The organism is Streptomyces sp. A0958 (assembly GCF_004795035.1).
In the GTDB taxonomy this organism is placed as follows: domain Bacteria; phylum Actinomycetota; class Actinomycetes; order Streptomycetales; family Streptomycetaceae; genus Streptomyces.
In genome coordinates this window covers 283,463-337,956 of record NZ_SSBK01000004.1, presented here as the reverse complement: position 1 = coordinate 337,956, position 54,494 = coordinate 283,463, and the positions used below count along the sequence as shown (strand labels likewise).

The window sequence follows — 54,494 nt, the reverse complement described above, 5'->3', positions numbered from 1 at the left end:
TGCCCAGTCCTCCACGGAAATCACCCTCTTCTCCTGACCTTCGATCAAGATCAGGATGGTCGGTAGACCACGAGGTGGGTCAGTTTTGATCCGCCGTCAGAGGGTCACGATTCACCCGTCGCCGACAGATGGCATTGGGCGGTCGGCGAGGGCGGTGGTGGTGGCGTCGTCACCAGCTGGTGCTGCACCTCCCATTCCGTGGGCGAGCCCGCAGCGACGGCCGCCAAGGTGGTCGCGTCACTGCTGGAGTGGCGCGACTGGCTGGAGGAGCTGGCCGAACGGTTCGCGCAGATGGCGCCGCCCGCCGGGGCGGATGCCGATGATCGCAGTTGGCACCTGGATCGGGCGGCTACCCGACTGGTGACGGTAGTAGTGGACCGCACGGGTGCCGAATGCGGCTGGTATGGCCTCTGCCATACGGTTCTCACGTGGTTCCTCTCCTCCACGGGTATGGGGCTGGAGACTGCGAAGCAAGCGGTCGACACTGCGATTGGTGGACGGTTCAAGAGCTGGACCGAACCGTCGCGCACCTTGGTCGACTCCGTAGGAGAGGATCTCGCCGTAGGCCTGACCGGAGAGCAGCCTTACCGTGACCGTTGACGCCTTGGCCGCCTGGTGCCATGTCAGGAACCAGGTCGACTGGGCTTCAGTGGTCGGTGAGACGCTGGCCCCGGTCGAGGCGACCGTGGACGGCCTCGGCACCTGGTGCGATGCGGGAGGCCGTTCCTCGAATCCGGATCGAGGCGACCGACTACTCGCGGCGCTGGCTCAATCGCGCACCGACGCTTTCCGTTAGCGCCCCCTCACCTGCATGCTTCTGGCTAAATGGCAGCGGCTTGTCCTCGGCCAGCCCGAGGTGTCGTTCCGACAAGGCGATGCGTTCGCCAAGGGCGGCCGTGAACGCTATGCACTTACGCCGCACACCCAGCGGGACTTTGAGCACTGTCTGCGCGATAGCGCCGACCCGAGAGTCCCCCTGGCCTCCCGTGCGGCCAGGGCCTACCTGGACGTCGCCTTCTTTCACCCCTTCCCGGATGGCGACACCCGCCTCGCCATGCTCACCCTCGCCTACGTCTTGGAGCTGGAGGGAGTTCGGCTGGATCAGACCGGCCCCTTGCAGACCACGCGTTACGCGGACGACGCCGTCGGCGCGGCAGACATGGCTGCCCTGGTCTCCGTCCTCATCCGCTCGACCCATCACCGTGCGACCAGAACCCGTTGCTGAGAGCGCAACCGCCCATCAGGTCCCCTTGACCTTGACCAGTCTGGCCGGGGGTTGAGCACGTATATCCGTACGCGGCTGCGCACGTTGATTGATGTGTACGTCGAAACCCGACTCAGGTCGAGAACGGCTGGGCGTCAGCCCATGAGTGTCAATCCCCTGGAAGCGTAGAGACCTTGGCTATGCTGCCCGGGCGTCTTGATCGGTCCGGGTGCGTGCTTGCTGGATGGTGCGTTCGAACTCGACGGGTGGCCTTCCTCCGGCTGCGCTGTGCCTTCTGCGGGTCTTGTAGAAGTCCGTGATCCAGGTGACGGTCTTCAGCCTGGCCTCCGCCCTGGTCGCGAGGTCGTGCCGGTGGACGTACTCGACCTTCAGGACCGAGTGGAACGACTCCGCGGCGGCGTTGTCCAGCGCGGACCCGACCGGCTCCACCGGCACCCTCACCACTACTGGCCTCTCGACCGGTACTGCACTTTCTTCGCTCATGCCCCCATCCGGCGTCAACTGCCCATGCACATAACGCTTTCACCGTGCCGTCCAATCCTTCGGGCTGGAAATGCGACGGGAAGGTCCGGGCTTTGTACGATCCGGACGAGCTGCGGGCATAGCCCGTCGAGGCGCGGGATGATGGTGACCGGGTGGAGCGCCATGGTCAGGGAGCCCGTACTTCGGGCGGAGTGCGGGGAGTTGCAGGGCCGTACGTCGCCGGCCTGGCCGCAGGCGGTTAGCGTGTCCGAATGTCGTCCGTGAGCCTGCGTCATTCAGTCCGCGCGGTCGTCCTCGCCGAGGACGACCGCATGCGCCTCGGCCGGTTCGCGATTTCGGAGCCGGCCGGAACGGTGGTGTGGGCAGCTCCCGGCGGAGGAATCGAGCCGGGCGAGACGCCCCTTTCCGCACTGCGCCGTGAACTACAGGAAGAGGTCGGCCTACCGGTCGAGAATGCGGTCAGCGACCTTCTCCGGCTGTTCGTGGTGGGGCGCGCTTTGTCGAACACCGGCTCAGGCGGGTGACGGGGCTGCAGTCCACACGCCGAACCACTGCTCGGCGCCGAAGTCCTCGTACCGTTCCACCTCGGTGAACCCCAGCCTGGCCGCGAGGCGCATCGAGCGCTCGTTGGCGGTCTGGGTGCGGAGCACCACCGCCTCGCCGGGAAGCACTTCGGCGAACCAGTCGAGTGCCGCTGCGCACGCCTCGGCGGCGTACCCGTGGCCCCACGCCCGTGGCAGGAGCATGTAGGCGAGCTCGGTCCTCCCGACGTCCGGACGGATGTGCCCCGGACGCTCCGCGTGCGGATCGAGCATGAGGGTGCCGATCATCGTCCCGCCGAGTTCGATCGCGAAAAAGCCAGGGCGCTGCCCGGGTACCTCGGGCATCGTGCGTTCGAGTTCGGCACGCGGTCGATGGCCGCCGAGGTACGTGTTGACCTCCGGTGAGGCGTTGAGCTCGATGGCCGCCGCGCGGTCCCGGGCTTCGGACTTGCGGAGGATCAGCCGCTCGGTCCTGAGCGGGGCAGGTGGCCAGGCGAGAGCTCCGAGGTCAGTCACGTCGGCCAACCTAGCCAGCAGACTGAGAAGCGATCAAGACGCGCAAGGGATCAGCACACCACTGCGACCAGTTGACGCAGCTTCTGCCCCAAGTCCCCGACTCCCCGACTCCCCGACCGTACTCTGCCGCGGTCGGCCGATCCGATGGCCGGGCGGGTGTGGTGGGGTGTGTGCGTCCCCCGTGGGCCGTCAGTCGGCATCCGGGTCCACTCGAAGAACTTCAGGCTCCACCCCACGTCGGTATTCGGGCCGGGGACGTTGGCCCGGCTGTAGGTGGTGTTGCCGCACCAGCAGAACGTGCCCGTGTACCACTACCGGTTCGCCCAGGAGTACGGCGTTCCCTTCGGGACCGCATGGAACATCAGGCGAAATGTGGGGCCGGCGGGCGGGCTGGTGGCGATGTCTCCGTCGAGCAGGACGAAGGAGTGGTGCCCGGGGCCGTTGACCTCCAGCGTCGGGTTCCAACCCGGCATCATCGTGGCGCGGTTGGAGCCGAACAGGCAGCCGTTTGATCTGTACCAGTCCCACACATACGTCGGGTCTCCCCCTGCCCGCAGTCTCAGATCGGCCAAGCAGTACTGGTCGCTCCAGCTCCCGTTGGCGGAGTAGACGATGTGCAGTTGTCCGTTCGGGTCCTTGATCGCTTCCGGAGTCTCGTTGATGAACGGATTGCCGACCACCCGCTCCCAGCTCTCTCGCGGCTGTGAGATCACGTACCGGGCGCCGGTCCGCGTCGTCGGAGAGCTCATCCGGGCGATATAGAGGTTCTGCTCGACGTTGGTGTCACCTGCCCAGCCGGACCAGATGAACCAGACGAACCAGCGTGTGCCATCGCAGGTGAACATCGTGCCGTTGATGGCCCATTTGTCGTCCGGCAGAGCCGGCTTCGTCTCTGCGGTGTAGCCGCTGTCCGGGCTGGTGGAGCTGATGACGTACATGCGGTGTGCCGACGCGCGGCCCGCCGAGAAGTAGATGTAGTAGCGGCCGCCGTCCCGCACGTATCTCCGAAGCCCAGATCTCGCCGCGGTCCTGGGTGTCCGACCAGACCTGCCGGGCGGGAGCCTGGTCCAGAGCCGCCGTCGACGATGCCTGGCGCACAACGACGCCTCCGCCGGCGGACTCCACCGAGATGTAGGTGGAACCGACTCGCAGCACGCTGGGTCCGCCGCACGGTGCACCAGAACGATTACATCGATGTAAGAACTGATTCACAGCGTGGGAGACTGTACTGGGCATGTCAATGCGATGGAGATGTGGGAGCCTGACCGAGCGCCCTGGGGCCGCGCGGGACCGCCGCCCCCTGCCGCGTCAGCGGATAGCGGCGCCGGGTCACCCTGGCGGACCCGGCTCACCGGCCATCGAAAGCGGCCCCAAGAGGCTGAGCAACGAGCTACGACTGCTCGGGGGCGGCGGGCTCGACTCCCGCGTCGGCCTTCATCGCCTTGGCCTCGCTCTTGAGGATGCGAGCCGATTTGCCGAGGGAGCGTGCCATGTCGGGAAGCTTCTTCGAACCGAACACCATGATGATCACGAGCGCCACGATGAGCAGGTGCCACGGTTCCAGGCCGTTGCGGAGCAACACGCCACCCCATTCCGTTGTCGTTACCGTTGTCGCCGATGGCGCGCGTCCGGGATGCCCGCACGCCGACGTCGATTGCTACATTGCGCAACTGTACAAGCCTTGGGTGAGTTGGGGAGCCCCCGCCCCATGGCCAGTAGTACGGGCGGCTTCTCGAAGGACCTGTCCCGTGCCGCTACCGCTAAGGGCTGGGGGCGTTCCGGTGATCGCTCGGCCGCCCGCGTCGCGTGAGGAGCCCGAGGGCCGCGGCGTATCCGGTCAGTACGGCCGCGAGCAGCAGGTAGTAGGACATCGGCAGCGGCTCCAGGCCGAGACGTGCTCCCAGGGTGGTGAGCGGCAGCGCGATACCCACTGCCGCCAGAGCCGTGGCGGCGATGCGCAGGGGTCTGGGTGCGGGGCGGGGCCCGGTACGCAGCAGGAGCATCACCAGGGCCTGGGTGAGCAGGTTCTCGGTGAACCAGCCCGAATGGAAGGCGCCCTCGTCGTGCGCGGCGGACGCGGTCGCGGTCGCGGCCAGCGTCGCGAAGGTGGCCAGGTCGGCCAACGCGCCGAGCAGGCCGAAGCCGGTGATCGTACGGAGGAACGGTGCGGGACGCAGAGCGGCGGGGCGTGCCAGGAGGCGGGGTGCTGGGCGGTCGTGGGCGAGGGCGAGTTGGGCCGCGTCAAAGCACAGATTTTGCACGAGGACCTGCGCGGGAAGCATGGGCAGGAACGGCAGGAGTACGCCTGCGGTGAGCATCGCGATCACGTTGCCCAGGTTCGACGAGAGGGTGATGCGCAGGTACGAGGCGATGTTGCCGCCGGCGTGACGGCCCGCGGTGATCGCGTAGTCGATGGCCGTGAGGTTCTTGTCCGCGAGAACGACGTCCGCGCTCTCTCGCGCCACGCCCACCCCGCTCAGCGGGCAGATCCCGACGTCGGCGGTGTGCAGCGCGGGCAAGTCGTTGACGCCGTCGCCGAGGAAGCCGACTGTGTGGCCGTGCTTGCGCAGCGCGGCCACCACCCGTGCCTTGTCCTCGGGTCCGCAGCGGGCGAATACCGTGGTGCGGTTGGCGAGATCAGTCAGCTGTCCGTCATCGAGCGCGTCGAGGGTCCTCGCGTCGACCACCTCGCCCGGCTCCAGGCCCAGGTCGCGGCAGGCGCGAGCGGTCGTGGCGGGATGGTCCCCCGTAAGGATCTTGACGTCGACCTCGTGGTCGGCGAAACGAGCGAGCGCCTCGGCGGCACTCGGCGTGAGGGCGTCGTGGAAGGTGACGAAGCCCTGGAACGTCAGGCCGCGCTCGTCGGCCGGGCCATAGGGGCGGAGGCGCGCCTCTCGCTCCCCGGTGGCGACGGCCAGGAGGCGGACTCCGGTGGCCGCCAGCCGCGCGGCATCGCTGAGGAGCCCTTCCCGCTCCGCTTCGCCGAGAGCACATCGTTCGAGTACGGATTCCACCGCGCCCTTGACGACCAGGACGTGGCGTCCGAGGACGTCGGGGGCATGGACGACGGCCGTGGACAGTCTGCGCGCGGAGTCGAAGGGGAGGGCGGCCACCGGCTCGTAGGCCATGGCCTCCTCCAGGTCGCCGGCGTCCAGGAGGGCTGCGTCGAGCGCGTCGGGAGTGGGCAGGTCGGCGAGTTGCAGCGTCCACCACGCGTTGGCCGTCGCCCAGGCCAGCACGTCGGGCGCGGTGCGGCCCTCGGAGTCGACGACGTCAAGGACCTGCGGCCGGTCCTGCGTGAGTGTGCCCGTTTTGTCCAGGCAGAGCACGTCCATGGCGCCGAGGTTGTGCAGCGCGGCCGGTCTGCGGACGATCACCTCGTGGGTGCGTGCCAGCAGGGCGGCGCCCCGGGTCAGGCAGGTGGTGACGACCACGGGAAGCATCTCCGGCGTCAGCCCCACGGCCACCGCCACCGCGAACGGCAGCGTCTCCAGGCCGCGGCCGCGCACCGCCGCGTTCGCCATCAGCACCAGCGGCGGTGTGAGGAGCATGAAGCGGATCAGCGCCCAGGCGATGCCGTGCACCGAGCGGTCGAAGGCGCTCGGCGGGCGGATGCCTGCCGGTCGGTGTGCGGTGGCGAACCGGGTGTGCGCTCCGGTGGCGACGACGACGCCTGCGGCGCTGCCGGCGATGACCGTGCTGCCCTGGAAGCACAGGTCCCTGCGGGCGAAGGACGTGTCGTCGTCCGGCACGTCGCAGGCTTCCTTGGGCACAGGCGCCGACTCTCCGGTCAGCGCCGACTGGTCGACGGCCAGGTGGTGCGCGCGCAGCAGCCGTACGTCGGCGGGGACCAGGTCTCCGGGGCCCAGCCGGACGACGTCTCCCAGCACGACGTCACCAGCCGGCACTTCTCGTACGCGGGGCCCGGATCTCGGTTCTGGTCTGCGCTGCACGCTCACGGTGGTGGCGACCATGTCCTGGAGGTGGGCCATGGCCCGTTCGGCCCGGTGTTCGCCGTGCGCCCGCAGGACGCAGCTGACCGCGACGAGCGTGATGATCACGGTGGCCGTGCCCCACGACGCGACGGTGGCGGAGACCAGGCCGAGGGCGAGCAGTACACCCGTAAACGGGTCGCGGGCGGCGCGCGTCAGGCGTACGGGCCACGACGTGGCGCGGGATGCGGGCAGTGTGTTGGGGCCGTGCAGGCCGAGACGGACCGCTGCGTCGTCCTCGGTCAGTCCCCGCGGTGACGTGTTCAGCGTTTGCAGCAACTGGAGCGGCGTCAGGGCGTGGACCGCCGAGCCGGTCCAGGGCGGGGAGCTCAGCGGTCGAGCAGATCGGGCCACGACGCGATCAGGCACCGGTCCCGTGCAGTCGGCGCACCGGCGCGTCCTCCTGCTCGGTGAGCTGGCCGACCATCAGGCGCACGACGGCCACGGCGTCCGGGTCGTCGACGTAGTACACCTGCCGGCGGCCCTCCCGGCGGGACCCCACCAGGCCCGCTAGCTTGAGCTTCGTCAGGTGCTGGCTGACGGCCGGCAGCGCACCGCCGACGCGTTCGGCCAGGCCGCTGACGTCGCACTCCCCCTGCGCGAGGAGCCACACGATGTGCAGGCGCGCGGGGGCGGCGAGCAGTCCGAAGGCTTCGGCCGCACGGCCGAGCACTTCGCCGGAGGGTTCCTCGTACCGATCCGCCCCTCCGGCCCGTGCCGCCACAGCCCCGCTCCTGTCCCTGTCCCTGTCCCCTGTCAGCCGCCGACAGGCAGCTGAATCCCCGGTGCCGGCTCATTCTAGGCGCGGGGCCGGACCCCGGAATGCGCCGCCGGAGAGCCCGCTACGGGTTTGAGCCCCCTCTCAGCCGGCTCTGTGCCGGTTCATACCGTCTCGTTGAGGTCTTGGGCGTAGTGCTCGATGGCTCGTCGGTATTGGCGGATGTGAGGATCGCTGCTCGTCGTCGTAATGATCTTCAGCAGGATCTGCATGGCGTCGTGATGGTGATCGGTGTTGAACAACGACATGGCGAGGAACGTCTGCATCGCACCGTCTTCGGGGAACTCGGCGAGGCCCCGTCCGAGCGTGCTGACGGCGTCCGCGTAGCGTCCGAGGATTCGGTAGGTGCTTCCCAGTCCGAGGAACGCGCCGCGACGGTCCTCGGCGGCCAGGCCCTCCGCGCCGAGGCTCCGTTCGTAGTGGGGAACAGCTTCCGCTTCCAGCCCCAGCACGTCATGGACCCAGGCGGTCTGGTAGGCCACCTGGGCGTCGTGGGGGTGGTCGGCGGCGAGCGTCAGCAGCTGCTTTCGTGCCTCTTCCGGATGGCCCTTCTCACGTAGCCGGACGGCCGCCGTCAGTAGATCGTTCTTCGTCGCTTCGCTCATGAATCCATGGTCGCGGAGCCCGCCGCGGCGTCGATGCGCGGGTGCCGCGATGAGGGCGACTCGCAGCGTGACCGCGTGCCCGTGGTGCAGTACGACGCCGGCAATCCACTGGCATACCTCGCCGCCCGGTTCGCCACCGTGCTCGCCGGCCCGGAGCACGGCCCCAGTCTTCGCAGGCTCGCCCTCGGGTCGCTTGACCTGGAGTGCGCTTCACCTCCGAGTATGGGCGGCATGGATATCACGGCTCCCCAGGTCGTCCTGGGGACTATGGATTTCGGCACCCGTGTTGCCCCCGACCGGGCCTCCGCGGTCCTCGACTCGTTCGTCGCGGGTGGTGGTGTGTGGCTCGACACCGCCAACTGCTACTCCTTCTGGAACGACCCCGGCGGTGTCGGCGGCGCCAGCGAGCGCGTGATCGGCGCGTGGCTCCGGGCACGCCCCGGCGCGCGCGATACGGTGCGGATCGCCACGAAGGTCCGGCACAACCCGCTCGTCCCGCACGCGCCGGAAAGCTCCGAAGGCCTGTCGGCGCGCGCCGTTCACGCCGGTGTGGAGGAGAGCCTGGGCCGTCTCGGCGTCGATCACGTCGATCTGCTCTGGGCGCATGCGGAGGACCGTGGCGTGCCGCTGGAGGAAACGGTCGGCGCCTTCGGTGAGTTGGCCGCGAAGGGCGTGGCCCTGCGGGTCGGTGCGGCGAACCATGCCGCCTGGCGGGTCGAGCGCGGCCGGTCGCTGGCGCGGGAGCGGGGCGTGGAGCCGTGGACGGCCCTGCAACTGCGTCACTCACTCGTTCTGCCTCGCCCGCTCACCCCTGTCGCGGAGGGCGGCCACCGCCTGCTCACCGCCGAGGACCTGGACCTCGCACGGTCCGAGGGGCTCGCCGTGTGGTCGTACAGCTCGCTGATGTGGGGTTCGTACGTGCGCGACGACAAGCCGCTTCCGTCGACTTACGACCACCCCGGGACCGCGCGGGTGCTCGCGGTCCTGGACGAGGTCGCCGGCGAGTTCTCGGCCACGAGGAACCAAGTGGTCCTCGCGTGGCTGATGCAGCAGGGCATCGATCCCATCGTCGGCGCGAGCCGGGTGGAGCAGGTCGAGGAAGCACTTGCCGCTCACCGTGTGCGGCTCAACGACGAGCACATGGCGCGCTTCGCCGAAGCGCGGTAGCGGCGGCCGTTAAAGGGCGCCCCACGCCCGCCCGCCCTCGGCGGTGAGCACGTTTCCCAGCCCGTTCATGGACAGGGAGAGCGGCTGCGGCAGCGATCCGAGGAGGTCGAGATGGTCCTCGCGGAGTTGGTGGGCCGCCCAGGGGGGCGATCGGGTCGGGGATCGTGCCGCGGCAGCCGGCGCGCACAAGGCTTCGATCCGGCGGCGGTCACCGGCCGGCGCCACGGCCGGCGGTCCCCGGGAATCCGGTGTGACGGCCGGCCGGGACGAGTCCGCTGCAGTTCGGCCGGCCTGGACGAGTCCGCTGCGGTTCGGTCCGTCGGTCGGTCGATGGCCAGGTGCAGGGACAGGTACATCGCCGCGAACACCAGCGCCGGACCCGGCACCGGGCGCCATTGCGATGTGTTCGTCGGCGCAGCGCACGTACTGCGAGTTGCCGCATGCGGACCGTTACCTGCACCATGGGGGTATCGTCCGGGGCCGGCTCGTACGGCCTCACCGCCAGGGACGGGATGGGTGCGGCATATGGCCAGGTACTTCGAGAACGGCACCGGTGAACTCGTTTCCGACGCGCTGGCCGGCTTCGCCCGCGCGCATGCGGACCTCGTTGAGTACGACTCCACCGACGGATATTTCACCGCCCGGCACACCGCACCCGAACGGCGGGTTGGTCTTCTGTCGGGTGGTGGGTCCGGGCACGAGCCCCTGCATGCCGGGTACGTCGGTGCGGGCATGCTGGATGCGGCCTGCCCCGGGAGGATCTTCGCCTCTCCGCACAACCGGCAGATCTTCCGGGCCTCGCTCGCTGCGGCAGGGCCGGAAGGTGTGCTGCACATCGTCAAGAACTACACGGGTGACCGGATCAATTTCGGTATCGCGGCTGAACGGCTCGCCGACGCGGGGATCGCCTGTTCGCGGGTCCTGGTCGATGACGACCTCGCCACCGAATCCGAGGACATCGCCGCCGGGCGCCGTGGTACGGGTGCCACGGTGCTGGTGGAGAAGGTTCTGGGCGCGGCCGCGGACACCGGCATGGCGCACGAGCAGTTGGCGGAGCTCGGCACCGCCCTGGCAGGACGGTGCCGCACGCTTGCCGTCGCCTCGGCCGCCCATCACTCGCCGGCCACCGGGGAGCCCGCGTTCGTGCTGCCGCCCGGTGAGCTGGAGTACGGCGTCGGCATCCATGGCGAGCGCGCCGCCCGCACCCGGAGTCAGGGGCGGGTGGGCGAACTGGTGGAGGAGATGACGGGCTCCCTGCTGGACGCGTTGCGGCCCGGGCCCGAGGAGTCCGTCGTGGCTCTCGTCAACGGGCTCGGTTCGGTCACCGCCCTGGAGTTGTACGGCGTCTTCGGGGAGTTGGGCCGGGTGCTCGATGCCCGAGGGGTGGGGCTCGCCCGGCACCTGGTCGGTGACTATGTGACGGCGCTGGACATGCGGGGTTTCTCCCTCACTCTCATGGTCGCTGATGAGGCCACGTTGAACTATTACGATGCGCCGGTCCGCACCCCCGCACTGCGGTGGTGAGCGGTCGGCGGGCCGGGCTCCCGGCGCCCCGGGAACGCAAGCACGAGGAGGGCCCATGACGAGCAACGCTCTCGACGGCGCGCAGACCCGTGACTGGGCAGGGCGCTTCACCGCTTCGGTGTACGCCACCGAAGCGGAACTGACCGCTCTCGACCAGCAGGCGGGCGACGGCGACTTCGGTGCCAATCTGGCCGCCGGGGTCCGGGCTGCCGGTCTGCTGCTCGACCGGGCGGCGGATTCGGCCGGTCCGGAGGAGTGTCTCGGCGCCATGGCCACTGCCTTTCTCGACGAGGTGGGCGGAACCAGTGGTCCTCTGTTCGGTCTGCTGTTCCAGGCGTTGAGCCGGGCCGCCGGTGCGGAGACCGGGCTGACGACTGACGCGCTCGCCACGGGTGCCGCCCAGGGACTCGAGGCCATCCGCCGGGTGGGTGACGCCTCGCCCGGGGACAAGACACTCGTTGACGCCTTGGCTCCGGCCGCAGCCGCCCTGCGGGCGGCTCAGGACGCACCGCCCACCGCTGCTCTGGCGAAGGCTGCCGAAGGGGCGTGGCGGGGGGTGCGGGAGACCGCGTCACAGGCGGCGCGCATGGGGCGGGCGAGTTACCTGGGCGAGCGTGCGACAGGTGTTCCGGACCCCGGGGCGGTGGGCGTTGCTCTGTTCTTCGCCTCCGCCGCCGGAACGGTGCGGTCTCTGGAGCCCTATCTCGCCGGCGAGTGACCGTACCGTACGTTCAGCCCCTGGGCTTTCGTGTGCGTGCAGCCGGGCCGGCAGGTGGTGGTGGGCCTGACCGGCCCGCCCGGCGGCCGGGGGCCGGCTCGCTCTAGCGACGACAGGGCCTAGGTGCCGAGCCGGCTGCGGGCCCAGGTGAGCAGTTCGCGGTCGGCGAGGCTCGCGACCCAGAGGTCTGCCTGCTCCGCGTCCGGGCCCGGCGGGCGCGCTCCGATGCCGATCACGCGAAGGCCCGCCCTGCGGGCCGACTCCATGCCGGTCAGCGAGTCCTCCACGGCCAGAGCCTCCTCGGGCGGCACGCCGCAGAGGCGGGCTGCCACTCTGTAGACGTCCGGCTCCGGTTTCGGCCGTACGTCGTCGCCCGCGACCACGACGTGCTCGAAGCAGGTCAGGAGTCCGGCGCGGCCGAGGCACGATTCCACCATGGTGCGCGGGCAGTTGCTCGCCACCGCGAGAGGGCGGTGGCGGGCGGCCAGCCGGACCAGTGCGGCGGCGCCCGGCATGGTCACCGGGTCCTGATCGACCAGTGCGGTGAAGGTTTTCAGCAACGTGTCGGCGAGGTCGTCCACGAGGTCCGGCTTCCCGGTCTCCTGGGCCATGAGCGCGCCGCACTCGGTGTAGTGCACGCCCTTCGCACGGTCGGCGAACCCTGCGGGCGGATTGAGCCCGAAGATCCGGAAGGTGATGTTCCGGGCCTCCTGCCAGTGTCGTTCGGTGTCCATCAGGGTTCCGTCGCAGTCGAAGACGATGGCGGACGGGGACCACGAGAGGATTCGATCAGCTGTCATGTAACTGCCGTTCTCGAAGGCTGCGCCGACCGATTCGGGTGTGGGCGCAGACGGGTGCCCAAAAGGCACGCGTGAGGGCGTTGAGTCGGATACAGGCGCCGCCCTGTGGCTACTTCGACCAGCTCGATACCGCTGGTCACGCCGTGACGGACGTAGGCCTACAGGACCGGCCCATCCGAAACATCATGGTCATTACGTTAATTCGGCGCCTTCAATTTACGCAATCACCAATTCGAGTGCATTGAAAAGTCGTGGGCGCGGCCGGCCGAGCTGTGGAGCACCGGGCGAAGGGTCGGGGCACGAGGAGCACTCATCGGTGAAAGAGCCTGGTGGGGCGACCTTTTCAGTCCATCGAGGTTTCGACCGGGGGCGGTATCCCCACGCCTTCCGAAACGTTTCTTCCGACATAACGCCAGATTGCGCCGAGCCGCCCGGGGGCGCCCCACGCAAGGAATAATAGGATCTTCGCGCGATGCGACTACACCCTCAACGGAGGAGTGGAACAGATTTCCGTGTCGCAGCGCTAGCACGTTTGAGCGAAGGTGGAACAAGTGCAGGACCGGGCGCGCGCAACCCGCAAACTGTTGCTGGAATCAGCGGCACACCTATTTGTCGAACGGGGATATGCGGGAACGAGTGTCAATGACATAAGTGACCACTCGGGAAAGACCAGTGGGGCGATTTACTTCCACTACTCCAGCAAGGAGAATCTTGCGCTGGCCGTGGTCCGCGAGCAGTTCGCCACCTGGCCTCAGCTCGTCGCCACCTACGCCGCGCCGGGCGTCCCTCCCCTGGAGAAGCTGGTGGCCCTCAGCTTCGGTGTCGCGCAGTCGCTCAGCGAAGACGTCCTGGCGCGGGCCGGCGCGCGGTTGTGGGCGGAGCGCCGCGCCATCGAGGCCCCCGTGCCCACGCCGTTCGGCGCCTGGGCCCTGGCCGCCACCCGGCTCCTCGCGCAGGCCCGCACGAGAGGCGAACTCGCGGAGGGGGTCGCGCCTTCGGCGGCCGCCGTGGCGCTCGTATGCGGGTTCTACGGGCACTGCACCCTGACCGATGAGATGCCGGGCAGGTGGGGCTGGCGGGAGCGGCTGGAGCAGTGGTGGCAGTTGGTCCTCACCTCCCTTCAGGCGAATCCCGAACCGGCGGCTCTGCTCGCCCGGGCACGGGCCCGGATTCCCGCGCAAGCGGATGCCCGGAGCCGGAGCAGGGCGAGGGACACGCCGTCGGGCACGGCCGCGGCCGTCGCCACCTGAGACGCCTGCCGAGGAGTCGGCCCGCGGCGGAGCGACCGGCGCCACGCCGTCACCGGGTGCCCCGCCGCCGCTGGGTGGGGTGAGGCCGACGCCCCCGATCCGACGCGTCCCCCACCGCACCCCGGCGCCACCCTCGCCCGCCGTCCGAGTGACGTGCATCACGCACTCAGGCAGTGGCCCCCGGCACGATGCGGCCCCATGAGCCTCCACCGGGAGGTTCACGCGGCTGACCGCCGTCCTCGGGGCCGCCGACACGCACCCCCGCAGCCTGCACGCGGTTCGTCGCGTGACAGGCCACGGGTTGACAGGGGCTGCCCGCTACTGCGCAGCGTCGGTCAGGTTGATGGTGAGGGCGTCCTCGTCTCGCGTCGGGTGCTCGATCGTGACCGAACCCGCCGCGCCGACGTAGCTCCGGGTGCCTCCGGTGATCGCGAACTCGTGGGTCCACCGGCGCGAGCCGGTCGGCAGCTCGGTGACGGCGGGGAGGGGGCGCTGGAAGGCGGTGGCGGCGGTGATCATGCCGTCGTCGAGGCTCAGGACCAGTGTCGCCATGACGTACGAGCCGTCCGGCCCCACGGTGACAGGAAGGCAGTGCGCGTTCTCGGTGCCCACGCTGCGGCCCTCCGCGTCCGACAGTTCGTACCGGACGAAGTACGGGACGCCGATCGTGAGCACGTCCGGGATGTTCGCCCCCGTGCGCTTGCCCTTCAGGATGATCTGGCGGTCGGCCCTGCGCGCCGCGTGGGCGGCCCCGCCCGCCCCGACCACCAGTCCCCCGACGATGGTCGCCGCCGAGGTCAGTTGCAGAATGCTCCTGCGATCCATGTCCGTCATCGCTTACCTCACACCCTTGCTTGTCGTGTGCGTGGGTGCGCGCTCGCACCCCAGGGGTAACGGCCCTTGGGTGCGGTACGGAGCGCCTTGCGCCCCCAATTCACTGGAACGCAGGAGCACGGGGCGCCCGTCAGGCCCGGCGGGTCGCGGGCATCGGGAGATCGCCCGCTCGCCCGGGTCAGTCAGGCAGGTCGGGCAGGGCCGGGCGGAGCCAGTGGCGCTTCGTGCTCCAGCCGAGGAGGAGCCGGCCCTCGCCGGTGTCCGGGGCGCCGCCGGACACGGTCTGCCGCAGGCTGGTCAGGGCGGGGACGAGCCGGGCCGTGACGTGGCCGGGGTGCCGGGCCGCCGGTGCGGGCTGGGCGGCCGGGCGGGGTGTGAAGCGCAGGCGGTCGGCGAAGGGGGCCAGGGTCTCGACGAGTTCGAGTGCGCCGGCCGCGTCCTGGGCGCGCGCCAGCCAGGCCACGGTCAGCAGGGCGGCTTCTTCGGGGACGGTGATCTCGTAGCGACCGCTGTCGAGCATCGCGTACAGCCGCGCGAGGCCCGCTTCGGTCAGGCAGCACGCGAACAGGGCCCGGCGTTCGGCGGGCACCCCGGCGTGGACCGCGAGCTCCTGCTCGTACGGCTGGAGCGGGCCTTCGGCGCTCAGTTGGAAGGTGGCGAATCCGCCCCTGATGACGTCGGGTGTCACCCAGGCGGGCAGCCCGGCGACGGGGGTGCGGGAGCCGATCGCCAGGTTGCCGTCCGCCATGCCGGCGAGCACGGCCCGCCAGCGGGCGACGCGGTGTTCGGCGCGTTCGCGCGTGTCGGCGTCGTGGTGGGTGTGTGCGGTCCAAAAGGCGCGGGCCAGCATGGCTTCGGGATAGGCGGCGGAGCCGCCGGCCCCTACGGGGAACTCCCGCTGGGCGGGTGCGTGGTTGGCGTTCATAAGCCGGCGTGGCAGATTCTGCCCCTGCGCCCTCCGGGACCACAGCCCGGCGCTCTGACTGCTGAGCTGCACGCCGATGAAGTTGAGGCTAGGCGTGGGGGGCGAAGACCGACAAGTGCAATTCGTGTCGCTACCCGCCCGGCCGGGCCTCGGCGTCCGGGCCGAAGCGGTGGGGTGCGAGCGCTGACAGCAGGGCGGTGACCACGAGGTCGGTCGAGGCGGCCATGTCCACCGAGTCCGGCGCCAGCAGCCATTGCACCTGAAGACCGTCCATGACCGCGATGACGGCGTTGGCGGCGTTCTCCGCCTTCTCCGTGTCCTCGTCGGGGAGTTCGCACGCCTCGCGCAGGGCGTCGGCGACGAAGCTCCGCAGCCCGTCGTAGCGGTCGCGGAAGTAGTCCTGTGCCGGATGGTCGTCCGTCACGGACTCCGCCGACAGGACGGCGTAGAGGCGGACGATCCCTTCGCGTTCGGCGTTGCGGAGGGCGGTGTCCACCAGGTGGCGCAGGAAGGCGAGGCCGTGCGGGCGGTCGGGGCCCAGTTGCTCGATGCCCGACTGATCGCGGAGTTCGAGGACGCTGGTGAGCAGGAGCGCCTTGGACCGGAAGTAGTGAAGGACACCGGCCTGGGTCAGGCCGGCCCGGTCGGCGATCTCAGCGAGCGAGGCGTTGTTGTAGCCACGGGCGGCGAAGGTGTCCATCGCGATGTGCAGGATGTCCCGCTGCCGCTGCTGGGCTTCCGGGCTTCGGGGGGTGCGGGGTCTGGCCGCCCGGCCGGACCTGCCCGCTGACTGGTTGCTCACCGGCCCAGCTTAGACCGGCCGGAATGCTGGGCGGGCGGTGTGTCCGGGGCGCTGACCAGGGGGCCGTCTCTGTCACGGGAGCGCCGGGCGGCAAAGCCGTACCGACCACTTACTAACCACTTAGTGAGTGTGCTTTCATGTCGCCGTCATCCCAAGGAGACGCGCCCCGCCACGGCGCGAAGGGATGCGCCATGTCCTCCCCCCAGGCATGACCGAAGGAGAGCCGCACATGTCCCACGACAGTCCTCCGCGCCCATGGGCGCGCGCCGCCGGCGCCGCCCTGGCGATGGCCGTCGCGGCCGTAGGCCTGGCCGGCAGCGGTACAGCCGCCCAGGCCGCCGACCCCACGGCCCAGGTATGGGTCACCACTCCCGACGGTACGAAGAAGCTTTCCGCCGAGGGCGCCGTCGCCTTCACGGGCTCACCGCAGAGCGTCGACATCCGGGTCGACGGCAACAGCAGGGGCCAGCGGTTCACCGGGGCGGGTGCCTCCGTCACCGGTGCGTCGGCCCACCTCATCCAGAACCTGCCGCAGGACAAGCGCGACGCGCTGATGACCTCGCTGTTCTCGACCGGCGGCGACGGAATCGGGCTCAACTACCTGCGCCAGCCGCTCGGCAGCAGCGACTTCAACGCCGACAGCAGCCTCTACACGTACGAGGACAGCCCGGGGTCCTTCTCCATCGACCGGGACAAGGCCGAGATCATCCCGGTCCTGAAGCAGGCCACCTCGATCAACCCGGCCATCCGTTTCATGGGCACGCCCTGGACGCCGCCCGCCTGGATGAAGACCAACAACGCCCTCAACGGCGGCAGCCTCAAGCCCGAGAGCTACCAGGCGTACGCCGACTACCTGGTCAAGGCGATCCAGGCGTACGGGCAGCAGGGCGTCACTCTGACGGACCTCACCGTCCAGAACGAGCCCGAGTTCGCGGCGAGTTACCCGTCGATGACCATGACGGCCTCGCAGCAGGCCGACTTCTTCAAGGTGCTCGACCGCACCCTCACCGCGGCGGGCCTGCCCACGAACCTCCTGGCCTTCGACCACAACTGGGACCACCCCGACTACCCGCTCGACGTGTTCAACGGGACACCCGGCACCAACCGGGTGATCGGCGCGGCCTTCCACTGCTACGGGGGCACTCCTTCCGCTCAGCAGAAGGTCGTCGACGCCGGCAGGCGCGTCTTCTTCACCGAGTGCTCCGGCACCGACAGCGCCGACCGGTCCACCACGTTCGCCGACACCCTCAAGTGGCACGCCGAGAACCTCGTCGTGCAGAACATGCGCAACGGCGGCGAGACCGTCGTCGACTGGAACCTCGCCCTCGACCAGAACGGCGGCCCCCACCAGGGTGGTTGCTCGGACCGCTGCAACGGTGTCGTGGAGATCGCGAACGGCAACGTCACGCGCAACGCCGAGTACTACGTGCTCGGTCATGTCACCAAGTTCATCAAGCCCGGCGCCACCCGCGTCGGCTCCACCAGCCAGGGCAGCGGTGGTGTGGAGAACGTCGCCTTCCAGAACCCCGACGGCACCCGTGCCGCGTATGTCGTCAACACGGCGTCCGGTGCCCAGCGGTTCTCGCTGACGGACAACGGAAGGTCGCTCGTCTACACCCTGCCCGCCGGCGCGGTCGCCACCTTCGTGTGGAACGGCACCGACGGCGGGACCACCGTGCCGCCCGGTGACGGCTCCATCGACTCGGCCGCCTGGTACCGGGTCAAGAACGGCAACAGCGGCGCCTGCCTCGACGCCGCCGACTGGGGAACCACCGACGGGACCGCGCTCCAGCAGTGGAGCTGCGGCGACGGGGCCAACCAGAGCTGGCAGTTCCGGCCCGCCGGGGACGGCACCTACCAGGTCGTCAACCGGCACAACACGAAGGTCTGGGACGTCGACGGCGGCCCCGGCGCCACCGCCGCGGGCATCCGGGTGCACCTGTGGTCGTACGTGGGCGGCACCAACCAGCAGTGGCGGGCGGAGCCCTCCGGGGCGGCCGGTACGTACCGGTTCGTCGCCCGCAACAGCGGTAAGTGCCTGTCCGTGGACGGCGCCTCCGCCGCCAACGGGGCCCGGCTGTCGCAGCAGCAGTGCGATGGGTCGCCGGCTCAGACGTTCTCACTGGAGCGCTGATACCGCCTGCCCTCACCTGACGGAGGGCGGTGGTCGGCAAGGTGCCCCCGCGAGCCAACGGTTCGCGGGGGCACCTTGCTCGCGGCGTGGTGGCGGTCAGCCGAGACCTCGGTGGTCGGCCCACATCTCACCGGCGCGGCTTGCGGCGCCGGCGACCAGGGCCGCCAGCCCGGGCCGGTCCGGCACCGGGAACGAGACGTACGCACCCCGGCCGCCCTCCACCGGTCGGCCGTAGGCCTTCGCGGCGAGGTGACCGTCGGGGAGGAGCCGAACGTTGAGGGTGGTCAGCTGGAACGCCGCACCGCGTCGGGTATCCGTCCAGCGGAGTGCCTCCGGGATCGTGATGTTGATCGCCAACGCACTCACTTCCAGGTCGCTGCTCATGGACGGATGATCCCACGCGGGTCGCGGGAGACGGCCTCCCGGAGGGGATCACGTCTTCGATCGGTGGCCCGGTTCGCGCCGGGGCGCGCGGCGCGTTACCCCTGGGGCAAATGCTCCACAGGGGCTTCGCACGCCCTACCGGAGCCCACACGGCAGTGGAAATGATGAGCACACCGCACGTGAATCAGGTGATCCGCACCCCCTGCCCTTCGGTCAGGCGGACATGCGGCGGAAGGAGCCCAAGGTGTTGCTTCTCATCTCTCCGGACAGCGTCGAGGAAGCCCTCGAATGTGCGAAGGCCGCGGAGTATCTCGACATCGTCGACGTGAAGAAGCCCGACGAGGGATCGCTCGGCGCCAACTTTCCCTGGGTCATCAGAGAGATCCGTGACGCCGTCCCGGCCGACAAGCCGGTGTCCGCGACCGTGGGGGACGTCCCGTACAAGCCCGGCACGGTGGCTCAGGCGGCGCTCGGCGCGGTCGTCTCCGGAGCCACGTACATCAAGGTCGGTCTCTACGGGTGCACGACGCCCGATCAGGGCATCGAGGTCATGCGCGCGGTCGTGCGGGCGGTGAAGGATCACCGGCCCGAAGCGCTCGTCGTCGCCTCGGGGTATGCCGACGCCCACCGGATAGGCTGCGTCAACCCGCTCGCCCTTCCCGACATCGCCGCCCGGTCCGGCGCCGACGCGGCCATGCTCGACACCGCCATCAAGGACGGGACGCGGCTGTTCGACCACGTTCCGCCGGACGTCTGTGCCGAGTTCGTGCGGCTGGCCCACTCCTCCGGTCTGCTGGCCGCCCTCGCGGGCAGTGTCAAACAGGCCGACCTCGCTCCGCTGACCCGGATCGGGACGGACATCGTGGGCGTGCGCGGAGCGGTCTGCGAGGGCGGCGACCGCAATGCGGGAAGGATTCAGCCCCATCTGGTGGCCGCTTTCCGGGCGGAAATGGACCGGCAGGCCCGGGAGCACTCGGCCGGCGCTCCCGTCGTGAGCTGACCGCCGGCATGCCGACTTCCGATCCGGATGGTTCCGGCCGCGTTCCCGGACGCGGGTCCGCGCACTTTCCTGTCGTCGACCCGGCCACCGGGGAGACCATCGGCGAGGCCCCCGATCAGCGGCCGGACGAGCTGGACGCCGTGGTCGACCGAGCCCACCGGGCCTGGCACGGGTGGCGTGCCGACGCCGCCGCGCGGACCGGCGCGTTGCTCCGGGCGGCCGAGGCCGTGGAGGCGGCCGGCGACGACCTCGCCCGGCTGCTCACCCGGGAGCAGGGCAAGCCGCTGGCCGAGTCGTACGCGGAGATCGCGCGTACGGCGGCCCGGCTGCGCTACTTCGCGGACCTGGTCCCGAGGACGCGGCGGATCAGCGACGGCCGGCCCGTGCGCAGCGAGGTCCGCTGGCGTCCCCTCGGGCCCGTCGCGGCGATCGTGCCGTGGAACTTCCCCCTCCAGCTCGCGGCGGCGAAGTTCGCTCCCGCGCTCGCGGCGGGCAACACCGTCGTCCTCAAACCGTCCCCGTTCACCCCTCTCGCCACCCGGCTGCTGGGTTCCGTCCTCGCCACCGCGCTGCCCGAGGACGTACTGACCGTCGTCACCGGCCGTGAACCGCTCGGTGCCCGCCTCGCGTCCCACCCGGGCATCCGGCACGTCACCTTCACCGGCTCGGTGGCCACCGGTCGGGCCGTCGCCGCAGGGGCGGCGGCGTCACTCGCCCGGGTCACTCTGGAGCTGGGCGGCAACGACGCCGCCGTTCTCCTGGACGACGTCGATGTGGAACGGATCGCGGACCGGTTGTTCTGGGCCGCGTTCCGCAACTGCGGGCAGGTCTGCATGGCGGTCAAACGCGTGTACGTCCCGGCCCGGCTCCACACCGACGTGGTCGAAGCGCTCGCCCAGCGGGCGAAAGCGGTTGTCGTCGGGAACGGTCTGGACCCGGCCACCCGGCTCGGCCCGGTCAACAACGCTCCTCAGCTGGCCCGGGTCGAGCAGGTCACGCGGCAGGCCGTGGCGGACGGGGCCCGGGCGGCAGCCGGCGGCCACCGGCTGGACGGTCCGGGCCACTTCTTCGCTCCCACCATCCTCACCGACGTCTTACCCGGCAGTGCGGTGGTGACCGAGGAACAGTTCGGGCCCGTCCTGCCCGTGCTGCCGTACCGGAGCCTCGACGAAGCCGTCGCCGCGGCCAACGCCACCGGCTTCGGGCTGGGCGGCTCCGTGTGGGGCACCGATCCCGACCGGGCCGAGGCGGTGGCCGACCGGCTCGAATGCGGCACGGCCTGGATCAACCACCATGCCGAGCTGTCCCTCGCCCAGCCCTTCGCCGGCGTCAAGAACAGCGGTGTCGGCGTCGCGGGCGGGCCCTGGGGGCTGTACGGCAACCTCCGCCCGTTCGTCGTCCACCGCCCGGAGGAAGCATGACGACGCGTTTCCGGGCGGCCGTGCTGCGCTCGTACGAGGACCCGTTCGCGGTCGAGGAGGTGGCTCTGAACACGGAGCCCGCCGTCGGTGAGGTCCTGGTCGAGATCGCGGGCTGCGGGATGTGCCGCACCGACCTGGCGGTCCGGCGGTCGGCCGGTCGCAGCCCGTTGCCGGCGGTGCTCGGTCACGAGGGGGCCGGGGTCGTGGTGCGGACGGGCGGCGGCCCGGATACCTCGATCGGCGTCGGTGACCACGTCGTGCTGAGCTTCGACTCCTGCGGGCACTGCCAGAACTGCCGGGGCGCCGCCCCCGCCTACTGCGACTCCTTCGCCTCGCTCAATCTCTTCGGGGGGCGCGGGGAGGGCGCGCCCCGGCTCACCGATGCGGCCGGGAAGGCGCTGGCCCCGCGGTGGTTCGGCCAGTCCTCGTTCGCCGAGTACGCGCTCGTCCCGGCCCGCAACGCCGTCCGGGTCGACCCCGCGCTGCCCGTCGAACTGCTCGGGCCCCTCGGCTGCGGCTTCCTCACCGGGGCCGGCGCCGTGCTGAACACCTTCCGTGCCGGACCCGGTGACACCCTGGTCGTCTTCGGCGCGGGGGCGGTGGGGCTGGCCGCTGTGATGGCGGCCGGTGCCTGCGGTGTGCCGGCCGTGGCCGTGGACCGGCATCCGCAACGGCTCGCCCTGGCGAAACGGTTCGGCGCGATTCCGCTGCCCGCCGATACGGTCGGGCTGCCCGAGCAGATCCGGCGGCTGACCGACGGTGGCGCGCAGTACGCGCTGGACACGACGGCGTCGCCGCCGCTCATCAACGACGCGCTCCGGGCCCTGCGCCCCACCGGCAGCCTCGGCCTGGTCGCGAGGCTCCACACCGCGCTGCCGCTCGAACCGGGCACGCTGGACCGGGGCCGCAGCATCCGCCACATCTGCGAAGGGGATGCCGTACCAGCGCTGCTGATACCGGTGCTGACCGGGTTGTGGCAGGCCGGGCGTTTCCCCTTCGACCAGCTGATCCGTACGTATCCGCTGGCCGACATCAACGAGGCCGAACGCGACTGCGACGCGGGCCGCGTGGTCAAACCCGTCCTGCTCCCGGAGGGAAGAAACCGATGAACGAGGCAAGCAGCACCACGGACTCACCGCATCCGAACGGCGGACAGCTCGCGGCCCCCGTGCCGGGCCGGGGCACAGACATCGCCGGCGGTACGGCACCGCAGGACCCGGACGTGGGAGGCGTGGACGGGGGCGTGGGGCTGACCGCGCTCCTGGTGGCCGCGGCGCGGGCGATCGAGACCCATCGGCACGACAGCCTGGCCAGGGACGTCTACGCGGAACACTTCGTGCGCGCCGCGCCGGCGTGCGCGGACTGGCCGGTGCGCATCGAGCAGGTCCCGGACGGGGACCGTAACGCGTTGTGGGGGCGGTTCGCCCGCTACTTCGGCCTCCGTACCAGGGTCCTGGACGACTTCCTCCTCGGGGCCGTCGGCACGGGCGCCCGTCAAGTGGTCCTGCTGGGAGCGGGGTTGGACACGCGGGCCTTCCGGCTGGACTGGCCGTCCGACTGCGCGGTCTTCGAGATGGACCGGGCGGGCGTACTGGCCTTCAAGCACCGGGTGCTCACGGGTCTGTCGGCCGCTCCGAAGGTGAAGCGTGTGCCCGTTCCGGTCGATCTGCGCGCCGACTGGGTGACCGCGCTGACCTCGGCCGGCTTCGACCCGGCCGCACCGAGCGTCTGGCTGGCCGAGGGCCTGCTCTTCTACCTGCCGAGCACCGTCGAGACGTACCTCGTCGACGCCGTGGACCGGCTGACCGCGGAAGGCAGCGCACTGGCCTTCGAGGCCAAGGTGGAGGCGGACCTGCTGGCCTACCGCGACAGCGCCATCTACACGGCGACGCGGGAGGAGATCGGCATCGACCTGCTGCATCTCTTCGACAAGGGACCGCGGCCCGACTCCGCGGGCGACCTGGCGGCCAGGGGCTGGTCCACCTCGACGCACACCCCGTTCGACTTCACCCGCGAGCACGGACGCGGCCCGCTTCCCGAGCCGAACGACGCACTGGAGGGGAACCGCTGGGTCTTCGCGCACAAGCGCCGGCGGTGACATCCCTTGTGTTCACGTAGGTGCGGGGCCGGGCTGCGACCGGCCCCGCACCTTCATGTCACGGCAACGCCCGTGTGAGCCAGGCGACTTCACCACTGTCCTCGGTGGAAACGTGGTCCCGTTCGAAGCCGAGCTTCTCCAGGACACGGAGCGAGGGTGTGTTCCAGGTGCCGACGGTCGACCAGAGCCGTTTCCGCCCGGTCGCGGCAGCGGCTTCGAGTACGGCTGCGGCCGCCTCGGTGGCGTAGCCGCGCCCATGCACCCGCTGGAACAGCTCATAGGCGATTTCTGGCTCGTCCAGGGTGGAGCGGCCGATGATCAGGCCGCAGTAGCCGATGAAGTCGCCCTCGTCGCGGCGCTGGATGGGCAGCAGGGCGATTCCGGTGTTCTCCGTCGCGGTGAGCAGTTCCGTGATGGACGTCCGGATGCGCTCGACCGCCGGTGTCCCCTCGCCGCGTTCGGAAAGGAGGGCGCTGAACTCCGCGGCGTCCGCCTCGGCCCACGGCCGCAGTGTCAGCCGCTCGGTTCGGAGATGGAAGGGCATCGTCTCGTACGTGGGCATGCCTCTACTGTGCCCCACGGTTTTTCGGGCGCCGCTGGTGCCCTGTTCACCGACGGAGTCAGCTCGTCGTGGGTTGCTGCGCCGGCGACGGGCCCTCGTGGGTGGCCGCCCAAGAGGCGAGCAGGCGCAGTGATTCCTCGGAGGCCGAGCCGGGCTCGGCGGCGTAGACGGTCAGGGTGAGTCCGGGCTCGGCGGCCATCTCCAGGCCCTCGAAGGCGAGCGTGAGCTCCCCGACGACGTCGTGGTGGAAGCGCTTCGTGCCGGTCCCGTGGTGGCGGACGTTGTGGGCACCCCACCTGATGCGGAACTCCTCGCTGCGGGTGGACAGCTCACCGACGAGGTCGTGCAGGTCCTTGTCGTACGGGTTGCGGCCGGCCTCGGTGCGTAGGAGGGCGACCGCCACGTCGGCGAACATTTCCCAGTCGGGGTAGAAGCGAGCCTACGCCGGGCCCGAAACCGCATGCAGCGGCCGCCACCGTACGTAAGGAAGCCCTCTCAGCGCGGAGCAGTGATTCACGCCCCCGGCGATGTGCGCCTGGAGAACGTGGACGAAGCGAAGATCGTCAAGCCGACCGATGCGGTCATCCGGACAGCCGTGACCTGTGTGTGCGGCTCGGACCTGTGGCCGTATCGCGGAGCGGAGCCGGTCGATGGCCCGCACCCGATGGGGCACGAGTACGTCGGTTTCGTGGAGGAGGTCGGATCGGAGGTGACCTCGGTCAGGCCGGGGCAGTTCGTGGTCGGGTCGTTCGCGACCTCGGACAACACGTGTGCACATTGCCGCAGCGGCTTCCCGTCGCACTGCCGGAACCGCGAGTTCATGAGCACCTGCCAGGCCGAGTACGTGCGCGTCCCCAACGCCCAGGGCACCCTGGTCGCCGCAGGTGAGGTGCCGGGCGAGGAGTTCTGGCCGGGACTGCTGGCCGTTTCCGATGTCATGGGCACCGGGTGGTGGGCCGCGGATGCCGCCGAGGTGGGGCCGGGCTCCACCGCCGTCGTCGTCGGTGACGGCGCGGTCGGCCTGTGCGCGGTGATCGCGGCCAAGGAGATGGGCGCGGAGCGCATCATCGCCATGTCGCGGCACGAGAGCCGGCAGAAGCTGGCGGTGGAGTTCGGTGCCACTGACATCGTCACCGAGCGGGGCGAGGAGGGTGTCGCCCGGATCGAGGAGCTGACCGGTGGCGTCGGCGCGGACAGCGTGCTGGAGTGCGTCGGTACCGCCGAGGCCATGCGGCAGGCACTGCACTCGGCGCGGCCGGGCGGCAACGTCGGTTTCGTCGGCGTCCCGCACGAGGTCGCCGTCGACGGGCAGGAGCTGTTCTTCTCCCACGTCGGGCTGCGCGGCGGCCCCGCCCCCGTGCGCCGGTATCTGCCCGACCTGATCGACCGCGTCCTGACCGGGGCCATCGACCCGGGCAAGGTCTTCGACCTCACCCTGCCGCTGGACCAGGTCGCGGAGGGCTACCGGGCCATGGACGAGCGCCGGGCGATCAAGGTGCTCCTCAGGCCGTGAGGGGTCCGGGACGCGGCACACCGTTGTTCGAATCGAGAGGAAGCGCAAGCGCAATGGAATTCATCACGTCACAACCCACCAGCAAGGCTCCGGCGGACTGGTTCACCGGTGATGTGTGGTGGGACGTCATCATGGCCGGCAGCGAGCCCTCCAGGATGCGGGCGAACCTCGTTCGCTTCTCCCCCGGCGCCCGCACCCACTGGCACTCGCACGCCCTGGGGCAGACCCTGCATGTGCTCTCGGGCGTCGCCCTGATCGGCACGCGCGACGGCACCGTCTTCGAGGCCCGCGCGGGCGAGACCGTGAGCTGTCCGCCCGGTGAAGAGCACTGGCACGGTGCCGCCCCCGACCGCTTCATGGAGCACATCGCGCTGTGGGAGGGCACCGGCGACGACACCCCTGAAACCCGGTGGGCCGAGGCTGTCACCGACGCGCGGTACAACGGCGTCCGCAGCCGGAAACCGTAAACCCCCGGGGCCGCACGGTGAGGTGTGCTCAGGGGAGGATGGAGTCGACGTAGCCGCCGTCGACGCGTAGGGCGCCGCCGGTGGTGGCGGAGGCGTGCGGCGAGGCGAGGTAGACGACCATGTTGGCGATCTCCTCCGGCTCGATCAGGCGTTGCAGCAGGGACTGGGGCCGGTGCCTGACCATGAACTCGTGCTGGGCCTCGTCCCAGGGGAGTTCGGCGCCGACGAGTTCGCGCACGAAGTCCTCCACGCCTCCGGTGTGGGTGGGGCCCGCGATCACGGAGTTCACGGTGACACCGCTACCGGCCGCGTCCTTGGCGAAGCCGCGGGAGACCGCGAGCAGCGATGTCTTCGTCATGCCGTAGTGGATCATCTCGGCGGGGATGGCGACGGCCGAGTCGCTGGCGATGTTGACCACGCGCCCCCAGCCGCGCTTCTTCATACCCGCCAGATAGGCCCGGATGAGCCGGATGGCGGAGAGGACGTTGACCTCGAAGTAGCGGAGCCACTCGGCGTCGTCGATCTCCAGTGGGGAGGCGGCCCCGAAGATGCCGAGGCTGTTGACCAGGATGTCCACCGCGGGGGTGGTCCCCAGGACGGCGGCCGCGCCTTCCTCGGTCGCCAGGTCGCCCGCAGCGCCGGTGACCTCGTCGCTCCTCGACGCGGCGCGCACGGCGTGGACGGCCTGGGCGACTCGCTCCTGGCTGCGGCCGTTGACGACGACATGCGCGCCCGCGCCTGCCAGCCCGACGGCGATGGCCTGGCCGATGCCCTGCGTGGAGCCGGTGACCAGAGCGGTGCGGCCGGAGAGGTCGATCTGCATGGGGGGCTCCTCGTGCCTTGTGGTGCGGTGTCGATGCTGCGGTCATGGGCCGTCCGTGGCACCCGTCCGGCCGGACGGGCGCCACCTGGTACGGGTCAGTTGAGGGTGTCGGGGTCCGGCCGGTGCGCTGGCCCCGGTCGAGGCCGGCGAGAGCGGCCAGATCGGTGTCGGTGAGCTCGAATCCGAAGAAGTCGAGGTTCTGCCGGGTGCGGGCGGGGGGTGACGGACTTGGGGATCACGATGTTGCCCGTCTGCAAGTGCCAGCGCAGCACGACCTGCGCCGGGGTTACGCCGTTGGCCTGAGCGGTGGAGGTGACCGCCTCGTCTCCCAGCACCGCGCCCTGGGCCGGCCGGGGTGATGTCGGTGTGCTCCATGAGCCGCCGCAGGTGGGGATCTGGAAGTTGGAGACGCCGATGGCACGGGCACGGCCGTCGGCGAGGATCTTCTCCAGTGCCTTGTACCTCTTCACGTACAGGTCGCGGGCCGGGGTCGGCCAGTGGATGAGGTTGAGGTCGACGTGGTCCAGGCCGAGGTTGGCCAGGGAGGCGGTCATGGGGGTGGCCCTTTCGTGGTGGTGCTGTGCTCTGCGGGCGGCGGCCCCAGGCGGCCGACGGCGGAGGCCTCCCCGGTGGGCTTGGAGGTACGGAGCAGCGTGCATACATAAATGCACGCGCGCCCTACCTGCCTTAGCAATACTTGCATACACCCACTAAAGCGATATGGTGGTATCCCGCGCCCGCACACCGCGCCCCGACACGACGAGCGCGGTCGTTACGATCGGCACGTGACCAGCAAGCGAGAACCGATCAGCCGCCGCGAACGCCCCGCCAAGCCCGCCCTGTCCCGGCAGGGCATCGTCGACACCGCCGTGCGGGTCATGCGGTCGGACGGGCTGGAGAAGGTGACCATGCGACGGCTGGCACAGGAGCTGGACACCGGTCCGGCCTCGCTGTACGTCTACGTCACCAACACCGCCGAGCTGCACGCGGCCGTCCTGGACGCACTCCTCGGCGAGGTGCACCTGCCCGCCTTGGACACCGGAAGCAACTGGCGCGGGCAGCTCGTCGCCGTACTCACCTCGTACACCCACCTGCTGGCCGCACACCCGCAGCTGGCCCGGTCCGCCCTGGTGGCGCGGCCCAGCGGGGAGCACTACCTCGGCCTGGTCGAGCGGGTACTGCTCCTGCTCTCCCGCGGCGGAGCCTCCCAGGGACAGGCCGCCTGGGGGGTCGACTCGCTGCTGCAGTACGCGACGGCCACCGCCGCGGAACACGCCGCGCAGGAGCGGGACCCCAGGAGCGAGGACGACTGGGACGCGCTGACGCGGGCCGTTCACGACGTCGACGAGGCGGCCCACCCGATGATCAAGGCACACCTTCCGGAGCTGCGGGCCGGCACGGAGGATGCCCGACTGGCCTGGGGATTCGACGTCGTGATCAACGGCATCACGCAAACACCGCTTCCGGGCACCGAGGGCTGAGTCAGCAGCCACTGCGCGGCACCACGCCTCCGTGACACCATGAACGAACTTGTTCGTTCCGAACGCGTTCGTTACGGTGGTGAGGTGAACGGCCCGACACTGCCGCGCACAACGTGACGTGTCCCCTCACCTCCAGGAGCACCCGATGAGCACTCACAGCACTCACCACCCCATCGCGATCATCGGCGCGGGCCTCGGTGGTCTCACCGCTGCCCGCGTACTCCATGTCCACGGCATCGAGGCCGCCGTCTTCGAGCTGGAGGCGTCGTCCGCGGCCCGCACTCAGGGCGGCATGCTCGACATCCACGAGGAGAACGGGCAGAAGGCCCTGCAGGCCGCCGGTCTCCACGACGGCTTCCGCGCGATCGTCCACGAGGGCGGACAGGCCATGCGGCTGCTCGGCCCCGACGGCACCGTCCACGTCTCGGAGGAGGACGACGGCGACGGCGGCCGCCCCGAGGTGGACCGCGGCGACCTGCGCGACCTGCTCCTCGACTCACTGCCCGACGGCACGATCCGCTGGGGCAGGAAGGTCACCGCCGCCCGCGCGCTGGGCGACGGCCGCCACGAGGTGACGTTCGCCGACGGTTCCGCCGTCACCACCGACCTGCTGATCGGTGGTGACGGTGCCTGGTCGCGCGTACGGCCGCTGGTCTCGGACGCACGGCCCGCCTACACCGGGATCTCCTTCGTGGAGTGCGATCTGCTGGAGGCGGACACCCGTCACCCGCGCAGCGCGGCCGTCATCGGCGGCGGGTTCTTCCTCTGCCTGGGCGACGAACGCGGCTTCCTCGCGCACCGGGAAACCGACGGCAGTCTGCACGTCTACGCCGCCCTCAGGGCGGACGAGGGCTGGCTCGACACGGTCGACTTCGGCGGCGACCCGGACACGGCCAAGGAAGCCGTGCTGTCCCGCTTCCAGGGCTGGGACGAGGGACTGCGGCGGCTGGTGGCGGACGCCGACACCCTCGCTCCGCGCCGCATCCACGCCCTGCCGGTGGGCCACCGCTGGGACCGCACGCCGGGCGTGACGCTGCTCGGTGACGCCGCCCACCTGATGTCCCCCTTCGCCGGCGAAGGGGCCAACCTGGCCATGTTCGACGGAGCCGAACTCGCGCTGGCGGTCGCCGCCCGTCCCGGCGACATCGAGGCCGCGCTGTCCGCGTACGAGGAAGCGCTCTTCCCGCGCAGCGAAGCCTTTGCGACGGAGTCCGCCGGGAGCCTGGACATGATGTTCGGTCCACAGGGGCTGGACCGGATGGTGGCGTTCTTCACCGAGGGCCCGGCGACCCGGTAGCGTCCGCGGCGATCCGCTGCCTCCTTCAGTACCGTGCACAGCCGGGCGCGGCCTTCCGGCCACGCAGAGGCGGACCGGGGCCGTGCGCCTTCACATGAGGGCCGGCTCGAACCGCATCACCTTTTCTCGGCGGCCATGGTCAGGCAGCGGCGCGGGACGAAGGGCGGCCTCGCCGGAATGCCGGCGCCTACCCGGATCGGGGCCGCGAGTGGCCCCGCCTTCCGCCTGGGCCTGTTTCACCCTCGGGACGGTGCGGACGCGAAGATCCACTGGTTGGCGGCCAGCGTGTCGTTGGTCTGCGGGAGGGGGCCGCGGCCGTACTGCCGGGTGAAGTCGAACGGTGTGCGGGTGGTCGTGGCCCAGCCCCGGGCGGTGAGGCCGGCCGCCGAGTCGGGCCGGGGCTCGGGGTCGAACAGAGCGGACAGGTCGACGCCGATCCGTTCGCGTACGACCGTGTGCAGGGGATAGTCGGCGGCTGCGGCCGGCTTCGCGCCGTGCTTCACCTCGTAGGCCAGGGCGCTCCCCGCCGCGCTGTTCACGACGACGGTGTCGATCAGGGCGCGTTCCGCGGCGGGTGGCAGATACGGGATCAGCCCTTCGGCCACCCAGCTCGTGGGGCGCTTCGGATCGAACCCGGCCGCGATCAGCCGCTCGATCCAGCCGTGGCGCAGATCCGCTGCGAGCGGGTGGCGTTCGGCCGACGGTACGGCTCCCAGCCTGTCCAGGACGGTCCGTTTGAAGGCGAGGACCTCCGCCCGGTCGATCTCGAATACCGTGCAGCCGGGCGGCCACGCCAGCCGGTAGGCGCGGGAGTCGAGACCGGCGCCCAGGATGACGGCCTGCCGGGTTCCCGCCGCCGCCCGGTCCAGCAGGAAGTCGTCGAACACCCGGGTGCGCAGCGCGAAGAAGCGGCCCAGCCTGCCCCACAACGGGTCGGTGTCCCTCCCGGGCACCTGGTCCGGGTGGACGGGCCAGTCGGCGCTGGCGCTGGACGCGCGTACGAAGTGCTCGGCGTAGGTGTCGCGGGCCAGGGCGTCGGGGCGGCCGGCCTCGATGGCGCGCGCCGCGGCCACCATCAGGGCGGTCCGTCCGACGCCTTCGTCCACGTCGACGCCCCGGCCGGCGGCCCGGCTAATGTCTCGTCGTTCCTCATGTGCCACTCGGCATCCCCTCGAAAGGTGCACATGTTCACGAACCACCCCGCGAACCCCTGGACGGAATCTATGATCCCAGCGACAGCGGGCATCAGGCCGCATCCGGCCGGCTCTTTGTGCGCTCAATACATTCGGGAGTTGTGGTGGCGGATCTCGCGGAGTCGGTCGAATCAATGGAGCAACTCGCCGTGGGCTGGCGGGCCATGGTGCTCGACCGGGATGCGAACGCGGACGTGCGGGACCTGCCGGGGATCGCTGTTCGCTGGGCCGACTGCGGCTTCGCGTTCTGGAACTGCGTCACCCTGACCGATGTCGGCGCGGACGCGCGGCTCGTCGGTCAGCGTATGGGGCAGGCGGCGGACATCATGCGGGCGAAGAGGCAGCCGGGTTTCCTGTGGGTCTTCGAAGGGCTCCTCGACGAGGAGGGGCGTACGGCGCTGGACGAGGCGGCCGAGCGGGCCGGCCTCGCGTACGCCTTTCCCGGCACGGGCATGGCCGGAAACCTGTTCCCGCTTCCCGAACCGGTCCATCCCGAGCTGGAGTTCGTCCGTGTGAGCGATGACGAGCAACTGCTCGCCTACGCGGACCTCAACTCACACGCCTACGGGTTTCCTCCGGAGGCTGGCCGTGACGGGATCGCGGGCTCCTCGCTCTGGAAGAGCGGGGTACACGCCTACCTGGGGCTGCGGCAGGGCGTACCCGTGACGTGTGCCGCGACCGTGGAGGCGAAGGGGCGGCTCTTCGTGGTGCTCGTCGCCACCGATCCGCGGTGGGAACGGCGGGGATACGGGGAGGCGGTGACGCGCAAAGCGCTGTACGAGGGCGCCCGGGCCACCGGCCTGACCCGTGCCACGCTGCACGCGACCGCCGCGGGCGCGCCGGTGTATCCGCGGATCGGCTTCACCCCGAATTCGGCCATGCGCTTCTACGGCCTGAAGGAGTGAGGAATGACGTCGGCCCTCGGCCGGGCGCGCCGCCGGTCCGACCGCCTCCCGGGTGTGGTCAGGGGCGCAGTGCCTGGAGGGTCAGTGCGCCGTACCGGCGCCAGAGGGCGGGGTCCCGGTCGGCGATCTTGATCAGCTGGACGGCGAGGCCGCAGAGCACGATGCGCAGATCGAGCACCGAGGCGTCGTCCCGGACCTTTCCGGTGGCCTTGGCCGCCTCCATCAGTTCCGACAGCTGGATCAGCAGGCCGGAGCCGTTTCCGACGCCGGCGTCGGCGAGCACCTCCGCCAGCAGCCGGTCGCCGGCGAGCGCCTCGAAGAGGCGGAGCACATAGTCGGCGAACGCCCTGTACGGGTCGGCCTCTTGCAGCGCGGCGGCGGTCGCCCGCTCCAGCTCCGTCAGCCGGTGGTTCACGGCAGCCGCCACCAGGTCTTCCTTGGTGGGGTAGCTGCGGTAGACGGTCGCCTTGCCCACGGCGGCCCGTTCGGCGATTCCCCACCGCACGCCCACGCCCGCGCACGCGCGTTGCGGCGGTCCACCGCACGACGGAGGCTTCACATGATCAACAGGCGTACCTTCGGCAAGGCCGTCGGTCTCGGCACCGGCGCGGCGGCCGCTTCCATGGCCGCCGGGCTCCAGACAGCAGCGACCGCGTCGGCCGCACCTCGGACGGGAAGCGGGGCACCGGCGCCGGCCGTGCCCGCGACGGCTCCCGGAGCCCACACGTCCTTCGGCGAGCTGAAGCAGATCAGGGCCGGGCTGCTCAACGTCGGCTACGCCGAGGCGGGACCGGCTCACGGTCCCGTGGTCATCTGCCTGCACGGCTGGCCCTACGACATCCACAGCTACGTCGACGCCGCGCCCCTCCTCGCCGCCCAGGGGTACCGGGTGATCGTCCCCTACCTGCGCGGTCACGGCACGACGCGCTTCCTGTCCTCCCGTACCTTCCGCAACGCCCAGCAGTCGGCGGTCGCCCTGGACGTCCTCGCCCTCATGGACGCGCTCAAGATCGAGAAGGCCGTGCTGGCCGGCTTCGACTGGGGTTCGCGCACCGCCGACATCATGGCGGTCCTGTGGCCGGAGCGCGTCAAGGCGCTCGTATCGGTGAGCGGATACCTCATCACCGACGTGGAGGCCCAGAAGACGCCTCTGGCCCCGAAGGCCGAGCACGCGTGGTGGTACCAGTACTACTTCGCCACGGAGCGGGGCCGCAGCGCCATGGAGGATGCCAGGACCCGGCCCGAGCTGTGCCGGCTGGTCTGGGACACCGTGTCCCCCACCTGGGACTTCGACGACGCCACCTTCGCGCGCACGGCCGCGGCCTTCGAGAACCCGGACTACGCCGACATCGTGATCCACAACTACCGCTGGCGGCTCGGACTCGCCGACGGCGAGCGCCGCTACGACCGCTACGAACGGGTGCTGTTCACCATGCCGACCATCGCCGTCCCCACCATCACCCTCGACGCCGAGCTGGACCCGTTCGCGCCGGCGGATGACGGGGCCTCATACCGGCGCCAGTTCACAGGCCCGTACGACCATCGAACGCTGGCGGGCATCGGCCACAACCTGCCGCAGGAGGCACCCGCCGCCTTCGCCCGGGCCGTCGTCGACGTGGACCACTTCTGACTCGGAACGGGCCGGCCGCCGCGGCGACGCGCGGCGGCGGAAGGCGCCTGCGGCCGGTCGCCGGGGCGATGGCCGATCGTACGCGTACAAGACCGTTGCGTGACAGAACCGTCGTAATGGAGACCACAACTCGAAGCCAGGACGCCCTGTCCAACTGTGTGAGGCGGCGGGGCACGACCACTCGCCGTCATCGGGTGCGGCAACCAGCCGCGCCGCACACAATCATTACGGGGGAAACCTTGAACACCACTGCACGCACGCTGCGTTCGTCCGTCGTGGCCGCGGGAGCCGGGCTCCTTCTGGCCGCCACCGGAGCCGTCCTGGCCCCTGCCGCCATGGCCGTGCCGACGGACACCATGCCGCCGGCTCTCTCCGTTTCCACCGCGGCACCGGCGGAGATCGGACTGGGCGGCCTGCCGGTCGACTTCACCACCACGGCGTCCAACACCGGAGCGTACGACACGTCGTCCGCCCGGCTGATCTACCGCATCGACGGCGGCGGCGGTCTGCCGCCGAACGCCCTCAGCCTGCAGTACCGGCTGGACGGGACGGCATGGAAGACGGTGCCGCTGACCTACGGCGACATGCAGTTCTCCGGCGAACTGCCCGAGACGTTTCTGCTGGCCGCCGGTAAGTCGCGGACCGCACAACTTCGCCTCGGCCTTCCCATGGGGAGCCCGCACGACGGCGACAGCAACGGCGGCACCGACCACCTGAAGCTGACGACCATGATCTCCTACGGTGCCTCGGGCGCCGCCGACGACACCGATGTGGACACCGTCCAGGTCCACGGGTTGAGCACCCAGCTGTCCGGTGTACCCGCCACCGCGGTCGCGGGCGGGCCCGGGGTCACCTTCCGGGCCACGGTCACCAACCCGACGGCGTCGGCGTACGAGAACGTCACCGATGTGCTGTTCACCAACCGCTACACCACGGTTCAGGTACTGCGCTCGGGGAAGTGGACGACGCTCAAGCCGATCACTGCCGACGCCGAACCGGACGTCTACGGCTTCGACGTCATCGGCAAGGACGTCTCCCTCGCGGCCCACAGCAGCACGTCCACCAAGGTCCGCGTGACCTACCGCAAGGACGCGCCGGTCGGAAAGACCACCGTGAGCCCCTGCGCGATCGTCAACGAGGGATCGATCCCGTTCAGGGGCATCACCAGTTGCGGCACGTCAGCGTCGATCACGGTGAAGGCGGCGTCCACGTCCGGCACCCCGACCCCGACCCAGTCGGCCGCCTCGGCCGCGTCGGTAACCCCCTCCCCGACGATCGCTGCGGCGGTCGCCACCGCGACGCCCTCCGGCATGACCGCGCAACTGGCCAGCACCGGGAGCGGCGGCGTCTCGGCGACCGCGGTCGCGGCGGCCGGCCTCGTCGCGACGGGAGCGGGCGCGCTGGGCTTCACCGCGGTGCGGCGCCGCCGCAGCCGGGCCTGAGGCCCGGACACCCGACGGCGCCCGCGCCGTCGTAGGACTCCGGGGGCGGACCGGCCTCCCGCTGCCGCGCGCGGCGTCGGCGCGGGTGGACCCGGTCCGCGGGCCGCACGGGCATCGCCATGACGAGCCACGGCATCATCTGGCTGGTGCACGACCGCACCGGCTCCTACACCGTGGCCGGCCTTGTCACCGGTTGCTTCGCCGTCACCGAGGCACTGATCGGGCCCAACTCGCCCGGCCGACCGACCGATTCGGCCGGACCCGTGTGCTGCCTCCCGCACTCCTCGCGCACACCGCCGCTGTGCTGTCACAGCTGGCCCCGACCAAGACCGGCGGTCCGCACGGGCTGCTGCGGGCGGCCGGAGCGCTGGTGGGAGCGACGATTCCGCAACTGGGCGCGCTGTCGGCCGCCCGCCGGCCGGCTCTGCTCCGGGGCCCGCGGGCCGAGGCGCTGCCCACTGCCTTCGCCTTGGAATCGCCGGCCAACGGGCTGTGCTGTATGGCCGGGCCGGCCCTCGTCACCGGGGCCGGTGCGGCACTCGGCCCGGCGTTCGGCATGGCCCTGGCCACGGCGCTGGTGGGGGCGGCGGGCTGGCCTTCGCCGCCCAGCGCCGTACAGCACGCGCGACGGCAGCCCAAGCCGAGCGCCGGCACGCGGGCCGTTCGTTGCTGCGGCCGGCCTTCGCGTCACAGTTCGGGGTGAACCTCGGCCGCGAGCGCCGCGGGGTCGGCCGGTGCGGCGGCGATGGCGGGGCGAGTGATGGACGCGTACGGGGCGCACAGCGGCTGGCGCTGCCCGCGGTGACCCAGTTGGAGGCGTTGCCGGTGTATCCGTGGACGAGGACGACCGCGGTGCTGGTCGACAGGGGCTGGACGGCGGCCGCGGTGTCCGGGGGGCGCCGGCTCGGCGGCACCGACAGCGGACGCCGAGGAAACAGGGTGAACGCGACCGTGACGGCTGCGAGGACGCCGAGAAGCCGGCGCGGTGAACGACGACGCATGAAGCACTCCCGAGGGGCCGGGGATGTGGATGCCTGCCCGCACAAGGTCCGGGGTTCCGGGTGCCGGCGCCATCGGTTGGTTCACCGGCCTTCGCGAGCAATCGGGGTCGGAACCCCCGGGCCGGTCCGGGCCGCGCAGCGGTGGTTTTCGGCCGTTTCGGCCCTGGTCGCAGTGTTTCGCGCCCGGCCGGAACCGCGCTCGCGCAGAGTGCTTGGCATGACGACACCCGCTGAGCTGCTCCGTTCCCTCGCCCGCACCCGGGCCTCCCTCGACGGTGCGGAGGTCACGTACTGGTGGACGGGTGATGTGTACTCATGGGCGCCCGACCAGCCCTATGAGCGCGTCTTCGGCTTCGAGGGGCTCAACGTCGCCCGCCTCGTCCAGGACACCGAGGCCGGTCCGGACGCCTATCAGCTGCTCACCCGCGAAGCCGCCTTCTACCTGGACCCCGGCACCCGCGAGATCCTGGAGACCTGGAACGACCTGCCGGTGGTGCACGTCTGGAACGACCCCGCCAACCAGAAGTGGCGCCCCTTCCCGGTCCCGACGACCGAGCTGGGTGCCCAGGTGTGCTTCAGCCTGGAGATCCCGCTGGCCTACCCCTCGCCGCTGCCCGTGGCCGAGTACCCCGCCCACTCGGCCGGGGACACATACAAGGCCCTGGAGCTCTTCCAGTTCTTCGCCGACCGTGCCGATCTGGCCGGATCGGCGCCCGGCGTTCCCGCCACGATGTCGTGGACGCGGATGTCCCCGTGGCTGCCGTGGATGGCCCGGGGCCAGGCGCCCGGCGGCCTCACCTTCCACTGCCGGGGCCGGAAGCTGGGCTCGTACGCCGAGGCACCCGGACGCACCCGCGCCTACATCGCCGCCCATCACCCGGAATTCGCCCACGCCCCGGAGCGGTGGAGCGAGCCCAACGAGACCAGCTGGACGTACTTCCGCAAGCTCAACCCGTCTGCCTAAGGGCTGCCGTAGCCCCGGCGCCGGCCAGTCCTCGAACCGGCCGTCCCGTGCGTGCCGGACCCGTGCCCGGCGGGTGCCGGGCACGGGTTCGGTGTGGGCTGGTGCGGGTTCGGTGTGGGGTGGTGCGGGTTCGGTGTGGGGTGGTGCGGGTCAGCGGACTTCGAGGACCCGGTTCTCCTTGAGGGAAGCGCAGTTGGAGTTGTCCACCGACACGTACACGTTGGCGATGTGGCCGCTCCAGCTCACGCAGTGGCCCTTGCCGTAGGCGTAGGCCGGGCCCGCGTACGACGTGAACTTCCCGGTGTCGTCCGCCCAGGCGTCGGTGTCGGGGATGTAGATGGACGCGGACATGTCCTGAGCGGCGCCCGGGTTGGACCGGATGGTCACCACACAGTTCTTGCCGTTCGAGGCGTTGTACGTCAGGTAGATCGTGCCGAGGGAGCCCACGGCGGCGGAGTTCACGGTCTTGTAGGCGTTCCCGCAGACACTCTGCGGTGTGACGTTGGGCGCCGCGGAGGCGGTCGTGCCGAACGCGGCGGTCGCTCCCACCATCAGGGTGGTCAGGGCCCCGGCGGCTGCGACATTACGGACGCTTCGCATATTTCCCCCTTGCGTGTTCAGGAGTGGTTTGCTCCCACTTGTTGTGACCTCCGAGGGGCATGGATGGTTGTGCTCCCATCGCCTCGTGTCGGTCGGCGCGCCCCCGGCTAGGACGTGGGCCGCGCTCCGGGGGTCGTCGGCAGGAAGCCCGAGACCTGGAAGTACGTCAGATAGCGGCTCAGGACGTCGTCGGTGAGGGGCTGTTGGCGAACGCCCGCCGCTTCGGCGGCCCGGGCCGTGCGGCGGGAGTCGAAGCGGCGGTGGTCCGCCTCGTCGTTCCCGGCCTGCCCGTCGTCGCCGAGGAACAACTGCGCGGCGTTGTCGGGGTGCTCCGCCACGCGGGCCCTCCACTCCTCGGGGGACACGGTGCGCAACTCGTAGCCGAGGCCGCCCGCCACCTCGAAGACGCGGTCCAGGGCCGGCGCGTCCGGGTTGGTGTAGTGGTAGGTCTCCGCCTCGGCCTCGCCGGACGCGCTGAGCGCGACGACCGCGGCGCTGACGTAGTCCACGGGCACCCAGTCGGTCGTCCCGTGCGGCAGGTCGGGCACCGCGCCCGCCTGGAGGCAGCCCTTGATGAGCTGCCACAGCAGGTCGCGGTCCTGGCAGGCGCCGGTGGCGGTGTCGCCGCTGATACGGCCGGGGCGGTGGACGGTCACCGGCAGCCCCCGGTCCCGGGCCAGGCCGACGAGTTGCTCGGCGACCCATTTGCTCTGGGCGTATCCGTCGGGCAGGTCGGCCGCCGGGCCGGTCGGGGACGCCTCGGTGAGGGGAGCGGGGTCGGTGCCGCGCGTCGGGGCGTACACACCGGTGGTGGAGATGTAGTGCATACCGGGCGAGGCGGAGTCGGCGAGGAGGCGCAGCAGTTCCTCGGTGCCGGCCACGTTGGGGGCGCGCAGATCGCCGTACGGGGCGGCGAAGTTGACCCGCGCCCCGTTGTGCAGGACGGGGCCGAGGCGGCGGGCCAGAGCCGTCCGCTCGTCCGGTGCGAGGCCGAGGCCGGGGGCGGCGAGGTCGCCCGGGACGGGGTGGATCAGGTCCGCGTACCGGGGGCGCCACAGTCCGTAGTGCTCCAGGTTGGCCCGGAGCCGTTGCGCCGCGCTGTCGGGGCTCGCGGCCCGTACGAGGCAGTCGACGGGGCCGTCCGTGGCCTCGATGAGGTCGCGCAGGAGGAACGCGCCGAGGAAGCCGGAGGCGCCGGTGAGCAGGGGCCGGGCGGCGGGGCGTGCGGGCCGGCGCACGGGGTCCGGCTGGGCGAGGCCGCGGCGCGCGCCGGTGATGTCGGGGGCGAGCCCGACCTCGGCGGCGAGGTCCGGGGCGGCCGCGTCCTCGTGCTCCTCCTCCCCCGGCTCACTGCCCAGCAGGCGGTCGACGCCCTCGACGGTGGGCGTCGCGAACAGGGCCCGCAGGGAGGGGCGCCGGCCGCATCGCTCCCCGATCCGGCGTGCCAGGGTCACGGCGAGCAGGGAGTGGCCGCCCAGAGCGAAGAAGTCGTCGGTGACGCCCACTTCGGGCAGGCCGAGCGTCTGGGCGAACACTTCGCACAGGGCGCGCTCACGTGCGGTGCGGGGAGCCCGCCCGCCGGCCGCCACCGGGTTGCCGGGGGCGGGCAGGGCGCGCCGGTCGGTCTTGCCGTTGGGGGTGACGGGGAGGGCGTCGAGGCGGACATGGGCGGCGGGGACCATGTGGTCGGGCAGGACGGCGGCGAGGTGGGTGCGCAGGCCGGCCCAGTCCGGGTCGGGTGTGTCCTGGTCGGAAACGGTGTACGCGACGAGGCGGCGGTCGCCGGGCCGGTCCTCGCGGACGGTGACGCAGGCCGCGGCCACGCCGGGCAGGGCGGTGAGAGCCGCCTCGATCTCGCCGAGTTCGATGCGGAAGCCGCGGAGCTTGACCTGGTCGTCGACGCGGGAGATGTAGAGGAGGCGGCCGTCCGTCGTCCACCGCACCAGGTCGCCGGTGCGGTACATGCGGCCGCCCGCGCGGTCGAAGGGGTCGGCGACGAAGCGGGACGCGGTGAGGGCGGCCCGGCCGAGGTAGCCGCGGGCGACCCCTTCGCCGGAGACGTACAGCTCGCCGACGACGCCGGGCGGTACGGGGGCCAGCCGGTCGTCCAGGACGTGGACGCGGGTGCCGTCGACGGGGGCGCCGATGGGGACGGAGCTGTCGGGGGCGAGCGGCCCCTGCGCGTGCTGGAAGGCGCTCATGGTGGCGCAGACGGTGGTCTCCGTCGGGCCGTAGGCGTTGACGAGGAAGCGGTCCTTGGCCCAGGCGTGGACGAGGGCGGGCGGGCACGCCTCGCCGGCGAGCACCATGGTGATGCCGGTGGGCAGTGAGCCCGGCGGCATCACGGCGAGGGCGGCGGGCGGGATCGTGAGGTGGGTGACTCCCCGTGCGCGTACGAGGCCGGCCAGGGCGGGGCCGGGCAGCAGGGCGTCGCGTGCGTCGATCTCCAGGCAGGCCCCGGAGAGCAGGCCCATGCACAGCTCCCAGAACGCGGCGTCGAAGCTGACCGACGCCATGTGCAGCACCCGGCTGCCGGGCCCGACGCGCAGCCGCTCGCTCTGGGTCCTGGCCATGGCCCGGACGCCGCGGTGGGTGACGACTACGCCCTTGGGCAGGCCGGTGGAACCGGAGGTGTAGATGACGTACGCCGGGTTGGCCGGGTGTGCGGGGGCGGCGACACGTGCGGGGGTGCGGTCGCCGGTGGCGAGTTCGTCGGTGGCGAGTGCGTCGGTGTACAGGTGCGGGACCGGGTTCGCGGGGAGGCGGTGGTGGATCTCGGGGGTGGTGAGGAGCAGGCGCGGGCCGGCGTCGTCGAGCATGTACGACAGGCGCTTGGCCGGGTAGTCGGGGTCCAGCGGCACATAGGCGGCGCCGGACTTGAGGACGGCGAGCAGGGCGACGACCAGGTGACGGGTGCGGGGCAGGGCGACGGCGACCCGGTCCTCGGGGCCGACGCCCCGGTCGGCGAGGTGCCGGGCGAGGGCGTCGGCGCGTGCGTCGAGTTCGCCGTAGGTGAGGGTGGTGTGCGCGTCGCGGACCGCCGGGGCGTCGGGGGTGCGCCGGGCCCACTCCTCGAAGAGTGCGGGGACCGTCGCGGGGGGCAGGTCGCCGGCGGGCCCGGTGCCGAGGACGGTGAGGCGGCGGTGCTCGGCCGGTGTGAGCAGGTCGTACGTGTGCACGGGCCGGTCCGGGTCGGCGGTGACGGCGCCGAGCAGCAGGGCGAGCCGGTCCGCGAGGCCGTGGACCGTCGGCGCGTCGAAGAGTTCCGTCGCGTAGTCGACGGTGGCCCGCAGGCCGTCGAGGGCGCCGCTCTCGTCGTAGGTCTCGGTGAAGGCGAACGACAGGTCGAACTTGCTGACTTCGGCTTCGGCGGGCACGCCGGAGACGGTGAGGCCGGGCAGGTCGACGGCGGCGGACGCCTGGTTCTGGAGGACCAGCATGGTCTGGAAGAGCGGGTGGTGGCTCTGGGCGCGCGCGGGGTTGAGGAGTTCGACCAGGCGCTCGAAGGGAACGTCCTGGTGCGCGTACGCGGCGAGGTCGAATTCCCGCACCCGGCCGAGGAGTTCGCGGAAGGTGGGGTCGCCGCTGAGGTCGGTGCGCAGCACGAGGGTGTTGACGAAGAAGCCGACGAGGCCGGTCGCCGCTTCGTCGGTGCGTCCGGCGACGGCTGTGCCCAGGGGGATGTCGTCACCGGCGCCGTGCCGGGACAGGACGGTCGCCAGGGCGGCCTGGAGCACCATGAAGACGCTGCATCCGCAGGTGCGGGCGAGTTCCGTGACCTGGCGGGCGGTGGCGCGGTCCACGGAGAAGCCGAGGGTGGCACCGGTGTGCCGGGAGGTGGCGGGGCGCGGACGGTCCCAGGGCAGCTCGATGGCTTCCGGCAGCCCGTCCAGCGCGTGTTTCCAGTGGGTGAGCTGACGGCATACGAGGCTGTCGTCGTCCTGTTCGTCACCGAGGAGGTCGCGCTGCCACAGGGTGTGGTCGGCGTAGTCGACGGGCAGCGGCGCCCATGAGGGTTCCTCGCCGCGGATGCGGGCCCGGTAGGCGGCGCCCAGGTCGTGGGCGAGAGGGGCCAGGGAGGTGCCGTCGGCGGCGATGTGGTGGACCACGAGGATCAGGACGTGGGCGTCGGGGGCCAGGCGCAGCAGGGTCGCCCGGAGGGGGAGGCTGTGCTCGATGTCGATCGGTTCGGCGGTGGCGGCCGCGACCCGGTGGCGGAGCTTGGCCTCGTCGACGGCCTCCATCGCGAAGGGGATGAGGACGTCGTCGGGTGCGGTGATGTGCTGGTGCGGTCCGTCGTCGCCCTCGGGGAAGAGGGTGCGCAGGGCGGCGTGCCGGCCGATGATGTCGGCGACGGCCTGGCACAGCGCGTCGGCGTCGAGCGGTCCGTCGATGCGTACGGCGAGGGGGATGTTGTACGTGGCGGAGGGGCCGTCGAGCCGGTGGAGGAACCACAGGCGCTGCTGGGCGTACGACAGCGGGAGCGTGGCGGGGCGCGGCTGCGGAACGAGGGCGGGGCGGGTGGTGCCGTCCGCACCCTCCAGGGCGGTGGCGAGCGCGGCGACGGTGGGGTGTTCGAAGAGGGTGCGGATGTCGGTCTCGGTGTGCAGGGCGGTGCGGATGCGGCCCACGAGGCGGGTGGCGAGCAGGGAGTGGCCGCCGAGGGCGAAGAAGCTGTCGTCGGTGCCGACGCGGGGTACGCCGAGCACGTCGGCGAACAGCCCGGCGAGGATCTCCTCCATGGCGCTGCGCGGGGCACGTCCGGCAGCCGTGCGCGGTCCTGTGGGTGCGGGCAGGGCGGCCCGGTCGATCTTGCCGTTGGGGGTCAGGGGCAGCGCGTCGAGCGGCTGGATGACGGCCGGCACCATGTAGGCGGGCAGCAGGCTGCCGACGTGGGCGGCGAGCAGCCCCGGCTCGGGGGTCTCGCCGGCCGCGGGGACGACGTAGGCGGTGAGGGTGCGGTCTCCGGGCAGGTCCTCGCGTACGAGGACGCAGGCGGCGCGCACGGCCGGGTGGTCGCGCAGGACCGTTTCGATCTCGGCGGGTTCGATGCGGTGGCCGCGCAGTTTGATCTGCTGGTCGGCCCGGGCGACGTACCGCAGGCTGCCGTCGTCGCCGCGCCGCACCAGGTCGCCGGTGCGGTACATCCGGCCGCCCGCGCGGTCGAAGGGGTCGGCGACGAAGCGGGTGGCGGTGAGTCCGGGCCGGCCGAGGTAGCCGCGCGCGACGCCGGGGCCCGCGAGGTACAGCTCGCCCTCGGCTCCGGGCGGCACGGGTCGCAGCGCGGCGTCCAGGACGTAGGCGCGCATGCCGTCGAGCGGGCGTCCGATGGGGGCGGCGCCGCCGGGGGTGTCGTCGGGTCCGACGTGGTGGGCGGTGGCGAAGGTGGTGGTCTCGGTGGGTCCGTAGACGTGCAGGACGGTGGTCCCGGGGTGGTCGGCGGCGAGGCGCTGCATGACTCCGGGGGCGGCGGCCTCGCCTCCCGCGGCGACCAGGCGCAGTTGGCCGAGGGAGCCCGGGTCGGTCTCGGCCAGGACGTTGAACAGGGCCGTCGTCAGGAAGGCCGCGGTGACGCCGTACCGGGTCACGAGGTCCCGGAGCACGGAGGGCTGGAGCGGTCCTTCGGGTGCCACGACGACGCGTCCGCCGTTGAGGAGCGGGGCCCAGAGCTCGAAGGTGGAGGCGTCGAAGACGTACGCGGAGTGCAGCAGGACGGCGTCGGCGGCGCCGTCGCCCCAGCCCCGGTGGGCCGCCAGGGCGCTCACGTCGGCGTGGGTGACGCCGACGCCCTTGGGCAGTCCGGTGGAGCCGGAGGTGAACATCACGTACGCGAGCCGGCGGCCGCCCGTGGCCTTGGGGAGCACGCCCGCGGCGGCCGGGCCCCCGGCGAGGACCCGGCCCGCCGCGTCGACGGTCAGCACGGCGGTCTCGGGACCGAGTTGGCGCACCCACGGGAGGGTGTGGGTGGTCTCGTCGACGATCAGGACGCGCAGGGGGGCGACCTCGGTGACGCGGTTGAGCCGTTCGGTGGGCCAGCGCGGGTCGAGCGGGACGTAGGCGGCGCCCGCGCGCAGTGCGGCGAGGGAGGTGGTGACGGTGGCGGCCGAGCGGGCGACGAGGATGCCGACGCCGTCCTCGGCGCAGGTCCCGAGCCCGGTCAGGGCGCCGGCGAGGTCGTCCGCGAGGTCGCTGAGCCGCCCGTACGTCAGCTGCTCGCCCGCTCCCGAGACGGCGACCGCGTCCGGGTGGCGGCGGGCGCCCTCGGCGACGGCCTCCGGAACGCTCACGGCCGTTGTGCCGCTGGGGAGTCCGGCGCCCGTGCCCTGGGCGATCAGCTGCTCGCGCTCGCTGTCCAGCAGGACGGGGGCGGTGTCGGCGCGGCCGTCGAGGCCCTGTGCCATCGCCGTCAGTAGGTGGCGCATGCGGGAGAGGGTGTGGGCCACCTCCTGCCGGTCGAGCACGGCGGCCCGGTAGCCGAAGGTGATCCTCAGGGTGTCCCCCGGGGCGACGGTGAGGGTGAGGGGGTAGTGGGCGGCGTCCGTGCCGCTGAACCCGGTGACGGTGAGTCCCGGCAGTCCGCGCTGGGCGGTGCGCAGGGCCTCGGCGTCCATCGGGTAGTTCTCGAACACGACCAGTGTGTCGAAGAGTTCGTCCAGGTCGGTGACGCCCCGGATGTCGCTCAGGCCGACGTGCTGGCTGCCCAGCAGCCGGCCCTGTTCCTCCTGGAGCCGGGTCAGGAGCGCGGCCAGGGTCTCGCCGGGTGCGGGGCTGAGCCGTACGGGCACGGTGTTGATGAACAGGCCGACCATGGACTCGATGCCGGGGATCTCCGGCGGGCGCCCGGACACGGTGGCGCCGAACACCACGTCGGGCCGGCCGGTGAGGTGGCCGAGCAGCAGCCCCCAGGCGCCCTGGACCAGGGTGTTGAGGGTCAGGCGGTGGGCGCGGGCCGTTTCGGTCAGGCGGTGCGTCGTGGCCGCGTCCAGGTCGAGGACGAGCGTTTCGGGCAGTTCGGCCGAGCCGGGGCCGTCCGCGCCGCCCGGACCGGCGAGGAGGGTCGGCGTCTCGATTCCGGCCAGGGCGGCGGCCCAGGCGTCGAGGGCGGCGGTGCGGTCCTGCTGGGAGAGCCAGACGAGGTAGGCGCGGTAGGGGGTGACGCGCGGCAGGGCGCTGTCGTCGCCGCCGGCCGCGTACAGCTCGAACAGCTCGCGTACGAGCAGGGGCAGTGACCAGCCGTCGAACAGGATGTGGTGGCTCGTCATGACCAGGCGGTGCCGCGCCGGGGCGGTGCGTACGAGGGTGAACCGCATCAGGGGCGGGGTGGCCAGGTCGAAGCGGCGGGTGCGGTCGGCGGCGAGGAAGGCGGTCAGCCGCTCCGGCGTGGCGTCGGGGTCCGGGGCGTCCGGGCCGGTCAGGTCCAGTTCCTCCAGGGGGACGGGGACCTCGGCGGCGACCGCCTGCACGGGCTCGTCCAGGTCTTCGTGGAGGAAGCCGACGCGCAGGTTTGCGTGGCGGCGCAGCAGGCCGCCGATGGCGGCGCGCAGGGCGGGTACGTCGACGGGGCCCTCGATGTCGAAGACGAACTGCGCGGTGTAGACGTCCACGGCCTGGGAGTCGTAGAGGGCGTGGAAGTACATGCCGGCCTGCAGCGGCGTCAGCGGGAGTACGTCCTCCAGTTGGAACCCGTTCACTTGCGTCCACCCCACTTGTTCTGCAGTCGGTCGATCTGGTTCTGGTTGAGCGACACCAGGGGAAGGTCGGACGGCGTGTAGCCGCCTGCTCCGGGCTGTTCGGCGTGCTCGGCGATCGCGCGCAGGGCGCGCGTGAAGGCCTCGGCCAGGGCGCCCACGTCCTCCTCCTTGAGGAGGTCGCTGGGCCAGGTCCAGCGGGCCACCAGGCGGGGGCCGTCCGGCAGGTCCTCGGTGTGCGCGTTGATGTCGAGGACGTGGTGGACGGGCATGTCCGGGTCCTGGCTGCGCGGTCCGCCCGCGTCGAGCAGGACGTCCCAGTCGCCGCCCGCCGCCTCCCCGGGTGCGGCGTACCGTCCCAGGTAGTTGAAGCCGATCTGGGGCGCGGCGGCGGCCAGCCGGGGGCCGGTCGCGGGGTTGAGGTGGCGCAGCATCCCGTAGCCGACCCCGTGGTCGGGGATGCCGCGCAGTTGCTCCTTGACGCGCTTCACTGCACGTTCAACGAGCGCGGCACCGAAGCGTGCCGGGTCACGTCCGTCGAGCGGCCCGGGGTCGAGCCGGACCGGGTGGAGGCTGGTGAACCAGCCGACCGTGCGGGACAGGTCGACGTGGTCGGTGATCTGTTCGCGGCCGTGGCTCTCCAGGTCGAGCAGGACGGCGGTGTCCGGCCGGGGGCCGGAGGGGCGCTGGGCGCGCCAGGCGTTGACGGCGAGGGCGAGTCCGGTGAGCAGGATGTCGTCGACTCCGGCGTGGAAGGCGCCGGGGACGGTGGTGAGCAGGGGCTTCGTCCAGGTGGCGGGCAGGTGGGCGACGAGGGTGCGCGTCCCGTCGGCGGTGTCCAGGTACGGGTCGAGCGGCCGGTACCCGAGCTGGGGGTCCGGTGTCCTCAGCACCTCCTCCCACAGCGGGAGTTCGGCCTGCCGTGCCGGGCCGTTGGCCTGGGCGGTGAGGAGTTGCGCCCAGCGCCGGTACGAGGTGGTCGCGGCGGGCAGCGCGGTGTCCGCGACGGCGTCCGTACCGGCCGCCGTGGCCCGGGTGGCCGCCTGCCAGGCGTGGGCCAGGTCCTCGGCGAGGACGCGCCAGGAGACCGCGTCGACGGCCAGGTGGTGCACGACCAGGAGCAGCCGGCCGCGTGCACGGGGTCCGGCGTCGCACCAGACGGCCTCGAACACGGACCCCGCGGAGGGCCGCAGGCGCCTGCGGACCCGTTCGCCCGCCTCGGTGAGGACGCCGCGGGCGGCGTCGGCGTCGAGCCCGGTGATGTCGACGCGGGTGAAGCGGCGCCGGGCCTGCACGGTGCCGGGCGGCAGCGTTTCGAGTACGGGGTCGCCCCCGGCGGTGCGGGTGACGCGCAGGCGGAGCATGTCGTGGTGGTCGGCGAGGAGCTGGAGGGCGGCGACGAGGGTGTCCTCGGCGGCTCCGGCGGGGGTGCTGAGCACGCCGGACTGGTTGTAGCCGTCCGTCGTGCCGGGGCGTTCCAGGAGCCAGGCGGCGATGGGCGTCGGCGGCATCTCGCCGGTGCCGTGGCCGGCCGGTTCGGTGGTGTCGCCGCCGAGCGGGGCGGCGACGGCAGCGATGGCCTCGGGGGTGCGGTGGACGAAGACGTCGCGCGGTGTGACGCCGAGCCCTGCTTCCCGTATCCGGCTGACGAGCTGGATGGAGAGGATGCTGTCGCCGCCGAGCGCGAAGAAGTCGTCGTCGGTGCGGACGGCGGGGGCGCGCAGTACGGAGGCGAAGGCGTCGCACAGGGCGCGTTCCTGCGCGGTGCGCGGCTGCCTGCCAGGGCGGCCGGCGGCGGGGAGTGCCGGGGCGGGCAGGGCGGCGCGGTCCGTCTTGCCGTTCGGCAGGAGCGGCAGCGCGGCCAGGGTCACGAAGGCGGCGGGCACCATGTGGGGCGGCAGCGCCGCCGTCAGCCGGCTGCGTAGTTCGCCGTCGGTGGGCCGGGCGGTGCCGCTCACGGTGTAGGCGACCAGGCGCCGCTCGCCCGGCCGGTCCTCACGGACGAGCGCGCAGGCGGCGGTGATGCCGTCGACGGCGGTGAGGGCGGCCTCGATCTCGCCGAGTTCGATACGGAAGCCGTGCAGCTTGACCTGGTCGTCGGCGCGGGAGACGTAGTGGAGCAGTCCCTCGGTGTCCCGTCTGACGAGGTCGCCGGTGCGGTACATGCGGCTTCCGGCCGGGCCGAAGGGGTCGGCGACGAACCGGGTCGCGGTCAGGCCCGGGCGGCCCAGGTAGCCGCGTGCGAGGCCGTCGCCCGCGATGTGGAGTTCGCCGGTGACCCCCGGCGGCACCGGCCGGAGCGCGGCGTCCAGGACGTAGGCGCGGGTGTTGTCGACGGGGCGGCCGAGGGGCACACCGCCTTCCTCCGCCGTGCCGTCCGCTCCCCCGGCGACGAGGTGGTGGGCGGTGGCGTCGATGGTGGTCTCGGTCGGCCCGTAGAGGTTGTGCACGTCGGCCCGCCAGGCCCGGCCGGCGCGTGCGGCCAGGGCCCGGGGCAGGGGCTCGCCGCCGCACGCGACGGCCCGCAGGGTGGTGGGCGCGTCGTCGGAGCCGGTCTCGGTGAGCAGCAGCGAGAGGTGCGAGGGCACGAACTGGGCGATGGTCACGCCCTCCTCGCACATCCGGGCCAGCAGGCCGGCCGGGTCGTGGTTGAGCGCGGGCGGTACGGGGCAGGTGGCGCCGCCGTGCAGCAGGGGAAGCCAGGTCTCCCACACCGAGGCGTCGAAGCTCGGCGAGGTCCGGGCGAGGACCCGGTCCTCGTCGGTGAGGGCGAGGTGGCGGGCCATCCAGGCCATGTGGTTGGTCAGGGACGCGTGGGTGGCGACGACGCCCTTGGGCCGCCCGGTGGAGCCCGAGGTGTAGATGACGTACGCCGCGTCGCCCGGCTCCGGCACGGCCAGGGGTGGCACGGCGCGTCCGGTGGCCCAGGCGGTCCGGTCGTCCAGGGCGAGGCGGGGCACGGTCGTGAACCGGGCGGCGCGGGAGGCGCGGGCGGCGCCGTGGACGAGGAACAGCGCTGGGCACGCGTCGTCCAGCATGTGGGCGACGCGTGCCTCGGGGTAGTCCAGGTCGACGGGCAGGCAGGCGGCCCCGGCCTTGGCCACCGCGAGCATCGCGACGACCTGGTCGGCGGTGCCTTCGGCGGCGAGGGCGACGAGATCGCCGCGGCCGATGCCCCGCTCGTGCAGGTGCGCGGCCAGTTCGTCGGACAGGGTGTCCAGTTCGCCGAAGGTGAGCCGCCGCGCGCCGGCCCGGACGGCGGTCTGCCCGGGTGTCCTGGCGGCCTGGACGCGGAACGCCTCGGGGACGGTGCGCGCGTGGACGGGCCGGACAGGGCCCCGGGAGGCCTGCTCCAGGGCTCTGCGTTCGTCCGCGTCCAGAAGTGCGGCGGTGCGGACGCGCCCGTCGGGGTCGGCGGCGAGCGAGGCGAGCAGGCGGGTCAGGCGCGCGGCCAGTGCGTGCGCCGTGTTGTGGGTGAAGAGGTCGGTGGAGAACTCCAGGACCCCGTCGAGACCGGCGGGCCGGCCGGCGTCGTCGCGGGTCTCGGTGAACGTGAAGGTGAGGTCGAACTTGCTGATGCCGGTGTGCACGGGCTGTTCGGTCACGGTGAGACCGTCCAGGCCGAGCGCGCTGTCCGCCTGGTTCTGGAGGACGATCATGGTCTGGAACAACGGGTGGTGGTCCTGCGCCCGGGCCGGGCTGAGGGCGTCCACCAGCCGTTCGAACGGCACGTCCTGGTGGGCGTAGGCGGCCAGGTCGAACGCCCGTACGCGGTCGAGTACTTCGGTGAAGGTGGGATCGCCCGTCAGGTCGGTGCGCAGCACGAGGGTGTTGACGAAGAAGCCGACGAGGTCGTCCAGGGCCTCGTCGGTGCGCCCGGCGACTGCGGTGCCCAGCGGGATGTCCTCACCGGCCCCGTGCCGGGAGAGCAGGACCGACAGGGCGGCCTGGAGCACCATGAAGAGGCTGCATCCCCGGGCGCGGGCCAGCTCCGCGAGGGCCAGGTGCGTACCCGTGTCGACGGGGAAGGTGAACGCGTCCCCGCGATACGTCATGACGGCGGGGCGCGGCCGGTCCAGGGGCAGGGCGAGCAGGCCGGGGGCGCCCGCCAGGGCGGTGCGCCAGAAGTCCAGTTGGCGGGCGGCCCGACCGGCGGGGTCGTCCTCGTCGCCCAGGAGGGCGCGCTGCCAGAGGGTGTAGTCGGCGTACTGGACGCGGAGTCCCGGCCAGGCGGGCTCCTCGCCGTGGACGCGGGAGCGGTAGGCGTCGCCGAGGTCGCGGGCCAGTGGGGCGAGCGACCAGCCGTCTCCGGCGATGTGGTGGACGAGGAGGACGAGGACGTGGGACTCGGCGCCGAGCCCGAGCAGCCGGGCCCGTACCGGCAGGTCGGTGCGCACGTCGAAGGCGTGCGCCACCTCGGCGGCCAGCACCTCGTCCAACCGGGCCGGGTCGGTGTGCCGGGGTGTCAGGTCGAGGTCGGCGCCGGCGGCGTCGAGGACGAGCTGGCGGGCCACACCACCGGTCTCGGGGAAGACGGTACGCAGGCTCTCGTGGCGTTCCACGACGTCCGCGAGGGCGCGCTCCAGGGCCTTCGCGTCGAGCGGGCCGTCCAGGCGCAGCACCAGCGGCACGTTGTACGTGGCGCTGGGCCCCTCGAACCTGTTGAGGAACCACAGGCGCTGCTGGGCGAAGGACAGCGGCAGCGGATCGGGCCGGTGCCGGGCGCGCTCCAGGGGGGTGCCGGCCGCTTCGGCACCGTCCAGTGTGGCGGCGAGCGCGGCGGGCGTGGGGTGCTCGAAGACGGCCTTGACCTGTACCTCGACGGCGAGCGCGGTACGGATGCGGGCGACGAGCCGGGTGGCGAGCAGGGAGTGGCCGCCGAGGGCGAAGAAGTCGTCGTCGACGCCCGCCTCCTGGATGCCGAGCACATCGGCGTAGAGCCCGCAGAGGATCTCCTCGCGCGCGGTGCGGGCGGCCCGCCCGCGTGGTGCGGCACGGTGTTCGGGCGCGGGCAGGGCGCGGCGGTCCACCTTGCCGTTGACGGTCAGCGGCAGCGCGTCGAGCAGGACGAACGCGGAGGGCACCATGTAGGCGGGCAGGGATCTGGCGACCGCTTCGGCGAGGTCGGCGGGTACGGGGTTTGCCGTGTCGGCGGGCACCACGTAGGCGACGAGCCGCCGGTCGCCCGGGACGTCCTCGCGGACGACGGTGAAGGAGTCGGCGACGCCCTCGCAGCAGGCCAGCACGGATTCGATCTCGCCGGGTTCGATGCGGTAGCCGCGCAGTTTCACCTGGCTGTCGGCGCGGGAGACGTAGGCGATCTGCCCGTCACGGGTCCATCGGACGAGGTCGCCGGTGCGGTACATGCGCCCGCCCGCCGGGTCGAACGGGTCGGCCACGAACCGGGTGGCGGTCAGTGCCGGCAGGCCGGTGTAGCCACGGGCGACCCCGCGCCCCGCGAGGTACAGCTCGCCCGTGACCCCGGCGGGGACCGGGCCCAGGGAGTCGTCGAGGACGTACAGCCGCATGCCGTCCAGGGGGCGCCCGATGGGCGGAGGTCCTGACGGCAGGTCGGCGGCCACGTCGTAGCGGGTGGCGAAGGTGGTGGTCTCGGTGGGCCCGTACACGTGGAGGACGCGTACGCCGGGCGCGGCGCCGGCGACCCGCTGCATGGCGTCCGGCGAGGCCAGTTCGCCGCCGGCGCAGACGAGGCGGAGGCCGGCGAAGGCGCCGGGGTCGGTGTCGGCGATCACGTTGAGCAGGGCCGTGGTCAGGAAGACGGCGGTCACCGCCTGCTCGCGGACGGCGTCGCGCAGGACCCGCGCCTCCAGGACGCCGTCCGGGGCGACGACGACCTTGCCGCCGTGCAGGAGCGGGGCCCAGATCTCGAAGGTGGAGGCGTCGAAGACGTACGCGGAGTGCATCAGGACCGCGTCGGCCGCGCCGTCCCGCCAGGCGGAGTCCGCCGTCAGCGCCGCCACATCGGCGTGGGTGACGCCGACGCCCTTGGGCAGGCCGGTCGAGCCGGAGGTGAACATGACGTACGCGAGGCTGTCGGGCCCCGGTACGGCGGCGGGGCGGCCGGGTGCCGGGGGCGCGCCGCGCAGGATGCGGCCGGACCGGTCCACGACCACGACCGGAATCCGGCGGGCGGTCTCCTCGACCCAGGCACAGGCGGCGGCCGCCTCGTCCACGACGAGGACCCGCACGTCCGCCACGTCGGCGACCTGTCCGAGCCGTTCCCGGGGCCAGCGTGCGTCCATCGGGACGTAGGCGGCGGCCGCGCGGACGGCGCCGAGGGAGACCGTCACGACGGCCGGCGAGCGGGTGAGCAGTACGCCGACGCCGGTCTCGGGGCCGGCTCCGAGGCCGGCCAGGGCCTGCGCGAGTGCGGCGGAGACACGGTCGAGTTCGGCGTACGTGAGGCAGGCGCCCCCGTCCGCTACGGCTACGGCGTCCGGTGTGCGGTGTGCCTGCGCGGCGAAGAGCGCGGGCAGGGTGGTCTGCGGGGCGGGGGCGGGCAGTTCGCGGCCGGTGCCCCAGCGGGTGACGCGGCCGTGTTCGTCCGGCGTCAGCAGGTCGTAGTCCGTGAGCGGCAGGGCGGGGTCGGCCGCCACCTGGCCGAGGAGCCTGAGCAGGCGGTCCGCGAGGGCTTCGACGGTGGCGCGGTCGAAGAGGGCGGTGGCGTACTCGATTCCGGCGGTCAGACCGGCCCCGCCGCGCTCCTCGCCGAACGCGAAGGTGAGGTCGAATTTGCTCAGGCCGTTGTGGACGAGCCGGTCCTCGACGGTGAGGCCCGGCAGGTCGGGGCGGACCGCCTCCTGGTTCTGCAGGACCAGCATGGTCTGGAACAGGGGGTGGTGGTTGCGCGCCCGGACCGGGTTGACGCTCTCGACGAGCCGCTCGAAGGGCACGTCCTGATGCGCATAGGCCGTGAGGTCGAACTCCCGGACTCGGGCCAGGAGTTCACCGAACGTCGGGGTTCCGGAGAGGTCGGTGCGCAGGACCAGGGTGTTGACGAAGAAGCCGACCAGGTCCTCCAGCGCCTCGTCCGTGCGGCCGGCCACGGGTGTGCCGAGCGGGATGTCGTCACCCGCACCGTGCCGGTGCAGCAGGGTGGCGACCGCCGCCTGGAGCACCATGAACAGCGTGCTGCCGGACTCCCTTGCCAGGCGCAGGAGCCGTGCGTGCAGCTCGGGCGGTACGTCGAAGCCGTGGACGGCGCCCGAGGGGTCGGTGGTGACGGGGCGCGGCCGGTCCAGCGGCAGGTCGATCAGCCCGGGCAGGCCGGCGAGCGCGGTGTGCCAGTGGTCGAGCTGTTCGCGCAGCACGCTTCCGGGGGCGTCCGCGTCGCCCAGGACGGCGTGCTGCCACAGGGTGTAGTCGGCGTACTGGAGCGGGCGGCCGGCCTCGGGCCCGCGGCCGGCGAGACGGGCCCGGTAGGCGTCGCCGAGGTGGCGGGCGAGCGGGGCGAGGGACCAGCCGTCGCCCGCGATGTGGTGCAGGACGAGCACGAGCACGTGGCGGCCGGGTGCGGTGCGCAGGAGCAGGGCGCGCAGCGGCGGGTCGGTGAGCACGTCGAACGGCTCGCTCACGGCGTCCAGTACGGCCGCTTCCAGATCGGCGGGGGCCGTGCGGAGCACCGGAAGGCGGGGGGCGACGGCTTCGGCGGGAAGGACCGACTGGTGGGGCACGCCGTCGCGTTCGGGGAAGACGGTGCGCAGTGCCTCGTGCCGCTCCACGACGTCCCGCAGCGCGGCGCGCAGGGCGTCGGTGTCCAGGGGGCCGTCGATGTCGAGGACGAGCGGAATGTTGTAGGAGGAGCTGGGGCCTTCGAGCCGGTTCAGGAACCAGAGCCGCTGCTGTGCGTAGGACAGGGGCAGCGGGTCGGGCCGGTCGGCGGCGGGCAGCACCGGCAGGCGGGAGCGCCCCTGGGTGTCGAGGGTCCGGGCGAGCCCGGCGACGGTCGGGTGCTCGAACAGGGTGCGTACGGCGATGTCGGCGCCGAGGACGGCGCGGACGCGGCTGACGACGCGCATGGCGAGGAGTGAGTGCCCGCCGAGGTCGAAGAAGCTGTCGTGCGGGCGGACGCCCGGGCGTCGGAGCACATCGGCGAAGATTCCGGCGAGCAGGTCCTCGCGCGGGGTGCGCTGCCCCGTCGCGTCGGCACCGGTCCCGGCATCCGCCTCGGGCGGGGGCAGGGCGCGCCGGTTGGCCTTGCCGTTGGGCAGGAGCGGCAGTTCGTCCAGGACGACGACGGCGGCGGGCACCATGTAGTGCGGAAGCGTCTCGGCGAGGGCGTCGCGCAGGGCGGCGGGGCGCAGGCCGGGGTCGGCGGTGACTGCGTAGGCGACCAGGCGGCGCTCGCCGGGTATGTCCTCCCGGATGACGGCGCAGGCGGCCGTGACCCCGGTCCGCGCGAGCAGGGCGGTCTCGATCTCGCCCAACTCGATGCGGAATCCGCGCAGTTTGACCTGGTCGTCGGCGCGGGAGACGTAGTCGAGCAGACCGTCCCGGTTCCACCGTACGAGGTCTCCCGTGCGGTACATGCGGGCGCCGGTGCCGTCGAACGGGTCGGCGACGAAGCGTGTGGCGGTCGGGCCGGGCCGGTTCAGGTAGCCACGGGCGAGGTTGGGGCCCGAGAGGTACAGCTCACCGGTGACCCCGGGCGGTACGGGCCGCAGCCGGTCGTCCAGGACGTAGGCGCGCATGGTGTCGACGGGGCGGCCGATGGGCACCGTGTCGTGCGGGGTGGCGGCGCCTGCCGCGGTGGCGGGGACGCGGTGGGCACTCGCGTCGATGGCGGCCTCGGTCGGGCCGTAGAGGTTGTGCACCTCCGCCCCCCACAGCGTGGCCGTCTCCTCCGCGAGGGCGCGCGGCAGCGGTTCGCCGCCGCACAGGACGGCGCGCAGCCCAGGGAGGGGCGCGGCGTGGGCCGCCTCGGACAGGACGAGGCTCAGGTGGGAGGGTACGAACTGGGCGACGGTCACGCCGAACCGGCTCATCCAGGAGACCAGTGTGCCGGGTTCCGTGTTGGCCCCGGACGGCAGCACGCACACTTCGGCGCCGTTCATCAGGGGCAGCCAGAGCTCCCACACGGACGCGTCGAAGCTGGTGGAGGTGCGGGCGAGGACGCGGTCCTCCGGGGTGATCGCCAGGTGCCGTGCCATCCAGGCCATGTGGTTGGCCAGGGCGGCGTGCGGCACGACGACACCCTTGGGGCGGCCGGTGGACCCGGAGGTGTGGATGACGTAGGCGGGGTCCGCCGGGTGCGGTGCGTCCGGGAGCGGCGCGGCGGGGTGCGCGGCCTGCGGCGCCGGGTCGTCGAGGGCGAGCCACGGGATGTCGTGGGCGGGCAGGTCCGCGTGCACGTCCTCGGTGGTGAGGAGCAGGACGGGACGGGCGTCGTCCAGCATGTGGCGGATGCGGGCGTGCGGGTACTGCGGGTCGACCGGCAGGTAGGCGGCGCCGGCCCGCAGCACGGCCAGCATCGCGACCACGGTGTGCGTGGAGGGCGGCGCGGCGATGGCGACCCTGGTCTCGCGGCCCGCGCCGCGCTCGCGCAGCACCTGGGCGAGGGCGTCGGCCCGGGCGTCGAGTTCGGCGTAGGTGAGGTGGGTGTGCGCGTCACGCACGGCGACGGCGCCGGGCGTGCGCCGGGCCTGTTCCCGTACCGCCTCGGGGGCGGTCTGCGCCGGGAGCGGACCGAGCGCGCCGCGTCCCTGGGCGA

The 54,494-nt window shown here is 72.1% G+C and carries 39 protein-coding genes, 1 tRNA gene and 4 pseudogenes (1 of these 44 cut by a window edge); 21 read left to right on the top strand and 23 right to left on the bottom strand.

All coding sequences use genetic code 11. From position 1 onward, the window contains the following. Window positions 1-198: 198 nt before the first annotated feature. A complete protein-coding gene (locus E6P78_RS06725) occupies window positions 199-600 on the top strand; it encodes a hypothetical protein (RefSeq protein WP_136202567.1) in 402 nt (133 codons plus the stop codon). Between the two features lie 211 nt (window positions 601-811). Further along, window positions 812-1,225 carry a Fic family protein gene (locus tag E6P78_RS06720; RefSeq protein ID WP_136202566.1) on the top strand — a complete coding sequence of 138 codons (414 nt, stop codon included), beginning with the start codon at window positions 812-814 and terminating at the stop codon, window positions 1,223-1,225. A gap of 177 nt (window positions 1,226-1,402) precedes the next feature. Here the strand turns inward: E6P78_RS06720 and E6P78_RS06715 are convergent, their stop codons facing one another. Next, window positions 1,403-1,708 (bottom strand): integrase core domain-containing protein, encoded by a 306-nt coding sequence (locus E6P78_RS06715; RefSeq protein WP_136202565.1) that lies wholly within the window; start codon window positions 1,706-1,708, stop codon window positions 1,403-1,405. 251 nt (window positions 1,709-1,959) lie between these two features. On the opposite strand from E6P78_RS06715, the gene E6P78_RS06710 reads away from it, so the two are divergent. Beyond that, window positions 1,960-2,232, top strand: a complete 273-nt coding sequence (locus E6P78_RS06710; RefSeq protein WP_240799088.1) for an NUDIX domain-containing protein — start codon at window positions 1,960-1,962, stop codon at window positions 2,230-2,232. Here the strand turns inward: E6P78_RS06710 and E6P78_RS06705 are convergent. The 6 genes and pseudogenes from E6P78_RS06705 to E6P78_RS06680 all read right to left on the bottom strand — a co-directional run bounded on the left by E6P78_RS06705 (window position 2,221) and on the right by E6P78_RS06680 (window position 8,141). Beyond that, entirely contained in the window at window positions 2,221-2,766 is a 546-nt protein-coding gene (locus E6P78_RS06705) for a GNAT family N-acetyltransferase (RefSeq protein ID WP_136202564.1), read from the bottom strand. The two genes, E6P78_RS06710 and E6P78_RS06705, sit on opposite strands and share 12 nt — an antisense overlap. A 209-nt stretch (window positions 2,767-2,975) precedes the next feature. Continuing rightward, window positions 2,976-3,927 (bottom strand): annotated as a pseudogene (locus E6P78_RS06700) (glycoside hydrolase family 43 protein); the annotation flags it as partial. A gap of 229 nt (window positions 3,928-4,156) precedes the next feature. Beyond that, on the bottom strand, window positions 4,157-4,348 hold the full coding sequence (tatA, locus tag E6P78_RS06695; protein ID WP_136202563.1) for a Sec-independent protein translocase subunit TatA: 192 nt from the start codon (window positions 4,346-4,348) through the stop codon (window positions 4,157-4,159). A 178-nt stretch (window positions 4,349-4,526) separates the two neighbouring features. Next, the gene (gene mgtA / locus E6P78_RS06690; RefSeq protein WP_240799087.1) at window positions 4,527-7,112 is read right to left on the bottom strand and encodes a magnesium-translocating P-type ATPase; all 2,586 of its coding nucleotides are present in this window, start codon (window positions 7,110-7,112) and stop codon (window positions 4,527-4,529) included. Between the two features lie 7 nt (window positions 7,113-7,119). After that, the gene (locus E6P78_RS06685; RefSeq protein WP_136202561.1) at window positions 7,120-7,482 is read right to left on the bottom strand and encodes a metalloregulator ArsR/SmtB family transcription factor; all 363 of its coding nucleotides are present in this window, start codon (window positions 7,480-7,482) and stop codon (window positions 7,120-7,122) included. A gap of 158 nt (window positions 7,483-7,640) precedes the next feature. Next, a complete protein-coding gene (locus E6P78_RS06680) occupies window positions 7,641-8,141 on the bottom strand; it encodes a tetratricopeptide repeat protein (protein ID WP_136202560.1) in 501 nt (166 codons plus the stop codon). A 231-nt stretch (window positions 8,142-8,372) separates the two neighbouring features. Here E6P78_RS06680 and E6P78_RS06675 point away from each other — a divergent pair, with 231 nt between their 5' ends. The 3 genes from E6P78_RS06675 to dhaL all read left to right on the top strand — a co-directional run bounded on the left by E6P78_RS06675 (window position 8,373) and on the right by dhaL (window position 11,550). Further along, the gene (locus E6P78_RS06675; protein WP_136202589.1) at window positions 8,373-9,308 is read left to right on the top strand and encodes an aldo/keto reductase; all 936 of its coding nucleotides are present in this window, start codon (window positions 8,373-8,375) and stop codon (window positions 9,306-9,308) included. Between the two features lie 525 nt (window positions 9,309-9,833). Further along, entirely contained in the window at window positions 9,834-10,832 is a 999-nt protein-coding gene (locus E6P78_RS06665) for a dihydroxyacetone kinase subunit DhaK (protein WP_136202559.1), read from the top strand. A gap of 55 nt (window positions 10,833-10,887) precedes the next feature. Beyond that, the gene (dhaL, locus tag E6P78_RS06660) at window positions 10,888-11,550 is read left to right on the top strand and encodes a dihydroxyacetone kinase subunit DhaL (protein ID WP_136202558.1); all 663 of its coding nucleotides are present in this window, start codon (window positions 10,888-10,890) and stop codon (window positions 11,548-11,550) included. Window positions 11,551-11,669: 119 nt separating this feature from the next. On the opposite strand, the gene E6P78_RS06655 is transcribed toward dhaL, so the two are convergent. Beyond that, complete coding sequence (locus E6P78_RS06655) at window positions 11,670-12,350, bottom strand: HAD family phosphatase (protein WP_136202557.1); 681 nt, start codon at window positions 12,348-12,350, stop codon at window positions 11,670-11,672. 551 nt (window positions 12,351-12,901) lie between these two features. On the opposite strand from E6P78_RS06655, the gene E6P78_RS06650 reads away from it, so the two are divergent. Continuing rightward, window positions 12,902-13,600: a ScbR family autoregulator-binding transcription factor gene (locus E6P78_RS06650; protein ID WP_276607207.1), complete on the top strand. Its 699-nt coding sequence runs from the start codon at window positions 12,902-12,904 to the stop codon at window positions 13,598-13,600. A 318-nt stretch (window positions 13,601-13,918) separates the two neighbouring features. On the opposite strand, the gene E6P78_RS06645 is transcribed toward E6P78_RS06650, so the two are convergent. The 4 genes and pseudogenes from E6P78_RS06645 to E6P78_RS06635 all read right to left on the bottom strand — a co-directional run bounded on the left by E6P78_RS06645 (window position 13,919) and on the right by E6P78_RS06635 (window position 16,071). After that, window positions 13,919-14,434: a hypothetical protein gene (locus tag E6P78_RS06645; RefSeq protein ID WP_206307739.1), complete on the bottom strand. Its 516-nt coding sequence runs from the start codon at window positions 14,432-14,434 to the stop codon at window positions 13,919-13,921. A gap of 346 nt (window positions 14,435-14,780) precedes the next feature. Continuing rightward, window positions 14,781-15,359 (bottom strand): annotated as a pseudogene (locus E6P78_RS06640) (hypothetical protein); the annotation flags it as partial. 3 nt (window positions 15,360-15,362) lie between these two features. Further along, a tRNA-His gene (locus E6P78_RS32690) sits at window positions 15,363-15,435 on the bottom strand. Window positions 15,436-15,489: 54 nt separating this feature from the next. Further along, window positions 15,490-16,071, bottom strand: a complete 582-nt coding sequence (locus tag E6P78_RS06635) for a TetR/AcrR family transcriptional regulator (RefSeq protein ID WP_276607208.1) — start codon at window positions 16,069-16,071, stop codon at window positions 15,490-15,492. A gap of 319 nt (window positions 16,072-16,390) precedes the next feature. Between E6P78_RS06635 and E6P78_RS06630 the strand changes: the two genes are divergently transcribed. Then, window positions 16,391-18,295 carry an RICIN domain-containing protein gene (locus E6P78_RS06630; RefSeq protein WP_136202556.1) on the top strand — a complete coding sequence of 635 codons (1,905 nt, stop codon included), beginning with the start codon at window positions 16,391-16,393 and terminating at the stop codon, window positions 18,293-18,295. A gap of 96 nt (window positions 18,296-18,391) precedes the next feature. Here E6P78_RS06630 and E6P78_RS06625 read toward each other — a convergent pair whose 3' ends face one another. After that, the gene (locus tag E6P78_RS06625) at window positions 18,392-18,679 is read right to left on the bottom strand and encodes a hypothetical protein (protein WP_136202555.1); all 288 of its coding nucleotides are present in this window, start codon (window positions 18,677-18,679) and stop codon (window positions 18,392-18,394) included. Between the two features lie 244 nt (window positions 18,680-18,923). Here E6P78_RS06625 and E6P78_RS06620 point away from each other — a divergent pair, with 244 nt between their 5' ends. The 4 genes from E6P78_RS06620 to E6P78_RS06605 all read left to right on the top strand — a co-directional run bounded on the left by E6P78_RS06620 (window position 18,924) and on the right by E6P78_RS06605 (window position 23,198). After that, window positions 18,924-19,679 carry a (5-formylfuran-3-yl)methyl phosphate synthase gene (locus tag E6P78_RS06620; protein WP_136202554.1) on the top strand — a complete coding sequence of 252 codons (756 nt, stop codon included), beginning with the start codon at window positions 18,924-18,926 and terminating at the stop codon, window positions 19,677-19,679. Window positions 19,680-19,687: 8 nt separating this feature from the next. Further along, window positions 19,688-21,100 carry an aldehyde dehydrogenase family protein gene (locus tag E6P78_RS06615; protein WP_136202553.1) on the top strand — a complete coding sequence of 471 codons (1,413 nt, stop codon included), beginning with the start codon at window positions 19,688-19,690 and terminating at the stop codon, window positions 21,098-21,100. Next, the gene (locus E6P78_RS06610; RefSeq protein ID WP_136202552.1) at window positions 21,097-22,209 is read left to right on the top strand and encodes an NAD(P)-dependent alcohol dehydrogenase; all 1,113 of its coding nucleotides are present in this window, start codon (window positions 21,097-21,099) and stop codon (window positions 22,207-22,209) included. Before E6P78_RS06615 ends, E6P78_RS06610 begins: the two co-directional genes overlap by 4 nt. A 113-nt stretch (window positions 22,210-22,322) precedes the next feature. Beyond that, window positions 22,323-23,198, top strand: coding sequence for a class I SAM-dependent methyltransferase (locus tag E6P78_RS06605; protein ID WP_240799090.1), 876 nt, complete (start codon window positions 22,323-22,325; stop codon window positions 23,196-23,198). A 58-nt stretch (window positions 23,199-23,256) separates the two neighbouring features. Here the strand turns inward: E6P78_RS06605 and E6P78_RS06600 are convergent, their stop codons facing one another. Together E6P78_RS06600 and E6P78_RS06595 are read right to left on the bottom strand one after the other, a co-directional pair. Then, a complete protein-coding gene (locus E6P78_RS06600) occupies window positions 23,257-23,760 on the bottom strand; it encodes a GNAT family N-acetyltransferase (protein WP_136202550.1) in 504 nt (167 codons plus the stop codon). 58 nt (window positions 23,761-23,818) lie between these two features. Beyond that, a pseudogene (locus E6P78_RS06595) lies at window positions 23,819-24,196 on the bottom strand (transcriptional regulator); the annotation flags it as partial. A 24-nt stretch (window positions 24,197-24,220) separates the two neighbouring features. Here E6P78_RS06595 and E6P78_RS06590 point away from each other — a divergent pair. Together E6P78_RS06590 and E6P78_RS06585 are read left to right on the top strand one after the other, a co-directional pair. Further along, window positions 24,221-25,273, top strand: coding sequence for a zinc-dependent alcohol dehydrogenase family protein (locus tag E6P78_RS06590; RefSeq protein WP_206307738.1), 1,053 nt, complete (start codon window positions 24,221-24,223; stop codon window positions 25,271-25,273). A gap of 53 nt (window positions 25,274-25,326) precedes the next feature. Then, window positions 25,327-25,740 carry a cupin domain-containing protein gene (locus tag E6P78_RS06585; RefSeq protein WP_136202548.1) on the top strand — a complete coding sequence of 138 codons (414 nt, stop codon included), beginning with the start codon at window positions 25,327-25,329 and terminating at the stop codon, window positions 25,738-25,740. A gap of 28 nt (window positions 25,741-25,768) precedes the next feature. On the opposite strand, the gene E6P78_RS06580 is transcribed toward E6P78_RS06585, so the two are convergent. Together E6P78_RS06580 and E6P78_RS06575 are read right to left on the bottom strand one after the other, a co-directional pair. Further along, window positions 25,769-26,563, bottom strand: coding sequence for an SDR family oxidoreductase (locus E6P78_RS06580; protein ID WP_136202547.1), 795 nt, complete (start codon window positions 26,561-26,563; stop codon window positions 25,769-25,771). A 95-nt stretch (window positions 26,564-26,658) separates the two neighbouring features. Next, complete coding sequence (locus tag E6P78_RS06575; protein ID WP_240799086.1) at window positions 26,659-27,117, bottom strand: aldo/keto reductase; 459 nt, start codon at window positions 27,115-27,117, stop codon at window positions 26,659-26,661. A gap of 231 nt (window positions 27,118-27,348) precedes the next feature. On the opposite strand from E6P78_RS06575, the gene E6P78_RS06570 reads away from it, so the two are divergent. Both E6P78_RS06570 and E6P78_RS06565 read left to right on the top strand, forming a co-directional pair. Next, a complete protein-coding gene (locus tag E6P78_RS06570; protein ID WP_136202546.1) occupies window positions 27,349-28,044 on the top strand; it encodes a TetR/AcrR family transcriptional regulator in 696 nt (231 codons plus the stop codon). A gap of 145 nt (window positions 28,045-28,189) precedes the next feature. After that, window positions 28,190-29,341 carry an NAD(P)/FAD-dependent oxidoreductase gene (locus E6P78_RS06565; protein WP_136202545.1) on the top strand — a complete coding sequence of 384 codons (1,152 nt, stop codon included), beginning with the start codon at window positions 28,190-28,192 and terminating at the stop codon, window positions 29,339-29,341. Between the two features lie 236 nt (window positions 29,342-29,577). On the opposite strand, the gene E6P78_RS06560 is transcribed toward E6P78_RS06565, so the two are convergent. Continuing rightward, entirely contained in the window at window positions 29,578-30,447 is an 870-nt protein-coding gene (locus tag E6P78_RS06560) for a class I SAM-dependent methyltransferase (RefSeq protein WP_276607206.1), read from the bottom strand. Between the two features lie 191 nt (window positions 30,448-30,638). Here E6P78_RS06560 and E6P78_RS06555 point away from each other — a divergent pair, with 191 nt between their 5' ends. After that, window positions 30,639-31,439: a GNAT family N-acetyltransferase gene (locus tag E6P78_RS06555; RefSeq protein WP_136202544.1), complete on the top strand. Its 801-nt coding sequence runs from the start codon at window positions 30,639-30,641 to the stop codon at window positions 31,437-31,439. Window positions 31,440-31,497: 58 nt separating this feature from the next. On the opposite strand, the gene E6P78_RS06550 is transcribed toward E6P78_RS06555, so the two are convergent. Continuing rightward, entirely contained in the window at window positions 31,498-31,944 is a 447-nt protein-coding gene (locus E6P78_RS06550) for a TetR family transcriptional regulator (RefSeq protein WP_240799085.1), read from the bottom strand. A gap of 54 nt (window positions 31,945-31,998) precedes the next feature. Between E6P78_RS06550 and E6P78_RS06545 the strand changes: the two genes are divergently transcribed. The 3 genes from E6P78_RS06545 (at window position 31,999) to E6P78_RS06535 (ending at window position 35,214) form a co-directional block, all read left to right on the top strand. Beyond that, window positions 31,999-33,069, top strand: a complete 1,071-nt coding sequence (locus tag E6P78_RS06545) for an alpha/beta hydrolase (protein WP_136202542.1) — start codon at window positions 31,999-32,001, stop codon at window positions 33,067-33,069. A gap of 239 nt (window positions 33,070-33,308) precedes the next feature. Further along, complete coding sequence (locus E6P78_RS06540) at window positions 33,309-34,511, top strand: hypothetical protein (protein ID WP_136202541.1); 1,203 nt, start codon at window positions 33,309-33,311, stop codon at window positions 34,509-34,511. Between the two features lie 301 nt (window positions 34,512-34,812). After that, a complete protein-coding gene (locus E6P78_RS06535; protein WP_206307737.1) occupies window positions 34,813-35,214 on the top strand; it encodes a hypothetical protein in 402 nt (133 codons plus the stop codon). 88 nt (window positions 35,215-35,302) lie between these two features. Here E6P78_RS06535 and E6P78_RS33265 read toward each other — a convergent pair. After that, window positions 35,303-35,512, bottom strand: a pseudogene (locus tag E6P78_RS33265) (lipase); the annotation flags it as partial. Window positions 35,513-35,729: 217 nt separating this feature from the next. Here E6P78_RS33265 and E6P78_RS06525 point away from each other — a divergent pair. Continuing rightward, window positions 35,730-36,476 (top strand): DUF1838 family protein, encoded by a 747-nt coding sequence (locus E6P78_RS06525; RefSeq protein ID WP_136202540.1) that lies wholly within the window; start codon window positions 35,730-35,732, stop codon window positions 36,474-36,476. Between the two features lie 150 nt (window positions 36,477-36,626). On the opposite strand, the gene E6P78_RS06520 is transcribed toward E6P78_RS06525, so the two are convergent. The 3 genes from E6P78_RS06520 to E6P78_RS06510 form a co-directional block, all read right to left on the bottom strand. Continuing rightward, window positions 36,627-37,076, bottom strand: a complete 450-nt coding sequence (locus E6P78_RS06520) for a spore-associated protein (protein ID WP_136202539.1) — start codon at window positions 37,074-37,076, stop codon at window positions 36,627-36,629. A 107-nt stretch (window positions 37,077-37,183) separates the two neighbouring features. Next, complete coding sequence (locus E6P78_RS06515) at window positions 37,184-44,767, bottom strand: non-ribosomal peptide synthetase (RefSeq protein ID WP_136202538.1); 7,584 nt, start codon at window positions 44,765-44,767, stop codon at window positions 37,184-37,186. Further along, a protein-coding gene (locus E6P78_RS06510; RefSeq protein ID WP_136202537.1) for a non-ribosomal peptide synthetase crosses the window boundary here: on the bottom strand, window positions 44,764-54,494 show its 3' portion. 4,738 nt of this gene lie beyond the right edge of the window; 9,731 of the gene's 14,469 nt are visible here — the last part of the coding sequence; its start codon lies beyond the right edge, outside the window — the gene reads right to left on this strand; it ends in the stop codon at window positions 44,764-44,766. The genes E6P78_RS06515 and E6P78_RS06510 overlap by 4 nt, the downstream gene beginning before the upstream one ends.

Excerpts from the sequence above, each read along its gene's own strand:
- E6P78_RS06615 (WP_136202553.1), top strand. The coding sequence starts at position 19,688 with ATGCCGACTTCCGATCCGGATGGTTCCGGCCGCGTTCCCGGACGCGGG.
- E6P78_RS06575 (WP_240799086.1), bottom strand. The coding sequence starts at position 27,117 with ATGACCGCCTCCCTGGCCAACCTCGGCCTGGACCACGTCGACCTCAAC.
- E6P78_RS06715 (WP_136202565.1), bottom strand. The coding sequence starts at position 1,708 with ATGAGCGAAGAAAGTGCAGTACCGGTCGAGAGGCCAGTAGTGGTGAGG.
- E6P78_RS06590 (WP_206307738.1), top strand. The coding sequence starts at position 24,221 with ATGCAGCGGCCGCCACCGTACGTAAGGAAGCCCTCTCAGCGCGGAGCA.
- E6P78_RS06625 (WP_136202555.1), bottom strand. The coding sequence starts at position 18,679 with ATGAGCAGCGACCTGGAAGTGAGTGCGTTGGCGATCAACATCACGATC.
- E6P78_RS06680 (WP_136202560.1), bottom strand. The coding sequence starts at position 8,141 with ATGAGCGAAGCGACGAAGAACGATCTACTGACGGCGGCCGTCCGGCTA.
- E6P78_RS06565 (WP_136202545.1), top strand. The coding sequence starts at position 28,190 with ATGAGCACTCACAGCACTCACCACCCCATCGCGATCATCGGCGCGGGC.
- E6P78_RS06585 (WP_136202548.1), top strand. The coding sequence starts at position 25,327 with ATGGAATTCATCACGTCACAACCCACCAGCAAGGCTCCGGCGGACTGG.
- E6P78_RS06600 (WP_136202550.1), bottom strand. The coding sequence starts at position 23,760 with ATGCCCACGTACGAGACGATGCCCTTCCATCTCCGAACCGAGCGGCTG.
- dhaL (WP_136202558.1), top strand. The coding sequence starts at position 10,888 with ATGACGAGCAACGCTCTCGACGGCGCGCAGACCCGTGACTGGGCAGGG.
- E6P78_RS06610 (WP_136202552.1), top strand. The coding sequence starts at position 21,097 with ATGACGACGCGTTTCCGGGCGGCCGTGCTGCGCTCGTACGAGGACCCG.
- E6P78_RS06655 (WP_136202557.1), bottom strand. The coding sequence starts at position 12,350 with ATGACAGCTGATCGAATCCTCTCGTGGTCCCCGTCCGCCATCGTCTTC.
- E6P78_RS06545 (WP_136202542.1), top strand. The coding sequence starts at position 31,999 with ATGATCAACAGGCGTACCTTCGGCAAGGCCGTCGGTCTCGGCACCGGC.
- E6P78_RS06630 (WP_136202556.1), top strand. The coding sequence starts at position 16,391 with ATGTCCCACGACAGTCCTCCGCGCCCATGGGCGCGCGCCGCCGGCGCC.
- E6P78_RS06525 (WP_136202540.1), top strand. The coding sequence starts at position 35,730 with ATGACGACACCCGCTGAGCTGCTCCGTTCCCTCGCCCGCACCCGGGCC.
- E6P78_RS06665 (WP_136202559.1), top strand. The coding sequence starts at position 9,834 with ATGGCCAGGTACTTCGAGAACGGCACCGGTGAACTCGTTTCCGACGCG.
- E6P78_RS06520 (WP_136202539.1), bottom strand. The coding sequence starts at position 37,076 with ATGCGAAGCGTCCGTAATGTCGCAGCCGCCGGGGCCCTGACCACCCTG.
- E6P78_RS06580 (WP_136202547.1), bottom strand. The coding sequence starts at position 26,563 with ATGCAGATCGACCTCTCCGGCCGCACCGCTCTGGTCACCGGCTCCACG.
- E6P78_RS06710 (WP_240799088.1), top strand. The coding sequence starts at position 1,960 with ATGTCGTCCGTGAGCCTGCGTCATTCAGTCCGCGCGGTCGTCCTCGCC.
- E6P78_RS06675 (WP_136202589.1), top strand. The coding sequence starts at position 8,373 with ATGGATATCACGGCTCCCCAGGTCGTCCTGGGGACTATGGATTTCGGC.
- E6P78_RS06720 (WP_136202566.1), top strand. The coding sequence starts at position 812 with ATGCTTCTGGCTAAATGGCAGCGGCTTGTCCTCGGCCAGCCCGAGGTG.
- E6P78_RS06645 (WP_206307739.1), bottom strand. The coding sequence starts at position 14,434 with ATGACGGACATGGATCGCAGGAGCATTCTGCAACTGACCTCGGCGGCG.